Origin of the sequence: Oceanobacter sp. 4_MG-2023, assembly GCF_030689165.1 — a bacterium.
Taxonomy (GTDB): domain Bacteria; phylum Pseudomonadota; class Gammaproteobacteria; order Pseudomonadales; family Oceanobacteraceae; genus Oceanobacter.
Genome location: NZ_JAUYVV010000001.1, coordinates 115,344 through 173,014, shown reverse-complemented (window position 1 = coordinate 173,014; position 57,671 = coordinate 115,344). Strand labels below are relative to the sequence as shown.

Sequence of the window (57,671 nt, the reverse complement as noted above, 5' to 3'; positions counted from 1 at the left end):
TGGTTTCCAATACCACCAGAACCCGGCTATTGACGCTGTAGGCTGATTCGGCTCCGGTGTTGATGGAACAGATTTGCAGCGGTTTGTCGAGCTGGCTGTTACGGCCGATGGTGACCAGTACGCCGCTGTTGAGCACGGCGTCGTTAAGGTCGTTGAACAGGTGATGATTCGATTGCTGGCGGGCGTTGGCCAACTGTTCAGCGATGGCAGCTTGCTGGTCTGTATTGGCGTTCTCAAACAGTACCACTTGCTCCAACGCCAATGCACTGGACAGCTCGGGATGGATCTGGCCGTTAACCAGCACCAGCTGATAGCTGTCCAGTCCGGCGATGGTTGCCGCTGCTGCCAGATCCTTGTTATTGGCCGCGGTGATAGGGGGGATATCAGCATGGTAGCTGTCCCCGGCCAGGGTTTTCAGCGAGCAGTATTTCCACGCTTCGGTTTTGCGGGTCGGCCAGGGGGCAGCGGCAAATGCAGCACTGCCCTGGGCGCGAATGGGCTGTAACCAGTCTGGCGCATGGGTGCCGTTGACTCGTTGCAGTTGTTGATCTTGAAAAACAGTAGCCACCTTAACTCTCCGGACTGTGGTGTTGTAACGCGTCAGGGTTCAGATTCTTGACGCCAGACAGACAAAAGCTCGCCATTTCAGGCTTCGCTTTCCAGCCAGCTGTAGCCTTTTTCTTCCAGTTCCAGTGCCAGCTCTTTACCACCGGACTTGACGATTTTGCCATCGGCCAGTACGTGTACGTAATCCGGCACAATGTAGTCGAGCAGACGCTGGTAGTGAGTCACGATAATAAAAGAGCGGTTTGGATCTCGCATGGCATTGACGCCATGGGCAACCACTTGCAGGGCATCGATATCCAGACCGGAGTCGGTTTCATCGAGAATGCACAATGACGGTTCCAGCATCATCATTTGCATCAGTTCGTTACGTTTTTTCTCGCCGCCAGAGAAGCCTTCGTTAACACCACGCTTGAGGAAGCTCTGGTCGAGGTTAACGGCCTTGATTTTTTCTCGGGCTTTTTTCAGAAAACTGACTGAATCCAGTGGCTCTTTGCCCTGGTGAGCGCGAATGGCATCGACTGACGCCTTGAGAAATTCGAGGTTGGAAACCCCGGGAATTTCAACCGGATACTGAAACGCCAGAAACAGACCTTCGCGAGCACGCTCTTCTGCTTCCAGAGCGAGAATGTCCTTGCCGTTCAGGGTGGCAGAGCCGGCGGTGACTTCATAACCATCGCGGCCTGCCAATACGTTACCCAGAGTACTCTTGCCCGCACCGTTCGGACCCATGATGGCGTGAATCTCACCGGGTTTGATGTCCAGGTTGAGGCCTTTGAGAATGGGTTTGTCTTCCACTTTGGCGTGCAGGTTGCTAATGCTGATCATGGTTGTTCCTGTCTTCGTCTGGCGTCAGACGCAGGACGTCGGACGCAGGATTTATTGCTCAGACGTCGGTTGACGGACGTCTGATGCTGTTGTTTTTCCTCGTTGTCATACTCAAGCTGGCAACGAGTTTGCCGATACACGTTGGTGATCCGGCTCTTGCGCGGGCGCAAGGGAACCGGGGTATCGGGCTGGGTGTGGGTCAGCCCACCGAGCCTTCCAATGACAGCTCCAGCAGTTTGCCTGCTTCGACGGCAAATTCCATCGGCAGCTCTTTAAACACCTCTTTGCAGAAACCGTTAACAATCATGGAGACGGCTTTCTCGGTATCAATGCCGCGCTGGCGACACAAGAACAGCTGATCGTCACTGACTGTGGAGGTGGTGGCTTCGTGCTCGATAACGGCCGAAGGGTGCTTGCTTTCGATGTAGGGGAAAGTATGGGCACCACACTGATCACCAATCAGCAGGGAATCACATTGGGTGTAGTTTCGGGCACCGGCTGCGTTCGGGTTCATACGCACCAGGCCGCGATAGGCGTTCTGGCTTTTACCGGCAGAAATCCCTTTGGAAATAATGGTGGAGCGGGTGTTTTTGCCCAGGTGAATCATCTTGGTGCCAGTGTCGGCCTGTTGATAATTGTTGGTCAACGCGACGGAGTAGAACTCACCGACGGCGTTGTCACCCTTGAGAATGCAGCTCGGGTACTTCCAGGTAACTGCAGACCCGGTCTCGACCTGGGTCCAGCTGACCTTGGCATTGGTATGGGCGACGGCGCGTTTGGTCACAAAATTATAAATGCCGCCCTTGCCTTCTTCGTCGCCGGGATACCAGTTTTGCACCGTGCTGTATTTGATTTCTGCATCATCAAGGGCGATCAGTTCCACCACCGCAGCGTGTAACTGGTTTTCGTCGCGCATTGGCGCGGTACAGCCTTCGAGGTAGGAAACGTGGGAGCCTTCATCGGCGATGATCAGGGTACGTTCAAACTGACCGGTTTTGGCTTCGTTGATGCGGAAGTAGGTCGACAATTCCATCGGGCAGCGGACGCCTTTGGGAATATAAACAAACGAGCCATCGGAGAACACGGCACTGTTAAGTGCGGCATAAAAGTTGTCACGCTGTGGCACCACGGTACCAAGGTATTTTTTCACCAGTTCCGGGTGTTTGTGTACCGCTTCGGAAATCGGCATAAAAATCACCCCGGCTTCCGCCAGTTTGTCGCGGAAGGTGGTGGCAACGGATACCGAGTCAAACACCGCATCGACGGCAACACCGGCCAGCATCAGCTGTTCGTGCAGCGGAATACCCAGTTTTTCATAGGTGCGCAGCAGTTCAGGGTCGACTTCGTCGAGGCTTTTGGGGCCATCGGCCATGCTTTTGGGGGCGGAATAATACGACAGTGCCTGAAAGTCCGGCTTGTCGTATTGTACGTGAGCCCAATCCGGTTCGACCATTTCCAGCCAGGAGCGGTAAGCTTTCAGACGCCATTCGGTCATCCATTCCGGCTCACCTTTCTTGGCAGAAATAAATCGCACCACGTCTTCATTCAAGCCGGGGAGCAAGGTGTCGGATTCGATATCACTGATAAATCCGGCAGCGTATTCTTTTTTGAAACGCTGGTGGATTTCCTGATTCGCTTCGGGGTCGGTCAGAACTGGGGTTGGGGCATCGGTCATGGCGCTATCTCTCGGTCGGATGACATCGTTCCGTTCCTGATTGCAAACCGTGAGGTGATGGCTTGCCAGCATTGCTGCTGAACTCAGCGGTCAACGCAGGCCACGATGGCTCAAGCTGTGCGGATATCATCATTTCGTTAGTCCCACCATTCTACTCAAGTAATCACGGTATTACCAGAATCAATACTAATTTGGTATGCTTTGGTGATAAACCGGTTTATGCCACTGTTGCGGTGGCTCCTGAAGCAGCGATCTAGCGCTGGCTAATGGACGATCAAGTGAGTAATTACTCTCCATGAAAATCAGCAAAATGACCGACTATGGTGTGCTGGTACTGAACCATTTGGCGCAAAGCGGCGGGGCTCAGCAGTCCACTGATGAAATTATCAGCAGTATTGGTGTGTCGTTGCCAACCGCTCGTAAGGTATTAAAAACCCTGGCTGATGCCGGACTGGTACAGGCGCGGCGCGGGTCTCGTGGTGGATATCGGCTGGCCCGTCGTCCGGAGCAAATTCCTTTGCTGACGATTGTGGAAGCCTTTGAAGGCAAGGTCAGCCTGACCGAATGCAGCACGGTTGAGTCGGGTTGTGATATTACCGATAGCTGCTCATTGGCCGAAAACTGGGGCGGAATCAACCAGGTGCTGACGCTGGTACTGTCGGGTATCAGCTTGCACGACATTCGCCATCCGCAAGCGCTGCAGCGTATTACCGCCTGTTTAACCTTGTCTACCGATCAGATTCCGCTGACCAATCTGGATTAGGTCATACCGTGGCTGCCGGTGTTCTGTCATGCAAATGTCACCGAAGCGTCATTTGAGCTGATATCGACAAGAATCTGTCATGTTTTGTATCTAGACTGGTTTGATGAATATTACGGACCGATCTGATATGCGCCTGGTTTCCCTGTGTCTTTTCTTACTGTTATCGATGGCGACGATTGAAGCGGCAGAGCTTGAATCCCATGTGCTGGAGTTACAAGGCGTTGCGGTTTATCAGCGGCTGGATAACGATGTGTATCTGGCTTCTGTCTACAGCGCCAGTGGCAGCAGTGATAGCTGGTTACACGCCAGTCAGCCACTACGGCTGGAAATGCATATCCTGGCTGAAGAACTCTCTCCCCGGCGTTTTTATCGGCTCTGGAATGAAGGGCTGGCAATTAATCTCAGCGAAGAGGAAATGAACCAGCGAGTTACGGAAGTCACCCGTTTTATGCATTTGCTGAAGGATGACTTGCTGGCAGGGGATCATCTGGTGATTTCCAACGAAAGCAATCAAACGCTGGTGTCTGTTAACGGGGTTGAGCTGTTGCAGTTGGATGATCCTGGGTTTGTACGGGCGTTAGTGGCTGCCTGGGTAGGGCAGTACCCTCGCTCACAAAAATTCAAGGATGATCTGGTGCATATGTCTGCCGATCAGCGCCAGTTGCAAGAGGCCCGGTTGCTGTCTATACAACCTGCACCGGGGCGTCAGCAAGTGATCAAGGGGTGGCTGGCCGCAAGCAAACCACCGGCCCAACCGGTCCGCCGTCCATCACGTGAGCGATTGGATGCGGCAGCCGCGGTTGCAGCACCTGTATCGGCTCCAGCTCCGGTATCGGCTCCAGCTCCGGCTTCAGCTTCAACGGCAGCTGCTACAGAGCACGTGGTTGCCAGTACCGTCAGTAATCAGGCGGCTCCAGAGACGGCGATAGTGCTGGATAAAACGGCGGATACAGCCGTCGAATTACCCGACAGTACTGACGCCATGGCAGAGGATGGCGTGAGTCCCTTGGAGGCAGAATCAACAGCAGACGCAGCGGTGGATGTGTCAAGCACTGAACAATCAGAACAGCAGCAACAACTGGAAATACAGGCCGTCGCGGCACAAGCGGCGGCTGAACTGGCCGCGCAGCAGGCACAGCGTATGCGTCAGGAAGCCTTGCAGATTGAACAGCAACAAGCTGAAACCCGCTATTATCAGGAGCTGCTGACGAGCGCAAACGGGAAGGTGCTGTACCCCAAGCAGGCGGTGCGGCGCGGGCTGGAAGGCACCACTCAAGTAACCTTGAAATTGCAACGGGACGGACAGCTGGTATCGGCCGTTGTCAGTGATAGTTCCGGCCATGAAGTACTGGATTCGGCTGCGGTGCGAGCGGCAGAACGGGCCGCGCCTTATCAGGCGTTGCCGGATGTCTTATCTGGCTCAGATTTTGAGTTCGATATTCCTTTTCGTTTTGTGATGAATGCCCGTTAACCAGGCTGCCAGTCCCCGGTGCGTCGTGCTAACGTTGGACAATCTGAAGGGATGCGGAAAGACGCGAAGGGCAAGATAAACGCCTGCGTTGTGTTAGTGTGATAAATATCATTAACACGTCGTGCAAGGGGGTTTTTCTGGTAATACCAGATCCAAGTCATTTCAATCCAGGCAGGGTTGTAGTAATGAAACGTATATCAGTGCTTGTCATGTTTCTGATACTGGCCACTCCCGCTTTTGCGGCAGGTGAGCGGACGTACGGTAATTTTGAGGTATTGGGCAAGTCCTGGTTTTTAGTGGCTTTGAACAATACCGCAGAGTCTGGCAAACAAGGTACTGTGACCGAAGGTACACGCCTGGAATTAAAAGTGGTTGAAGACGAAATTTCACCACGCCGCTTTCGACAGCTCTGGATGGAAGCCTTGGCATCCGCTGGCACCACACACAAGATGGCTGATTATCAGCAAGATCTTGATCGTTTCTTTTCTTCCGTCAAGGGCGCCTTGTTAAAAGACGACCGAATCTCTCTTGAATTACAGAGCGGTGATACCGTACTGGTGATCAATCACTATGACCATGCCCACCTGTCTGCAGAGTTTATGTCCTTGCTGGTTGATTCCCTGACTGCACGTATTGCACCGATCCCACAATTACGACAGGGCTTGCTCGGTTTGATTGAACCAGAGCAAATGATTGCACTGGAAAATGAATTTCATGCCGAAGAAATCCCCCTCCAACGTATCAGCCAGACATCCCGCTGGTTGCGTTTCCCCAGTAAAACCCGCGTTTCCCAGCTCTGATATACTCCGTCCTTCACCCGTGGTGATTGACGCGTAGCATTCAGAGGTAGTAGTGACTCCAACATATACAGACAGATTTGGCGGTATCGGCCGTCTTTATGGCGTTTCCGGACTTGAGCGTTTGTCCTGTGCCCGCGTTTGCGTGGTGGGTATTGGTGGTGTCGGTACCTGGGTTGCTGAAGCCTTGGCCCGCTCTGGTATTGGCGCCCTGACACTGGTGGATCTGGACGATATCTGTATCACCAATACCAACCGTCAGATTCATGCTCTGACCGATAACGTCGGACAGATGAAAGTGGCTACCATGCGCGAGCGAGTGCTGCAAATCAACCCTGAGTGTGATGTGCAGGTGGTAGAGGATTTTGTCACCGGTAACAACATGGCGGCGATACTGGCACCGGATGACCAGTACGATTATTTTGATTATGTGGTGGATTGTATTGATAGCGTCAAGAGCAAGGCGGCGTTATTGGCTTTCTGCAAGCGTCGTAAAATCCGCGTGGTAACAACCGGTGCAGCGGGTGGCCAGATTGATCCAACACAGATCCAGATTGCCGACCTCAATAAAACCACCAATGATCCTTTGGCGCGTAAGGTCCGTTCCCTGCTGCGACGTGAGTATGGGTTCTCTCGTAACCCCAGCCGTAACTATTCCATTCCTTGTGTTTTTTCTACCGAACAGCTGGTGTATCCACAGCCGGATGGCTCGGTCTGTCAGATGAAATCTGCTGACAGCGATAGTACCCGGCTGGACTGCGCTTCCGGTTTTGGCTCGGCGACCATGGTGACGGGCACCTTTGGCTTTGTCGCGGCTTCCCGTGTGGTCAAGCGCATTGCTACGGATGCGGGCAAAAAAGGCTGATGTTCGCGATCACCTTGCAGGAATAAACAAGGAGTTGTTGTGGGATTGAGCTGCGAGGAGTGAGCTGCGGAGAATATGGCTGCTACTGCAGCCATACCAAAAAACGCCGTGCTGAACAGGGTTTGGAATCCATTCCACCTCTGCCCCGGTTGTTCTGATCCCAATGGTCAATGGTACTGACCGATTGGTGGTGGCGGCTTCTGGACTCCGGTTCTTATTGCACAATCGTCACAGGATATACCGCTGATTTTTGAGCCGTCGGATTCAGTTTGGCCATTTCCGGTGCCAGCTTGCCCAGATCGCTGGCGCGGCTGCTGGATGACGGGTGAGTAGACATGAATTCCGGTACGGAACTGCCGCTGGCTTGCTGCATTTTTTCCCAGAGTGTTACTGCCGAGGTTGGAGAGTAACCGGCACGGGTGGCCAGCTCGATACCAATACGGTCGGCTTCTGTTTCGGCTGTGCGGCTATTGGGCAATTGCAAGGCATATTGAGCTGCCAGAGCACCGCCAGACAACACCATGGCGTTGTTGTCTGTTACCGCAGCAGTGGCCATTAATCCGGCGTTAATGACCATGGCGCGGGACATTTGTTCGGCGGTGTGGTTGGCCAGCGCGTGGGAAATTTCGTGCCCCATAATCTGGGCAATTTCATCATCCGTCAGATTGAGCTGATCAATAATGCCGGTGTAAATGGCCATGCGACCACCGGCCATACACCAGGCATTCAGTGTGTCCGGGTCATTGATGATGGCAACGCTCCATTCCCAGCTGCTGGTATCCGGGTACTTGGCGACCGCTTCGGTGATCAGGCGGCCAGTAATGGTGCGGATACGGCTGATTTGTTGTGGGTCAGTGACCAGTTGGTCGCTGGCTTCCAGTTCGCTGACGGTACTCAAGTATGCCGTTTTGGATTCCGTAATGGCTGTTTCTGGTGAGATCACCATCAATTGCGAGCGGCCTGTCGGGCTGGTTGAGCAACCGGCCAGCAGCAGGGCTGCAGTAATGCCAGTCAGCAGCAAGGATTGGCAGGTGGAGGTGTTGGCAGTGTGCATGAGATCGTTTTCCGTTTTGAATATCCTGATGCGGTCAGTTTACGGTCAATTGTCTTTAGTCTGAAGAGAATAGATGTACTGACAGCGCGTTTAATTCAGAGTGTCTCTGTCATCCGGCTGTTATAATTGCCGCAATATTATTGTGAGGCGTATACGTGTTTACTGATTATTCTCTGAATCCCCGCTTGGCGCTTGGCCTGGAAAAATTGTCATTGGCAACTCCAACGGAGGTACAACGGGCAGTCTTGCCGTTAGCATTGGCTGGCAAGGATATTCAGGTATGCGCTGAAACGGGCAGTGGTAAAACGCTGGCCTATCTGTTGCCGGTGATGCAGGGGTTACTGGAGCGGGATGCGCCCAATTCGGCCACTCGGGCACTGATTATGTGTCCGACCCGAGAGCTGGCCAATCAGGTGACCAAGGTCTGTCAGCACTTTTGTGATCTGACGACGCTGAGTGTTGGCCAGTTATGCGGCGGTGAAGAATTCCAGTATCAGGCCGCTTTGCTGCGTAAAAACCCGGAGTTGATTGTTGCAACGCCCGGGCGACTGGTTGATCACCTGAAACGCGGTACCTGTGAGTTGGACGATCTGGAATATCTGATTCTGGATGAAGCTGACCGTATGCTGGATATGGGTTTTGCCGAAGATATGGATATTATCCGGCGCGCCTGTAAGAACGAGCGTCAAACCCTGCTGTTGTCGGCAACTTTACGTCATGAAGGGGTTGGCCGCATTGCTGCTAACTTGCTGAAAGAACCGGAAGAAATCACCACCCATACGATTCAGGAACAACATGGCCTGATTACCCAGCAACGGATTCTGGCGGACGATAACGCCCATAAAGACCGATTGATTGCCTGGCTGCTGGCCAATGAAACATATGAGAAAGCCCTGGTGTTTGTGAACAAGCGCACCGAGGTGGAACGGCTGTCAGAATTTGTTCGTCGTCATCGTAATGGTGTGGCCATGCTGCACGGTGAAATGACCCAGGATGAACGTAAATATGTCATGCAGATGTTGCGGGAAGGCAAACGTAATATTCTGGTGGCAACAGATGTTGCGGCGCGTGGTCTGGACGTTGAGGGTATGGACCTGGTGATCAACTACGATCTGGCCCGCAAGGGTGATGAATACGTACACCGTATCGGTCGTACCGGTCGGGCAGGTAAATCCGGCCTGGCGATCAGCCTGATTTCGCCCTATGAATGGAATCTCAAGGCGGCGATTGAAAGTTATATTCAGGTCGTGATGGAACCGCGCAAGATCGAAGGTCTGGTGGCGGTTTATAAAGGCCCGAAAAAACTCAAGGCATCCGGCAAGGCGGCGACGGCGGGCAAGCGCAAGCCGAAGAGCAAAGGCAAGGATGGAATCAAGGGGCGTGATGGCAAACCTGGCAGAACCGGGCCACGTCCATCGCGGCCTGCGGCTGCCGGAGCAAAGCGTCCGACGGGAGGTCGCCCGGCGACGCGCAAGAGTAACGTTACGGACGGCGAAGGTTTTGCTCCTTTGCACCGTAAAAAACCAACCGAATAGATCGGTTATTATCGTAACTGATGCCTGATGGCCTGTTTTTCGAGCCGGCGGTCAGGCAGGGTTGTTGACCCAAACGGTCGGCCTGGTCGTCGGCAATGGCTTGTTCAATTTCTTCCGGATTGTTCATTACAAAAGACCTGTAGTGAACAATTGGCTCACGTAATGGACGCCCGCTTAACAAGTGCAGATCGATATCCGTATTGGCGGTTACTGTGATGTAGTCTTCGTCTGAATCCGTGTGGGTTGTTGCTGGCAGTCCCAGCAACTGGCTATGCCTCATCCCCCATAAGCCATGGCATGGTGGCCGCTGCTGACTGGCATTCTATTCTTCTGCTGCATCGGAGAAGAGTACACTGACGGTATTAGGGCTGCTGAGAATAAGGTGCGGCTTGTCGATCGAATCAATCGAAAGAAATAACGCCGCAGTGACTCATTAAACCGCGGTTTGTACCTGTACCTGGTCATCCAGCCCTTTGACAATCGCGCGCTGCAGTTGCTGGCACAGGGCGGGATCGGAAAACGGTTCACCGCTTTGATCCAGAATGTAGAAAATATCCGATACCCGTTCCCCTTCTGTCAGAATCTTGGCTCCCTGCATCTGGGCGCCAAATTCCGAGAGAATGGCTCCAACGCGGGCAAGTAACCCTGGCCGGTCAGCCGCGACCACTTCCAGTATTGTGCGCTGCATATGCGGGTCGTTACTCATGGTCACCTGGGTTTCTACCGGAAACTGCTTCAGCAGTCGTGGGGTACGACGCTGGATAATGGTGGAGTATTCTTCCGGGTTGGCGAGGGCGGTGATCAGTGCCTGGCGAATATCGTCAAGGCGTTGTGGGTCGTCGATCAGCCGGTTGTTTTCATCCAGTACAATATAGGTGTCGACCGCCTTGTCGTCTGACTCTGAAGTCATGATACGGGCGTCCTGGATGTTGAGATTAAGCTGATCCAGGGTTGCGGTCGTGACGGCAAACAGGTCGATATGATCTTTCATGTAAATAAAGATCTGGGTGGCACCTTCGCGATCCTGGTCCGAGGTCTGGTGGATGGATACCAGCGGCGCGCTGCTATTGCCATGACCGGCTATGGATAGGGTATGCCATATGATGTTGTCGACGCTTTCGCGAAGAAAATAATCATCCCCGGGTTCTCCCCAGATCGATAACGTCGTTTCCCGGCTCAAACCCAGTGCTTCCAGTTGTAACAGCGATTCTTGCTGGATTTCGCGAATATATTCTTCTTTGTTGAGCGGGTTGGCCAGGCCGCGGCGCAGGGCTTGCTGGGTATTGAAATACAAGGCCCGCATCTGTTCTGCTCGCCAGCTGGTCCAGAGTTTCGGATTGGTGCTGATCATATCGGCGACGGTGATAAGGTACAGCATGTCGAGGTGGTATTGATCGCCGATTTCACGGGCAAACTGATGAATATCATCGGGGTTGTTCAGGTCCAGCCGTTGTGCCGCATGGGACATGGTGAGGTGGTTGGCGACCAGCCAGCAGACCATGTGGGTATCGGTTGGGCGCAGGTTGTGCTGGCTGCAAAACTGCAGGGCAATCACTTCGCCGTTGCTGGAATGATCACCTTCCTGAGCCTTGCCGGTGTCGTGTAACAGTGCGGCCAGGTACAGCACTTCGCGGCGCTGGATACGATGAATCAGCTTGGAAGCCAGTGGGTACTGGTTACGCAGGCTGGAAAAACGCAGCTGGCGTAACATCCGAATCATCCGAAAGCTGTGATCGTCGACAGTATGGATATGCAGCAGGTCGTGTTCCATCATGCCGATGATATGGCCAAACTCAGGGATATAACGTCCCAGAATGCCGTAGCGCATCATGCGGGACAGCTCGCGTACTACGTGGTTCTTGTGGCAGATCAGTTCGATAAAGCAGGCATTGTTGTCGGGATGGGTGCGGAATTCATAGTCGATCAGATGTCGATGATCCCGTAATGCCCGAATGGTATCGGAGTGAACGCCTTTCAGGTCGGGGGTGTTGGCACACAAGACGAAGACTTTCAGGAGCCAGGCTGGTTCACGCGCAAACAGTTGTGGGTCGGTCAGCTGTAAATAGCCGTTAAACAAAACAAAATGTTCATTGACCGGGACGGGCTTGACCCCTTCGTGGCTTTTCATGAAATCTTCGTTGAAGTGCAGCAACAGCAGGTCGCATAACTCGGTGGTGGAGAGCTGGTTGCGATAAAAGCGGGTCATGAAGCGTTCGACACCGAGGTGCTCGTTGTCGTCTTCAAAACCAAGCAGGCTGGCTATTTGCCGCTGCAGGTTAAACAGCAGGCGATCTTCTTCGCGACCAGCCAGCATATGCAGGGCGTAACGTACCTGCCAGAGGAATTTCATGCTGCCTGCCAGGCGTGTGAATTCAAACTTGGTCAGAAATCCCCGGCTCTCCAGTGACTGGAGGCTGCCATCACCAAAATGGCGGGTGGTCACCCAGCTGACGGTCTGGATGTCTCTCAGGGCACCCGGTGAGTTTTTGACATTGGGTTCGAGGTTGTATTCGGAGTCGTTGTGCTTGTCGTGGCGTGCTTCCAGTTCTTGCCATTTTTCTTTGAAAAACGTTGCCGCTGGCCACATATCCGGGCTGTCGACAATGGCTTTCAGATCGGCGAACAGAGAGGGAGCACCAGAGATGATCCGGCTCTCCAGCATATTGGTAATAATCGTGAGATCATTGGCGGCTTCGTTACGACAATCTTCCAGTGTTCTGACGCTGTGGCCGACTTCCAGCTTCAGGTCCCAAAGCAGGGTAATAAACCCTTGTAACTGTTCCGAGCTGGTGGTGATGGCGGCTTCATCGCGACAGAGCAACAGCAGGTCGATATCCGAGTAAGGGTGCAGTTCACCACGGCCATAACCACCGACGGCTACCAGAGCCAGGTCGTCATTCTGCAGGCCTGTGTGTTGCCACAAGCAATCGAGCAGGGCATCCATTTGTGCTGAACGAAACCGTACCGGGGTTTCGGCATCCAGAGTGGCGCGGAAATAGTCATCCGCGTGTTGCTGAGTCTGTTTCAGGATGTTGCGAATAACCGGAATCGGGCTGGGGCTGTCTGCCAGTTGGGCCAGCAGGGCAGGATGGTCTGCGAGCTTCAGCTCAGGTAACTCCGGGCTCATGCGTCAGCCCGGTATTTTTCACCTGTACGTGCCGTCAATACTTCCACTCCGGTAGCGGTGACCAATAATGTGTGCTCCCACTGGGCGGAAGGTTTGCGATCCTTGGTGACGACTGTCCAGCCATCTTTTAGCTGTTTGTTGAAACGAGTGCCAAGGTTGATCATGGGCTCAATGGTAAAGGTCATGCCTTCCTCCAGTGCCATGCCGGTGCCGGGTTTGCCGTAGTGTAAGACTTGTGGGTCTTCGTGGAAGGTTTGGCCAATGCCGTGGCCGCAGTATTCACGGACAACCGAATAATGATTGGCCTCGGCGTGTTTCTGGATTGCGGCGCCAATATCTCCCAGTTGGACGCCAGGGCGTACCATATCAATACCAAGATAGAGGCATTCCTGGGTGATTTCGACCAGACGCTTGAGGGCCGGTGTTGGCTCACCCACAAAAAACATCTGGCTGGTATCGCCGTGATAGCCGTCTTTGATAACGGTGATATCGAGATTGATGATATCGCCTTTTTTCAGGATTTTGTCATCGGAAGGAATGCCATGACAAATCACCTGGTTGATAGACGTACAGATCGACTTGGGAAAACCATGGTAGTTCAGCGGCGCAGGAATGGCTTGTTGTTCATTGACAATATAGTCATGACAGAGGGTGTCCAGTTTGCCGGTCGAGACGCCGGGGACAACGTGAGGCGCAATCATTTCCAGAACGTCAGCTGCCAGGCGTCCGGCAACACGCATTTTTTCTATTTCTTCAGTCGTTTTAATGGTAACAGTCATGTAGAGGCACAGAATTCCGCTTGTAGATGCTGCCATTGTATCGGTTGTGGCGGCAGTGTTGAACAATCATTAAATGTAATTGTTCGTGACGGAGGACGCCATGGCTCTGGCTTCACCGGTCGCAAAGTGGTATAAAGCGCGCGCTGTAAGCACCGTTGAACAAAGCAAGCAATTGACTTTGGATCAACAACTAAATCACACACGTGCCGCAACGATGTGTCGGGGTGCTGCAAACTTCGGTTATGCAGTCGACTCATTGGGTACGTGGAGGCTTAACCCAACGATATATATAAGGTATTTGAAATGGCACAAGTAAATATGCGTGACCTGCTGAAAGCAGGTGTTCACTTTGGTCACCAGACTCGTTACTGGAATCCAAAAATGGGTCGTTACATTTTTGGTGCACGTAACAAGATTCATATCATCAACCTGGAGCACACGGTTCCGGCGATGAATGCGGCTCTGGCCAAAATCGAAGGCATTGCTGCCCGTAACAACAAGATTCTGTTTGTTGGTACCAAGCGCGCCGCAGGTAAAATCATCAAGGAACAGGCCGAACGCGCCAGCATGCCATTTGTGGCACATCGCTGGTTGGGTGGCATGTTGACCAACTACAAAACCATTCGTCAGTCGATCCGTCGTTTGCGTGACCTCGAAACGCAACAAGCCGATGGTACCTTTGAGCAGCTGACCAAAAAAGAAGCTCTGATGCGTAGCCGTGAAATGGACAAGCTGGAACGTTCCATTGGTGGTATCAAGGAAATGGGCGGCCTGCCTGATATGGTATTTGTGATCGACGTGGATCACGAGCGTATTGCGATTCAAGAAGCCAATAAACTGGGTATCCCGGTTGTTGGTATTGTTGATACCAACTCTAACCCGGACGGTATCGACTTCGTAATCCCTGGCAATGACGATGCTATTCGTGCCATCCAGATTTACGCTTCTGCTGTTGCAGACGCAGTACTGGAAGGCAAGCAGCAAAATAGCCCGGCTGCCAATGAGTTTGTTGAAGTGGCGGCTGAAGAAGCGCCTGCAGCAGAAACACCTGCTGAATAACTGACAGCTCTGGTCGGTAAAAAAGGGGGCGTGCCCCCTTTTTTTTAAGCAAAAAAATTGAAGACAAGTTAACAAAAGAGGATTGGGATTATGGCGAACGTATCGGCCGCTCTGGTTAAAGAACTGCGTGAACGTACTGGTTTGGGCATGATGGAGTGCAAAAAAGCGCTGACTGCCAATGACGGTGATATTGATAAAGCAATTGAAGACCTGCGTAAAAACTCTGGTCTGAAAGCGGCCAAGAAAGCTGACCGTACTGCTGCCGAAGGCAAATTGCGTATTCAGGTTCAAGACGGTGTTGCGTTTGTTGTAGAAGTGAACTCTGAAACTGACTTCGCTGCTGGCGATGCCAATTTTAATGCATTTGCTGATCTGGTTCTTGCCAAGCTGGCAGACACTCGTGAAACCGATGTGGCCAAACTGATGGAAGGCGATCTGGAAGAAGCACGTATGGCGCTGGTTCAGAAAATCGGTGAAAACATCACTGTTCGTCGCCCGGTCGTGATTGAATCCGGTGTTGTCGGTGCCTACCTGCACTCCAATGGTAAAGTGGGCTGTGTTGTTGCCTTGACCGGTGGTAGCGAAGAAGTCGCCAAAGATATCGCCATGCACGTTACCGCTTCCAACCCACGCGTTATCCGTGGTGACGATATGCCGGCAGACGTATTGGCAAAAGAAGAAGAAATTATCAAGGCCCAGCCAGATATGGCTGGCAAGCCAGACGCAATCGTCGAAAAAATGATGGTTGGTCGTATCAAGAAATTCCTGAAAGAAAACAGCTTGCTGGATCAGCCATTCGTCAAGAATCCTGATCAGACTGTTGGTCAGCTGGCTAAAGAAGCTGGCGCTGAAGTCACCTCTTTCATCCGTATGGAAGTTGGTGAAGGTATCGAAGTCGAAAAAGTAGACTTTGCTGCAGAGGTTGCTGCACAGCTGAAAGGCTGATACAAAACCGGGGCAACACATCAGGGATTGTCCCAACCTGAATATGCCGGGGTCGCCCGGCATATTTGTGTCCAATACACGCTAATGGAGTCGGTCATGGCTAAGCAGCAGAGTCCTAAATACAAACGTATCTTGTTAAAGCTGAGCGGCGAGGCCCTGATGGGTGAGCTGGATTTCGGCATTGATCCCAAAGTGCTTGATCGTATGGCGCTGGAAATAGGGCAGCTGAAAGGTATTGGTGTTCAGGTTGGTCTGGTTATTGGTGGTGGCAACCTGTTCCGTGGCAAGAAGCTGAGCGAATCCGGTCTGGATCGTGTCGCCGGTGATCATATGGGCATGCTGGCGACGGTGATGAATGCACTGGCCATGCGCGATGCACTGGAACGCGCCAATATTACAACACGTGTTATGTCTGCAATCCCGATGAGTGGTGTGGTTGATCATTATGATCGACGCAGTGCTATCCGGGCGCTGGATATCGGCGATGTGGTTATTTTTGCCGCCGGTACAGGCAACCCGTTTTTTACTACGGACTCCGCTGCCTGCTTGCGCGGCATTGAAATCAACGCCGACGTGGTAATGAAAGCCACCAACGTGGATGGCGTGTATACTGCTGATCCGAAGAAAGACCCGAGTGCGGTCAAGTACGATACCCTGACCTATCAGGAAGTGCTTGAGAAACAACTGGGCGTGATGGATCTGACTGCTATATGCCTGGCGCGTGATCACGCGATGCCGCTACGGGTATACGATATGAATGAAGTTGGTGTGCTTGCCCGTCTGGTCACTGGCGGTGATGATGGCACATTGATTGTAAGCGAGGAAAAGTGAACATGATCGAAGAGATTAAGAAAGACGCTGAAGAACGCATGGGTAAAAGTGTGTCTTCGTTGCTGGATGCTTTCAAGCGCGTACGGACTGGCCGTGCCAATCCATCCATTCTCGATAACATTACCGTAGACTATTACGGCACTGATACGCCCATTGCCCAGGCAGCCAACGTCATTGTTGAAGATGGCCGTACCCTGGCGATCAATCCGTGGGAAAAGAACATGGTCAGTGTTATTGAACGGGCCATTCTCAAGTCGGATCTGGGCCTGAACCCCAATACTTCAGGCGACACCATTCGTCTGGCGATGCCAATGCTGACGGAAGAAACCCGTCGGGACTTTATCAAGCAGGCTCGTTCCGAAGCCGAAAAAGGCCGCGTCTCTGTTCGTAATATCCGACGTGATGCCAACGGCAGTATCAAAGAACTGCTGAAAGAAAAAATGATTTCTGAAGACGAAGAGCGCGGCGGCGAAGATCAGATCCAAAAACTGACCGACAAGTATATCGCCGAAGTTGACGCGCATCTGGCGCAGAAAGAAAAAGATCTGATGCAGGTCTGATTACTCTTCATGTCTACCAGTATCGATGATAAAAGCGCGGCCGTTGGCCGCGTTCCCCGTCATGTTGCCATGATTATGGATGGCAATAATCGCTGGGCCAAAGCACGTTATTTACCCGGTATCGCTGGTCACAAGGCGGGGGTTGATGCTGTGCGCCAGGCCGTTGAAGTGTCTGCACGGGCTGGTGTTGAGGTGTTGACCCTATTTGCCTTTTCCAGTGAAAACTGGCGTCGCCCGGCGGTTGAAGTGTCGGCTCTGATGCAGCTTTTTACCGTTGCCCTGGAACGGGAAGTCAAACGCCTGCATCGTAACAAGTTGCGGCTGGTGGTGATGGGGGACAAAAGTGCTTTCTCGGAGCGTATCCAGACCCTGATTGCCAATGCCGAAGCGCTGACCGCTAACAATACCGGCATGGTGGTGGTGATTGCTGCCAACTATGGCGGCCAGTGGGATATTGCCCAGGCCTGCCAGAAAATCGCGATTGAAGTTCAGCAAGGGCGTCTGGATCCGGCGGACATCAACGAGGATACCGTCCATCAGTACACCTGGCTGAGTGACTATCCTGCTCCGGATTTATTGATCCGTACCGGGGGCGAACAACGTATCAGCAATTTTATGTTATGGCAGTGTGCGTACAGCGAACTGTATTTCTCACCGGTGTATTGGCCGGATTTCAAAGAACAAGAATATCGCCAGGCGCTTGCATCCTTTGCAGATCGCACCCGTCGCTTTGGCCGAACCGATGACCAGCTGAAGGAAACCGCCAGCCGTGTTTAAACAGCGTGTAATCACCGCGATGGTGCTTGCTCCCCTGATGATCATCGGCATATTTTTCCTGCCGCTGAAGCAATTCGCCATTTTTATTGCCGCAATTGCGACTCTGGGAGCCTGGGAATGGGCCAATATTGCAGGTTATGAACGCCGCTGGGGGCGGGTCGCTTACGCCTTGATGGTGTTTGTCTGCCTGTACGCCAGTGCTCGTTTGCTCCGGATTCATCCCGATTTGCTGGTGTATTACCTCGCGGTGGGTGCCTTGTGGTGGACGGTTGCCTTTGCTCTGGTGCGTCGCTACCCCGGTGGTACCAGTTGGTGGACATCACGCCCGATACGGGGCGCGCTGGGACTGTGTGTACTGGTGCCCATGTGGGTCGGCTTTATGCACCTCAAAGTGCAACCCCACAGCTCGTTATTGATTGTGTTTGTGATGCTGATTGTCTGGGGAGCTGATACCGGTGCCTATTTTTCCGGCAAACGCTGGGGTAACTCCAAGCTGGCGCCTAATGTCAGCCCGGGGAAATCCTGGGCCGGGTTCTGGGGGGGATTGGCGACCTCTGCGATGGTCGCGATTCTGTTTGGTCTGGGGCTGGATTACTGGCTTCGGCCGATGTCCCAGGATGATTACTGGCAACTGATGCTGATCGCCGTGATCACCACCGTTGTCTCGGTACTCGGCGACCTGGTGGAAAGCATGATGAAACGCCACCGGGGAATCAAGGATAGCTCGTCATTACTCCCCGGACACGGCGGTGTACTGGACCGGATCGACAGTATGGCAGCGGCCGTTCCTGTGTTTGCCTTATGCCTTCATGTACTTGATTGGGGATTTGCCTGATGACCCATGCAGTGACGGTATTGGGCGCAACGGGATCAATTGGCTGCAGCACCCTGGACGTGATTGCTCGTCACCCGGAACGTTACCGGGTCTTTGCTTTGACGGCCGCCACGCGTGCCGAAAAACTGGCCGAGCAAGTATTACAGCACGTGCCGCAATACGCCGTGATGAAAGATGATGCTGGCGCTGACGCGGTGCGTTGTCTGTTACCGCAAGATCACCCGACAACCGTATTGTCTGGTGCCGAAGCCCTGTCCTGGGTGGCGGCTCACGAAGAGACCGATATGGTGATGGCTGCGATTGTAGGGGCTGCGGGTTTATTGCCATCCCTGGCTGCGGCACAGGCTGGCAAACGGGTACTGTTGGCCAACAAGGAAGCACTGGTCATGGCTGGCCCGCTGTTTATGGACGCCATTCGTGACGGTGGTGCCGAATTACTGCCTATTGATAGTGAACACAATGCGATATTCCAGTCGATGCCGGAACGCTACGACGGCCATTTTGCTCCGCATGGGATCAGCAAAATCCTGTTAACCGCATCTGGCGGCCCGTTCCGGGGCTGGCAGGCGGATCAGCTGGCGGATGTTACACCTGCCGAAGCCGTAGCCCATCCCAACTGGACGATGGGACAAAAAATTTCGGTTGATTCCGCTACCCTGATGAACAAGGGGCTGGAGTTGATTGAGGCCTGTTTCCTGTTTAACTGCCAGCCGGAACAGATACAGGTTGTTGTACATCCCCAAAGCGTGATTCACAGCCTGGTGCAATATTGTGACGGTTCGGTGATCGCGCAGCTCGGCGAACCGGATATGCGCACTCCGATTGCTTACGCTCTGGCCTGGCCTGAACGTATGACATCCGGAGTGGCGCCACTGGATCTGGTCACTATCGGTCGCTTTGATTTTGAAGCCGCCGATGAACACACCTTCCCTTGTTTATCCTTGGCCCGGCGGGCATTTATGGCAGGTGGCACGATGCCGGCTGTCTTGAATGCTGCCAACGAAATAGCGGTTGAGGCCTTCCTTGGGGAACGAATTCCGTTTAATACCATTCCAATGCTCGTACAACAGGTGATGGACGCTCATAAGGTCGAAGCAATGACCAGCCTGGAGAGTGTGCTGTTGGCTGATCAATGGGCCCGGCGCCAGGCACACCAGTTGCTGCAAGGTTCTGTAAACGAGGTAGATGCGTGACAATTCTCTGGTTTATTGTCGCTATCAGTTTATTGGTGGTGATTCACGAATATGGACATTTCTGGGCGGCTCGTCGCTGCGGCGTCCGGGTATTGCGGTTTTCAGTCGGTTTTGGAAATCCGTTGTTTTCCGTGCGAGACAAGCAGGGTACCGAATATTCTGTCGCGCCTCTGCCGTTGGGTGGCTACGTCAAAATGCTGGATGAGCGGGAAGGCGATGTTCCCGAGCATTTGAGAGAGCAGAGTTTTAATGCCAAATCGGTCGCCCAGCGCAATTTTATTGCCGCTGCGGGGCCGTTTGCCAATTTCCTGTTTGCCATTCTGGCGTACTGGGTGCTGTTTATGGTGGGCACCACCGGAGTGATTGCTGAGATCGGCCAAGTACAGTCGGCATCGCCAGCGGCGATCGCGGGTATCGAACCCCGTGACCGGATTGTCGCGGTGGATGGCCACGAAACCACCACCTGGGAAGATGTTAACTGGCGCCTGATCAGTCATCTGGGTGAAAGCGGTCATATTGACCTGACGCTGGAAGACCATAATCGTATCCAGCGCCCGGTACAGATCACTATTGATAACTGGCTCTCCGACAGTGAACAGCCGGACCCGATGGGATCGCTGGGGCTTCAGCCGCGGCAGCTGGATGTGCCGGCCATGATTGGCTCTGTGGTTGAAGGCAGTGCCGCAGAGCAGGCGGGTTTCTTGCCGGGGGATCAGGTAATGACGGTGGACGGTCAGAAGGTTGAAGACTGGTTTGCCTGGGTGGATCTGGTACAGCGACATGCCGGTGTGGCCTTGCAGGTCGATGTGTTGCGTGATGGCAATATGACATTACTGACCCTGGTGCCGGGCAGTCGTACTCTGGATGATGGTCGGACAATGGGTTTTGCCGGAGTTGGTACCATTCAACCGGAAGTGCCGCCGGAATGGCTCAGTACCAGCTCGGCTGACCCGTTGAGTGCGATGGTAAGAGCGGCTGGCAAGACCTGGGATCTGATTACCTTTACCCTCGATTCCATGTGGAAAATGCTGGCAGGGGATCTCTCGGTAAAGAACTTGAGCGGCCCAATTACCATTGCTAAAGTAGCCGGCACTTCGGCTTCGGGAGGGCTGGAATCTTTCGTACAGTTCCTGGCACTGCTCAGTGTGTCATTGGGTGTATTGAATTTATTGCCGGTACCCATGCTGGATGGTGGTCATATTCTGTTTAATAGCGCAGAAAGTGTGATTGGTAAACCATTGCCAGAACGGGTACAGACAGTGGCGATGCAAGTGGGCATTGTGATGCTGTTCAGCCTCATGGCAGTTGCCTTTTATAACGATATCGGTCGACTTTAACTTTGAAAGTCGCGCAATTTTGGATTACTTTTTTCATGCGTTCGCTGCTGTTTTCCCTGTTTGTCGGGCTGTTTTCTTCATTTGCCTATGCTGATGATTCCTTTGTCATTGAAGATATTCGTCTCGAGGGACTGCAACGTGTATCCGCGGGTACCGTGTTTGAGCGGTTGCCGATCAATGCTGGCGACCAGGTTGACAGTAATCGCCTGGCTGAAGTATCGCGTCGCTTGTTTGCGACGGGTTTTTTTAATGACATCCGGGTTTACCGGGACAATCAGGTACTGATTTTCCAACTGGTTGAATTACCTACCATTACCCAGATCGAGTTGGACGGCAACTCGGCGATTCCGGATGAAATCCTGCTGGATAACCTCAAATTGGCCGGGCTGGCAGAAGGCATGGTGTTCAAGCGTTCCACGCTGGAGCGCATTGCACTCGAACTCGAGCGCCAGTATGTCATGCAAGGTCGCTACGATGCACATATCGAGACCGTGGTGGAAGCGTTGCCACGTAACCGGGTGGCACTGAAAATCAATGTTGAAGAAGGTAATGTCGCCTCGATTGCCCATATCAATATTGTGGGTAATGAGTCCTTTCCGGATGAAGAATTACTGAAACGTTTCAGCCTGCAGGAATCCAATTTCTGGTCCTGGTACGCGGGTGACAATAAATATTCCCGTGAAAAGCTGGCAGCCGATCAGGAAACCCTCAGATCATATTATTACGATCGGGGTTATCTGCGTTTTAACATTGAGTCGACCCAGGTGGCACTGGCGCCGGAGAAAGACGGTGTTTACATCACGGTCAACGTGACGGAAGGCGAGGTCTATACCATCCGGGATATTCGTCTGGCGGGCAATCTGGTGCTGGATGAAGAAGAATTCACCCGTTTTTATAATATTGCCCCCGGAGATGTCTTCTCCCGCAGCAAGGTGCTGGCCAGCAGCGAAGGCATGATTCGTCGTCTGGGTAATGATGGCTATACCTTTGCCAAAGTGGATGGCAGCCCCAAACCGGATGACGAAACACTGGAAGTGGATCTGACCTTTTTTGTCGAGCCAGGACGACGCACCTATGTCCGCAGCGTTAACTTCTCCGGTAATGACAGCACCATGGATGAAGTATTACGCCGTGAAATGTTGCAGATGGAAGGTGGCTGGGCTTCGACTGAAAAAATTGAAGCCGGTAAAAACCGTCTGAACCAACTGGGCTTTTTCAAGACTGTGACGGTGGAAACCCCGGCGGTACCCGGTACTGATGATCTGATCGATGTTGAATACAACGTCGAAGAGCAGATGAACGGCAGTCTGAACTTCAACATCGGTTACGCCGGTGGCAGCGGTATGATTCTGGGTGCCAGTATCAGTCAGAATAACTTTATGGGATCCGGTAACCGTATGAGTCTGGGTCTGCAAAAAACCAATACCGTCAAATCGTACAACTTCTCTTTTTCCGACCCTTACTACACCATTGATGGTGTCAGTCGCGGGTTTAACCTCTATTACCGGGAAACTGACTACGACAGCCTGAGCTCTGTCAGTGATTATCAGACCAATAGTCGAGGGGGCAGCGTTACCTTTGGCTATCCCATCTCCCGTCGTCAACGTTTGTCGATGAGTGCTGGCTACAACAACACCGAGATGTTTGAAGGCTCGACTGTGCCGGCAGAAATTCTGGAATTCCTGGAAGTCAAGGGAGACAACTTCGATGAATATACCCTGGGGTTGAACTGGCGTTACAACGGTCTGAACCGAGGCATGTTCCCGACGGCTGGTATTGAGCAAAAACTGTCGCTTGATGTGGGTGTGCCCGGCAGTGATCTGACGACCTATAAACTGGGTTACACCGCCAACTATTATTTCCCGCTGTTTGAGGACTGGTCGTTCCGGATTCGAACAGAATTGGGCTACGCTAACGGTTACGGCGATGAAGACAGTTTGCCGTTCTACAAAAATTTCCGTTCTGGTGGTCTGGGATCCGTTCGGGGTTATAGCAGCAACAGCCTGGGGCCACGGGGCTTGCCGGAATACACAGCAGTTCCCGTGGTACAAACCGACAGCGATGATAACGTGCTGTATGAACTGGATGAACTGGGCCAGCCTGTGGTGGATTCCTCAGCGCCAACCGTGGTGTATAAAACCGATGATGATGGCGCTGCGGTTGCGGTCAGTAACTCCAGTCAGTACAAACCGATTTATGAAACCGACTCGGATGGCTCGGTTGTGACGGCTCCGGCTTATTCTGAGTCCCCCAGCTCGCTGGGTGGTAATATGCTGGCCGAGGCGTCATTGGAACTGATTTTCCCATTCCCGTTTGTTGAAGATCGCAGCTCATTGCGTAGTGTGCTCTTCCTGGATAGCGGTAACACCTTTACCGATAGCTGTTATGTTCCAAATGATGCGGATATTCCAACGTTAACAACGCACCCGTATTGTACTGAGGGCTTTAGTTTTTCCGATTTCCGTATGAGTACCGGTGTTGGCTTGACCTGGGTTACCGCCATTGGCCCGCTGACGTTTGTGTACTCAATCCCACTGAATGACCAGGATGGTGATGATACAGAAGGCTTTGAATTTTCACTTGGTCAGGTTTTTTAATGCTGACATCCAGCACAACTGCAATTTAAAGGAGCATTTGGATGCGTGTTTTTCTGTTTTTGGTCGTTGCCTTACTGTCACCACTGGCGGCTGCGGAGCTGAAGGTTGGTGTCGTGGATATGGAGCGAGCCCTGTTTTTGTCTGACGAAGCCAAGTCTGCGGCGAAAAAGTTTGAACAAGAAAATAGTGATTCCATCGGCAAGGTGCGCGACATTGAAAAATCCATGCTGGCGCTGAAAGAAAAACGCGAAACCGATGGTGCGATCATGAGCCAGGCGGAACTGGCCAAGCTGGTGACTGAATACGAAGCCAAAGCCAAAGAACGCCAGTTCTATCTGGAAAAGCTGCAGCAGCAAGATCAACAGTGGCGTCAGTCGTTTTTCCGTTCAAAACTGCCAGAACTGGAAGAGCTGCTGAAAGCGTTGATTGATGATGGCAAGTACGATCTGGTCTTGCAGGCAGGGGCAGCAGTATACAGCTCACCAGCCATTGACCTGACCAAACCATTACTGGAACGGTTAAACGGTAAGTAATACTTTATCAATACACTAGTAAGGGCATATCGATGGATCTGAGTTTATCCGAGCTGGCCACATATCTTGGTGCAGAGATTCGTGGCGACGGTTCGGCACGAGTTGACGGTGTGGCACCACTGTCGTCGGCAGGCAGCAGCGATGTAACTTTTATTGCAGATCCGGCTTATCGCAAGCAACTTGATTCTACTGCGGCTGCGGCTGTGATTGTTGGTACCAATCTGGCCGATGACGTTGCCAGCGTGGCATTGGTGGTGGAGGATGCCTATCTGGCATTTGCCAAAACGACCCAGTTGTTTGATCGCCGTCCACGTCAGCCCGAAGGCGTTCACCCTCGTGCCATTGTGGAAGACGGTGTGGTACTCGGTGCAGGTGTCAGAATCGGCCCGGGTGCTGTGATTGGCCGTAACACACATATCGGTGATGGTACCGAAGTGGGCGCGGGTTGTGTGATAGGCAGTGACTGCCGGATTGGCAGAGATTGCCTGCTGTTTGCCAACGTTACCCTTTATTATCGGGTAAGCATTGGCGACCGGGTTCGGGTACAATCCGGCGCCGTGATTGGTTCCGACGGTTTTGGATTTGCGCCGAACAAGGGCAAATGGGAACGCATTGCCCAGCTGGGTAATGTTCGTATCGGTAATAATGTCGAGATTGGAGCCAATACCTGTATTGATCGTGGTGCGCTGGAAGACACCGTGATCGAGGATGATGTCATTCTCGATAACCTGATCCAGATTGCGCATAACGTCCATGTCGGGCAGGGAGCTGCCATGGCTGGCTGTGTCGGTATTGCCGGCAGCACGCATATAGGCAAGGGATGTACCCTGGCGGGTGGCGTCGGTATTGCTGGACATCTGACGCTGGCGGATGGTGTACATGCATTGGGAATGACGCTGATTACAAATTCGATTGATGAACCCGGCGTATACGCATCGGGTACATCACATATGCCAGCTAAACAGTGGCGTCGTAGCGCCGCACGATTTAAACAGCTCGATTCGATAGCCAAACGGCTGCAGAAATTAGAGAAAAGCCAAGAAGGTAACGCTTGATGTACCCGCAACCAGTCCAAACGATCCAGGAATTTTTGCCACACCGTTATCCATTCCTGTTGGTTGACCGAATCAATGAGGTTGATCTGGAGTCCGAAGAGGCTCCTGTGATTCGTGCCATCAAGAACGTCACCATCAACGAACCGTTTTTTGGTGGCCATTTTCCAGGTCACCCGGTCATGCCTGGAGTCCTGATTCTGGAAGCCATGGCTCAGTCAGCCGGCTTGCTTGGTATGACCATGATGGGAGAAAAGCGAAATCCCGACATGCTGTACTATTTTGCCGGTGCCGATCATGTACGTTTCAAACGTCCGATTGTGCCGGGAGACCAGGTTGTTCTGGAAGCCCGCTTTACCGGTACCCGCCGTGGTATCTGGAAATTTGACTGCCGGGCGCTGGTGGATGGCGAAGTTGCCTGTTCAGCACTGATTACCTGTGCCGAACGAGAAATGGAGTCCGCATGATCCATCCTACGGCCATCATAGACCCGTCTGCCCAGCTGGCTGATGACGTTGACGTCGGTCCGTACAGCATCATTGGCGCCGACGTAGAGATCGATACCGGTACTGTGATTGGCCCTCATGTTGTGATCAAGGGACCAACACGTATCGGCAAGCACAATCGGGTGTTTCAGTTTGCCACGCTGGGGGAAGACTGCCAGGACAAAAAATACGCCGGTGAACCAACCCGGTTGGTGATTGGCGACCATAATGTCATTCGTGAAAGCTGTACTTTCCATCGCGGCACCGTGCAGGATAATAGCGAGACGCGTATTGGCAGCCATAATCTGTTTATGGTGAATGTGCATGTGGCCCATGATTGTATTGTGGGCGATCATTGTATTCTGGCCAATGATACGAACCTGGCTGGCCACGTTCAGCTGGGTGACTGGGCTATTCTGGGCGGTGCCACCCAGGTACACCAGTTTTGCAAGATCGGAGCCCATGTTATGGCTGGTGCCGGGACTGTGGTATTAAAAGATATTCCTGCTTACGTTATGGCACTGGGGTATCCGGCTGAGCCACATGGTATCAATTCCGAAGGTTTGCGCCGTCGGGGTTATTCTGCCGACGCTATCAGTGCGGTGCGTAATGCCTACAAAACAGTATATCGGCAGGGCCTGACCCTGACAGAAGCGTTGGCCAAGCTGGAACAGGAAGCGGTGACGGAAGCTGCCGTCGGGGTGTTGTTTGATAGTCTGAAAGACTCCAGTCGAGGGATTATTCGTTAGTGAAGCGGATTGCAATCGTCGTTGGTGAAACCTCGGGGGATATGCTCGGCGCAGGTTTGCTGCAAGCACTGCGAGAGCGTTATCCGGATGCGGTTTTTGAAGGTATTGGTGGTCCACTGATGCTGGCTCAGGGGTTTACCAGTCTGTACCCGATGGAACGATTATCGGTGATGGGGCTGGTTGAAGTGCTAGGCCGGTTGTTTGAGCTGCTGAAAATACGCGCCTCCCTGATCAAGCACTGGAGCAACAACCCGCCGGATGTTTTTATCGGTATCGACGCGCCCGACTTCAACCTGACGCTGGAAGAAAAGCTCAAGGCCAAAGGAATCAAAACCGTGCATTATGTCAGTCCCTCTGTTTGGGCCTGGCGTCAGAAACGGGTGCTAAAAGTGGGGCGGGCTGTTGACCTGATGCTCACTCTGTTTCCGTTTGAAGCGCGTTTTTACGAAGAACACCAGATTCCGGTGCACTTTGTAGGCCATCACCTGGCCGATAAAATCCCCTTTGAAACGCCCAAAACCCCGGCACGCGAAAACCTGGAGCTGGACGTCAGCAAACCTCTGATATGTTTGATGCCCGGTAGTCGAGCAGGGGAAGTCGAGCGTCTGGGTCCGTTGTTTTTTGAGACTGCCCAGCGAATGTTGCAATTACGGGCAGACCTGCAATTTGTGATTCCGGCAGCCAGCATCGAGCGCCGTAACCAGCTGGAAGCGCAGCTGTCGGAGCTATCATTGACACTGCCGGTGACGATTGTTCTCGGGCAATCCCATATCTGCATGGCGGCAGCGGATGTCATTCTACTGGCATCCGGTACAGCAACACTGGAAGCCATGCTGCTGAAGCGGCCGATGGTGGTAAGTTACAAGGTCAATAAAATCACCGCATTTCTGTTACGGCGCATGCTGAAACAGCCTTTTATATCCCTGCCCAACCTGTTGGCCGGGCGTGAGCTGGTACCTGAAATCCTGCAAGAGCAAGCGACTCCGATACATTTGGCGGAGGCGTTGGTGCGTTGTCTGGAAGACCAGAATATCCGCCACCAACTGCATGAAACCTTCCAGTTTATTCATCGGCAATTGCGACGAAATGCTAATCAGGAAGCCGCCAAAGCGATTATTGAATTACTGGAACCAGAGCAAGCTGCCGCTAACGAACGTTTGCGGAACGGACTCACTCACTGAATTACTTATCCCATGATTGATATTGAACAGTCTCTGCTGGCACAGGGACGCGTCTACTGTGGCATTGATGAAGCTGGCGCCGGGCCTTTGTGTGGCGATGTGTTGGCCGCTGCCGTGGTACTGGACCCGGCCAAACCCATTCCTGGGCTGGATGATTCCAAAAAACTGACGGAAAAACGTCGCGAAGCACTTTACGAGCTGATTATGGAATCCGCCGTAGACTTCGCCATTGCCCGGGCAACGGTGGCCGAAATTGACGACATCAATATTCTGAATGCCCGCTTGCTGGCGATGTCTCGGGCAGTGGCCGGTTTATCGGGGGATGTTGAATATGCCTTGGTGGATGGCAACCGCTTGCCCAAACTGGATATCGCTGCCACGGCGGTGATCAAGGGCGATAGCCTGGTGCAATCCATTGCTGCGGCTTCTGTGTTGGCCAAAGTCAGCCGTGATCGGGAAATGGTGGCACTCGATCGTGTGTATCCCGGTTATGGCTTTGCCAAACACAAAGGGTATGGCACCCAGGCGCATCTGCAAGCGTTACAAGAGCTGGGGCCGTGTGCCATTCACCGGCGCAGTTACGCGCCGGTCAAGGCCTTGCTGGGCTGCTGAGGTTATCCGCCAGATTGACTCAACGCCGGGTCGCCGCTGTCTGACATATCTCGTGCTGGCTATAGGTGCGCTGGCGCAAAAAATCCCGCAGGGCTTCATCAGTTTCGCAAGCCGCAATTTGTGCAGGGGTAATGGCTTCGCCAATGCCGAGATAAATTGTGGAGCGACGTTTTTTAAGGAATTCTGCGGGAATGCGCAGAGTTCGCAAGGCTGGATGGATTTTGCCAAGAAGATGGAAACTGGCACTGTTGCGGCCGTGAAAATACACTGGAATAACCGGTACGTTGGCTTTACGAATCAGCCGCATGCTGGCAATGGGCCAGGTTTTATCGCTGATGCCGCGTTGACCCTTGTACCAGGTGGATACTTCACCGGCAGGAAACAGGCCCAGCCCATTCCCCTGCTTTAGTTGCGTCAAGGATTTGCGCATGCCTCCCATACCTTTGGGGCCGCGGTTTTCAAATGGATTGACGGTGATAAACAGGTTGGCGATAGGGGCAAAATAACTCAGCAGGTAATTCGCCACAACGCGGAAATCCGGGCGAATACGGCACACCAGCAGCAACAGAATCACGCCATCGAGAAAACCGAAAGGATGGTTGGATACCGTAATAAAAGGCCCGTTGGCAGGAATTGCCTGCTGTAATGCCTTTTCGTCGTAATCCAGCTCGATATGCAGGTGGTGAAGCGTCTCTTCGATCATATCGATGCCTTGCCTGGCCGTCAGCTTGTTGTAAATACGGGTCAGCGTGGGCGCTTTTAGCAAGCGTAGCAATAGATCCAGTTTGCGCGGGGAGAGTTTGGTCGCTTCCAGTAAACCCTTGCGATCAAATAACTCCATAGTGTAATTCCCGTGGTCTGTAATGAATCGATCGCATAATACCAGTCAATGCCTTGGCGGCAAGCGCTTGTTGGGCTGGTTAATATTTGGATAAATAAATGAAAAATCACACAAATGTCATCATTATCGGGGCCGGTGCTGCCGGGCTGATGTGTGCTGCTCAAGCGGCGGCCGGCGGCTGTTCTGTACGGCTATTGGATCATGCCAACAAAGCCGGTAAAAAGATTCTGATGTCGGGTGGTGGTCGTTGTAATTTTACCAATTACGATATCCAGCCCGACCGTTATCTCAGCCACAATCCTCACTTCTGCAAATCTGCCCTGAGCCGTTATACCCAATGGGATTTTATTGCTCTGGTTGATAAACACGGCGTGGCCTGGCACGAGAAAAAGGATGGCCAGCTGTTTTGCGACCATAAAGCGAGTGACATTCTTAATCTGCTGCTGGATGAATGCGAGCAAGGAGGGGTCACGATCCAGCTGGATACCGGCATTCATGCGGTAACGGCCAATACATCGGGGGGGTATCTGGTGCAGGCGGGTGACCAGTCCTACCAGTGTGATGCGTTGGTGGTTGCGACCGGAGGACCATCGATCCCCACCTTGGGTGCCAGTGGGTTTGGGTATCAGCTGGCTCGCCAGTTTGGTCTGGCGGTATATGAACCGGTGGCGGCTCTGGTGCCGTTTACCCTGACCAACCAACTCAAGCAACTGAGCAGCGAGCTGGCAGGGAATGCCTGTCACGTCGACGTGAGCTGCCGTGGCCAGTCTTTCCAGGACGATATGCTGTTTACCCACCGCGGGTTAAGTGGCCCGGCGATGTTGCAGATTTCCAGCTACTGGCAACCAGGCGATAGCCTGACGATCAACCTGTTACCCACGATGGATGCCGCTGCAGCCCTGCGGGCGTCCCAGCACAGTAGCCCGAAACAGCTGCTCAAAACCTGGTTGGGGCAGCGTCTGACCCAAAAAATTGCGGAATGCTGGCTGGCAGCGACTGGAAGTTTGGCGGATCAACCCTTGTCTGCCCTTAATGGAGCGCAAATGGATGCCTTGGCGCACCAGCTTCATCACTGGCAAGTCAAACCGGCGGGTACGGAAGGCTATCGTACCGCTGAGGTCGCGCTGGGAGGCGTGGATACCGATGCCTTGTCGTCTCGCACCATGGCCAGCAAACAGCACACGGGTTTGTACTTTATTGGGGAGGTGGTGGATGTCACCGGCCACCTGGGAGGCTTCAATTTTCAATGGGCCTGGTCCAGCGCGGCGGCGGCGGCTACGCATCTGATAGCAGAATATGCTTGATTACTGGGTTGTGGCTGAGTCAGCAACCGCGATGAGTTGAGGAGTGGAGCAAAGGTCAGTGCTGGAATCAGCAGGGTCTGATACTTGAGTAGCGTCGTCTAATACCTTGGTTCTATATTTCCTTGGTGAATAGCAAGAATACATCCTATTGATTTCAATTATGGTTCCGATGTCCATAGTATTCATTGGCAAGCGGCGATGAGCATCCGGCAACAGACCAGGAGCCATCTGCTGACTACCCAAAAATGCATATGACAAAGGACGAACCCATGTCTGCTTACCAAAACGATATCAAAGCTGTTGCTGCCCTTAAAGAAGCCGCCGGTGCTGCTTGGTCAGGTATCTCTGAAGAGTCTGTTGCACGTATGCGTGCCCAGAACAAATTCAAGACTGGTCTGGATATTGCGAAGTACACTGCCAAAATCATGCGTGAAGACATGGCTGCCTATGATGCAGACAGCTCCAAGTACACCCAGTCACTGGGTTGCTGGCACGGTTTTATTGGTCAGCAGAAGATGATTTCTATCAAGAAACACTTCGGTAACACCAATCGTCGCTATTTGTACCTGTCTGGCTGGATGGTTGCCGCTCTGCGTTCACAATTCGGTCCTCTGCCTGACCAGTCCATGCATGAAAAAACAGTGGTTGCCAGCCTGATTGAAGAGCTGTACACCTTCCTGCGTCAAGCGGATGCTCGCGAACTGGACCTGCTGTTCCGTGCTCTGGATGCTGCCAACGAAGCGGGCGACACCGCCAAAGCTGCTGACATCCAAGCGCAGATCGACAACTACGAAACACACGTTGTGCCTATCATTGCCGACATCGATGCCGGTTTTGGTAACGAAGAAGCCACTTACCTGATGGCTAAACAAATGATCGAAGCCGGTGCTTGCTGCTTGCAGATCGAAAACCAGGTAGCTGACGAGAAACAATGTGGTCACCAGGACGGTAAAGTGACCGTTCCCCATGCCGACTTCCACTCCAAACTGCGCGCTTTGCGTTATGCCTTCCTGGAGCTGGGTGTTGATGATGGTGTCATCGTTGCCCGTACTGACTCCCAGGGTGCTGGTCTGACCAAACAGATCGCCGTAGTGAAAGAACCAGGTGATTCTGGTGACATCTACAACAGCTTCCTGGATTGCGAAGAAATCACCGTTGAAGATATGCAGCAAGGCGATGTGGTTATCAAGCGTGGTGATAAAATCCTGCGTCCAAAACGCCTGCCATCCGGTCTGTTCCAGTTCCGTCGTGGTACTGGTGAAGAACGTTGTGTCTTCGACTGTATCGAAGCCCTGAAAGCCGGTGCGGATCTGTTGTGGATCGAAACTGAAAAACCACACGTTGGCCAGATCAAAGCGATGATGGACGAAATTCGCAAAGAAACGCCTAACGCAAAACTGGTTTACAACAACAGCCCGTCATTCAACTGGACGCTGAACTTCCGTCAACAAGTATTTGATGCCTGGGCTGAAGAAGGCAAAGACGTATCGGCTTACAACCGCGATGCTCTGATGTCTGCTGAATACGACGCAACCGATCTGTCTATTGAAGCCGATCGTCGTATCCAGAGCTTCCAGGCGGATGCATCCCGTGAAGCAGGTATTTTCCACCACCTGATCACTCTGCCGACTTACCACACTGCTGCGCTGTCTACTGACAACCTGGCGAAAGAATACTTCGGTGAAAAAGGTATGCTGGGTTACGTTGAAGGCGTACAGCGTAAAGAAATCCGTCAAGGAATTGCCTGTGTTAAACACCAGAACATGTCTGGTTCTGATATGGGTGATGCACACAAAGAATACTTCTCAGGCGACAACGCACTGAAAGCTTCTGGTAAAGACAACACCATGAACCAGTTCAGCTAAGAGCCGGTACACCCCCTCGGGTGTTGTATCCAGGGCGGCCTTCGGGCCGCCTTTTTTTGTGCCTGATTACAAATGGCCCGGTTCTGATTCACTCGCTGCTATTACAGGAGTGGGAGAGGGGCGTTGAGAGACAGACAGGCAAGGCAAAGCAAGGAACACCATCCCCCTGAACTGGCTTCAGGAGAATGGCGAAAGTCGTGACAAGAGAAGCCGGTAAACCGATGCTGGACTGCTGGATAGACGTGGTTATTGCTTACTCAGCACTTGCTGGATACGCAACTGGGTTTCCTGGGTGTGCAGCAGTTCGGCAAATCGCTGCATTTCGATATCAACGGCCCGGTCGACCCGTTCGACATGCCCTTCTTCTCTGGCCAGCTGCTTGATGGCCCGAATCGACCCCTGAGAGTTTTTACTGATGGTATGTGCCATGGCCATCGCCTGTTCCTGTGCCTGACCATCTTCCGTAACCTGGTTGAGCAAGCCCCATTGCTGCGCTTCTGCAGCACTGAAGAAACGTCCACTCAATAACAGTTCGGCGGCGATCTTTGGCCCAACCGTTTCAGCCAGTAATACCGAGCAAGCTCCTTCGGACGTCACGCCGATTTTGGCGAAAGGCAAGGAATAACGGGTACTTTTACCGGCATAAGCAAGATCGGCATGGAGCAAAAGATTAGCGCCAATACCAATGGCGACACCTTCCTGGGCAATGATCAACGGTTTGCACAGGGCCGCCAGAGTATGAAAAATACCCGCAACACCTTCTTTTACATCCAGCAGGTTGCCGCCGGGCAGCAAATCACTGAGATCGTTACCAGCCGAGAATGTAGTGGCAGAACCACTGAGAACAATAACGTTCACCTGGTCATCCTGGTCGGCCAGTGTCAAGGCGGCAATCAGGTCACGGTAGGTTTGTACACGAATGGCATTCAGTACCTGGGGCCGATTCAGCTGCAGTAAGGCAATGCCCTGACTCTGGCGATAGAGAAGATCCTCAAACATCGATGTGATTCCTTTATTTGTGAACAACAAGATATTCACTGTTTATTTTTATTCACATTTATTGTGCCCGATCCTGGCATTCCCAGCAAGGTTCGGTGAGGTCTAACAGGTGGACAGATTAAACAACCTGGCATCCAGACCGACCAATCCGGTAGTCCCTGTGCCGATATCACTCTCGACATACACCCAGGCACTTTCAGGTACAGAGTGGCCATTGATATCGAGGTTGAATACCCAGCAATTTCCCAACGTTGGGCAGTTGAAAATCTTGCCTGAGGGCAGCAGTGCATCAGGGGGAAGAAAATCAATCAGCGGCAAATACCAGGCGGATAACGGCGAGTCCGACTGGCCGGTGTCAGTACTGGTGCTCGGGTGATGTGCAAGAAACAGACTCTGGCTTCTGGCAATGGGGATGTTTGAACCATGGGGAGTAATCTGGAAGTTATCCTGCAGACGCTGAAGAGGCGTAAAAGGAGGTCGTTGCCAGATCGTATTGGGCTGAACGGGCCTGGTATCTTCTGGAGTCGTCATAATTAGCATCCGTGTCGTGTGAAGCGCGACAGTTAAACGGAAATAGCGCTGTTGCCGAATGGCCTAGGTCAAGATATCGCAAGATTTTAGCGCAGACGCACAACAGCAGTGCCGAAGCTGTCATGGTGGAGAGTACTACTCCCAAAGGAGTAAAGAATTGGCACGGTTGGATCGATATGTCTGTACGGTCGTGGGCATACTATGGTGAATACTGTCAGAACCTGGGACTAGCCCCTGGTTTGGGCAAGGATGGTCAATAACCAGTGACTTATCCAGCAGCCCGTCCATATGACGGGTACGAGAAGGTATAAAGTATAAAGCCGGGACGCATAATAAAAACAAGAGGACACCAGATGAACCATGAATCTGTCGAACAGCTGATGGGGGTCGTCTCTCCCTGGATTATTCACGATATCCGCATTAATCAGAATCACCGTCGCGTTGAAGTCTGTATTGGCCAGGCACGTTCTGGCTGGTTTGGCTCACGCCGGGCGATCCAGCATTTTGGTCATCATAAAACATGGCGACACACCAACCTGGGTGTCTTGAAGTGCACCATACGTATCGACTACCCGGAAGGAGATGAATTGCCGAATGCTCCCTGGAGTGGTGATGCCCGTGCTCCTTTCAGCAATGCACTGGGTCAGCAAGTGATTGCCATGCTCACCGAAGGCATGTCATTAGGCACCATTGCACGCCTGCTGGAACTGGATGCTGACATGTTGTGGCAATTCAAGCATGGCCTGGATACTGGCAAGTTAGGGTCGAACCTCAACCAGACTGCCAGCCCGGACATATCGCCAGATATGATGTCGGTGCTGACTCGTGATCAACAAAAATCAGCACTGCCTGCAGCAGACATTGCCATATGGCGAGAGTTGCTCACGGGGGAACGGGATCTGGACATGCGTAATCTGGGGTTACGTCTGTTGCTGATGCGTTTGCGGCAGCAATATGCCATGGCTCACGATGAAGAAGTACGCATGCTGAAAATACAGCAATTACGCCGTTACTTCGAAAAGAATCCGGCGACCGCTGGCCGGGAGATTGAACAGATCCGGGAGGCAGTACAATGAATCTGGCCATATCCAACCATCCGGATAGCCGACCCGGTAGCGGGAATGTCCCAGGCCACCTGATGACCGTTGCGGCAGCCGCCCGGATTATCCAGAGCGGGCGAGGAGTCAGCATCGCGGGTGATGAAGCGGCATTACGCCAACTGCCAAAAGGCTTCTGGATTGGTGGCACCATTCCGTACTTTATGAGCGAAGACGGGGGCCTGTGTAGCCGGGAGCTGGTGTTCGTAAATGAACTGCCAGCGGCCAGCGGCGCGCCGGATCTTTGTACTTACGACGAGCGCAGTATCGAAGGGGTTTGCAACGATGCACCTGATAACGGCTTTACGGTTCTGATTGTTCCTGCGTTTTCTGAAGTGCACCAACGTTTTGCCAAGGATGCCCCGGAATTTGACAATATGTACTTGCAACCGTTGGTTGGCTGGGTCGCGGGTATACACCTGGATGACCTGAGCAGCGATAAGGTTAGCCCCAAAGTTGTGTTTGGCCCGACTGGCGAATTTCACGACAACCTTGCCGTAGCGATGCATGTTGCGATCGATGGTGATAAGGCCGCCGGGATTGAAATCATCAACCTTTTCCAACCCGGCAACGGCCCGGTTATCCGCTTCCCTGAATCCGGTTTGAGTGCCACGGAAGTTGATATCGATGGTGTAAGTACTAATCTGGCCAATTACCTGCATTCCAGTGGAGCGGACACCCGCTTGCCATTGGTGGCTGACTATTGTGGTGCTTATATCAATGTCAGTTTTCAGAATGTGAATGCCACAACCGGAGAAGTCACCTTTTACGCTCCGGTATACGCTGGACAAGCATATCGCCTGGCGGGCGCGATCCCGCCGTATGCTGAAGCGTTTGCGCAACAAGTGCCTCACGATGACGGGGAAATCGCTTTCTGCTGCAATTGTATTCTCAATTATCTGTATGGTGAGCTGGAAGGGAAAAAAACCGATCGCATGCATGGCCCCATCACCTTTGGCGAAATAGCCTACCAACTGGTCAACCAGACCATGGTGTACCTACGAGTGAGCTAATGTGTTGGGGACAGCCAGGGAAGGCGTTCCTGCCTTTGCACACAAGACAAGGTCGCTGGTCGGCGTTATTCTGGATTTACTCATCCGCGTTAGTCTGAATGGGATTCAGAACCTGGCGGCTCTTGTCGCTATTACGAGTGAAACGCCGGTTGCAATTAAAACTGATAATCTTATCATCTCCGCCAATTCAGTCTCCCAGCAACAGACCGGGCAGAGCCGATGGCGGCCTCGGATTACTGGCTGAGAATGCTTCCCGCCCATGTCGTTTAAGACAATGAGCCAGTTTATTGGTGGTCATTTATTGATCGCCACTCAGCTACCTGGCACAGGTGTTAGAAACAGCGATTGCGCTTTGTCAGTTTTTGTCATAACAAGCCAGTAGTCAATGCAGCGCTAATGTCTTATTTATCGCATTAATTGACGAATCTGATGTTTGGCGGTAGCGAGGAATATTATTGTCCATGTATGCTTTGCGCACACCCGGATAGTGTAACGATCAGCGATCAAACAAAGATACCTAACAATGACAATAGCTCTAGATATTCAGTTTGGGGGCTTTTCCGCAGCAGGTGGAAAAGAAGATAACCAGGATGCATTTGCGGTATATCGACCAGATCCTGAGGTCGTTCGATTCAAGGGAATTGGAGCCTGTGTCGCCGATGGGGCCAGCAGCAGTGCCAATGCCCAACAGGCCAGCTCGACCAGTGTCACCGACTTTCTCAACGACTATTACAGCACACCGGACAGTTGGGACGTCAAGCGTTCCGCCGGCAAGGTTCTCACCTCTCTGAACAGCTGGTTGTACCATCATGGCAAGCAGGCTTCTTCCCATAACAACGGATTGGTAACAACTTTCAGTTGTGCTGTGGTGCATGGTTCTACGGCCCACTTTTTTCATGTTGGTGACAGCCGGGTGTATTTGTGGAGTGCCAATAGCCTGGAACAAGTCACCCGTGATCATGTACATGAAGGTGGCGGCAATACCTATTTGTCCCGATCACTGGGTATGGACAGCCATATCGAGGTGGATTATTTCCAGCGTGATGTACAGCAGGGCGATATTTTTCTGCTGACGACCGATGGTGTTCACGCCTTTGTATCCCGCAAGAACATGGTGGATGCCATGAATGCGGTAACGTCAGAAAGCAGTCAGGCCGAGATTGAGGCGGTGTGCTCAACCCTGGTCAAGCAGGCGATAGAAGCCGGCAGTGATGGTAATGGTACGTGTGTGATCTTGCAGGTCCGGCAAGTACCGGATGAAAGCCTGCAGGAATCTGGCCCGCAAGTGTCCGAGCGTCAGGTGCCCGCGGTTTTGTCTGCTGGTGACAGCATCGATCATTACCAGGTCAACCACATTATCGAGTCCAGTATTTCCAGTATTACCTATCAGGTGGTGAACAAGCGTAATGGGCGTCTTTATCTGCTGAAGGCTCCGGCGATTGGGTTACAGGAAAACCGGGATTATCTGGAATGTTTTGCCCGTGAGCAGTGGGTGGCAGAACGCATCAATCACCGTAATGTCATCAGTGCCGTGCCACAGGAAGACTCGCGTTATAACTATCATGTGTTTGAATGGATCGACGGGGTGTCGTTGCGCCAGTGGATATTCGATAATCCGGATGCCGAGGTTAACCAGGTACGCTTTATTGTTGAGCAGATTATTCATGGTTTACGAGCCTTGCAACGGGCCGGCTTGACCTACCGTAACCTGACTCCGGACAACGTGATCATTGTTCAGGGTGGGGGCGTCAAACTGGTGGATCTGGGGACTGTCATTGGACGAGACATTCCAGCTCTAAAAGAGTGGCCTGTGATTGATTCCATGGACTATCAGGCCCCGGAAGCGATACTGAAGCAGGAATATGGCGCCCAGAGTGATCTGTTTGCTCTGGGGGTGGTGATTTATGAAATGCTGGCTGGAAGTCCTCCTTTCCCGCTGGAGCGCATACAGGAACGTGGAGCGCGCTCGGACTCTGAGTGGCGTTACCAGAGCATTCGGATGTATCGCTCCGATATCCCCCTGTGGCTGGATCTGGTGCTGAAAAAGGCTACTGCTCCAAACCCTGATGACCGTTATCAGGCATTTTCAGAGCTGCGGGAAGATTTGTATAGGCCAAATGAACAGCTGGTCAGAGTGCACCGGGGACGTTCTTGGCTGGCTCGTGACCCGGTGGGCTTCTGGCGCTGGAGTACTGTGGCCTTGGCCGCGGTGGCCATTATTGAAGCCCTGGCTTTGTTATTGAACGACTGACACTCGTTAGTGCCTGGTATTCTCCGGGCATCAATGGATCGACCCTGCAACCAGTACGCGCCGATGGCGTGTACTGGTTGCTTGTTTGAAACCCCGGTCGTTCATGCTGGCCACCCTGTGATCAGATTCTCTCTCCCGTTATTAACCAAACTGGTCAGGCTGGCGGCTGGAATATCGGCTGGAGCAATGGCCAGGGAATACATGTCTTCCATGCGCCTGTTTGTCTTTCCTTACCTCTCTTTGTCTCTGTTCTTTCTCTAATACCCGTTCAAGTCACCACTCTGGTACCTACTACTCCCGTATCGGGACTGCTACCAAGGCACTAGGAAATCACGCCTCTGGTCGGATTGGATGATGCTCTGCCAAAACCAACAATGGTGTTGTATCTGGGCATGCGTGCCAGTGCATCCTGTGGCTGCTGTCCACCCTGAGCGGACACAGAGGCTCCTACACGAATAAGAAAATCCTTTTAGGGAGAGAACACAATGAAAACAACTTCTATCGGCTTGAAGGGACTGGCGTTATCGACACTGGTAGCCGCCGTCTCTTTGGCCAGCTCTGTTCAGGCTGGTGTGACGGATAACGATATTCTCAACGACCAGGCAACGACTGGTGACGTCGTCAGCTATGGTATGGGTTTGCGTGGTCAGCGTTACAGTCCTTTATCCAAGGTGAATTCCCAATCAGTACAGGACCTGACCCCGGTGTGGGGCTTCTCGTTTGGCGGTGAAAAGCAACGGGGTCAAGAATCCCAGCCAATGATCAAAGACGGCGTTATGTACGTCACCGCCTCTTATTCACGGGTGTTTGCGATTGATATCGCTACCGGTGATGAGCTGTGGCAATACGATGCCCGTTTGCCAGAAAACATCATGCCTTGCTGTGACGTGATCAACCGGGGCGTGGCACTGTTCGATAACCTGGTGATCTTCGGAACGCTGGATGCCAAGCTGGTGGCGCTGGATAAAGACACCGGCAAAACCGTCTGGAAGAAAAAAGTAGCAGACTACAAAGGTGGTTATTCCATCTCTGCGGCGCCTATCGTGGTCAAGGGCAAGGTCATTACCGGTGTCTCTGGTGGTGAGTTCGGTATCGTCGGTAAAGTGGAAGCGTACGACGCCAAGACCGGTGAAGTGGTCTGGACCCGTCCGACCGTTGAAGGTCATATGGGCTACCTGAAAGGCAAGGAAAACGGCATTACCGGTGGCAAAGCGGGTAAAACTTGGCCTGGGGATTTGTGGAAATCAGGCGGTGCTGCAACCTGGCTGGGTGGTACTTACGATCCCGATGTTGACCTGCTGTTTTTTGGTACCGGTAACCCGGCACCCTGGAACTCGCACTTGCGTCCCGGGGACAACCTGTACTCTTCCTCCCGTTTGGCTATCGACCCGGATACCGGTGAAATCAAGTGGCACTTCCAGACCACGCCACACGATGGCTGGGATTACGATGGTGTGAACGAGCTGATTTCTTTTGACTATAAGGATGGCAAGAAAACCGTCAAGGCAGCTGCAACAGCAGACCGTAACGGTTTTTTCTATGTCTTGAATCGTGAAAACGGCGACTTCATCAAAGGCTTCCCGTTTGTCGACAAGATTTCCTGGGCCAAGGGGCTGGATAAAAACGGTCGTCCGATCTTTAACGATGCTTTCCGTCCTGGTAATCCATCCGAAAGCGCCGATGGCCATAAAGGCAGTTCCGTCGTCGCCTCTCCTGCGTTCCTGGGGGGCAAAAACTGGATGCCAATGGCGTACTCCCAGGATACTGGCCTGTTTTATGTTCCCTCTAACGAGTGGGAGATGGATATCTGGAACGAGCCAACGGCCTATAAAAAAGGCGCTGCTTACCTGGGTGCAGGCTTCACCATCAAGCCGATCAACGAAGAATATATTGGTGTTCTGCGTGCCATCGATCCTAAAACCGGAAAAGAAGTCTGGCGTTATGAAAACAACGCGCCGCTCTGGGGTGGTGTGATGACAACCGCTGGTGGCCTGGTATTTACCGGCAATCCGGAAGGTTATCTGATGGCGTTTGATGCCAAAACCGGCGAGATGGTTTACAAGTTCAACACCGGTTCCGGTATTGTCGGTACTCCGGTGACCTGGGAGCAAGATGGCGAGCAGTACATCGCGGTTGTTTCCGGCTGGGGTGGTGCGGTTCCATTGTGGGGCGGTGAAGTGGCCAAACGTGTGAAAAACCTGAACCAGGGTGGTTCGGTCTGGACCTTCAAACTGCCAAAACGTCATGAAGTTGCAGCTCGCTGAAGACGACTGAACGACGGTTATAAAATCAACGGCCAATAGCCAGACTATTGGTCTGGTTTTTAAGACTGCTACCTGCTCCAGGTGGCGGTCTTTTTTATGGATAGTGCCCGATGATGATGAATTCCTCCTTCTTAAGTCGCGATCGCTTTTAGCCGTACGAGTGCTGCTCAGGTTCAATACTTTACTGGTCAGGCCAGCCGTTAAGCTACAGGTCTGTTAAATTGATCAGGAGTAGGCAGATGAACATCCTGGTAGTGGATGATCATGGCATTGTGCGTCAGGGATGTGCTGCACTGCTTTCCCAGCATTTTCGCCAGGCCGAGATTGTCGAAGTCGACAGTGGTGAAGCTGCGTGTCAGGCGTGTCGTAAACAACATTTTGATCTGGTTGTTGTTGATTATTGCCTGCCGGGGATTTCCGGTATCGAGACTTGTCGCCGCTTGCTGCAACATGATGACTCTCTGCGGATTCTGTTTTTTTCCATGTTCCGGGAAGCGGAAGTGGTGCGTCAGGCCATCAGTGTTGGCGCGTTGGGTTATGTCTGCAAAAGCAGCAGTTCCTCGTTGCTGGTGGATGCCGCTCGCTCGGTCATGCTTGGACGACCCTTTGTCGAGCACGAACTGTCGATCAACCTGGTGTTCCGTGGTACCAATCTGAACCCCTCCATCTATGATGTGATGACCCCCAGAGAATTTGAGGTGCTGGTGATGATGGCAGCTGGCAAGCGGGTGCAAGACGTTGCCGTCAGCCTGAGCCTGAGCAGCAAAACGATTTCCAATTACGTGACTGCTATCAAGTCGAAGCTGGGGGTTCGTACCGATGCCGAGCTGGTGCACAAGGCCATCGAACTGGGCGTTATCCGTATTGCTGCATCCTTGCCGGCGTAGGCTGGTATTACCAATCAAGTGGGCAGCCCTGACAGTCTTCCATATTGATATCAAGAAAATTGGCGTAATGCTTGCGCGTCTGGCTAAGGTTGGTTCTGACCATATTACTGCCAGACAGCTTGGCTTCCTGCAGATTGGCGCCGGTAAGATCGGCCTCTTCCAGATTGATCTTGGTTGCCCAACTCATTTCCAGATTGACAGCAGTCATCGTGGTGCGGACAAACCGGGCCTTGCTGATACGGGAAAATTCCATATTGGCGGCGGTCATATTGGCACCGGAAAAATCAGCCGTCTGAGCAAACGTGGTGTAGAGATTGGCTCCGGTCAGGTTGGCATTGACTAACCGGGCACCACGCAAATTGGCGTGGCGCAAATCGGCGCGCAACATCATGGCATCGCTGAAGTTGGCTTTTTCCAGATTGGTATCATTGAAGCGGGTGTGATTCAGCTGTGCGCCACTGAAGTTGGCCCCTTTCAGGTTGGCGTGACTGAGGTCCTGATTGGAAAGATCCTGGCCGGAGAAATCAGCACCGGGGCATTGGGTTTCCGGTTTGATCACACAGCCGTTGATGGTCAGATAATCCAGTTCATCGCTGAAGTCGTTGCTGTTGGCGGCGGCACTGGTATTGATCAACAAGCTGCTGGCCAGTAGCCAGAGTGCCGGTTGGTTGAGAGTAAGCTTCATAACAAAATCCTCGGTGGCATCAGATATGGGGTTGCGCTGAATGCTGACAGGATGTCCTGGGCGCATGGCAGCCCAGGCATCCGGGGCTGCCAATTGGATGGCAGCCTGAGGGGCATTATTTCTTGTCAGCCCATGATGGCAGCTTGAAGGCCCAGAACGACCCACCTTGTGGTACTGGTTTGGTCAGCACCGCCATATCGCCACCCCAGAGTGGTACAGCACCGCCATAACCAGAGGTGATGCCGACGTATTGCTCGCCGTCCATTTCCCAGGTAATCGGCGGTGCAATGATTCCGGAGCCAGTCTGGAACTGCCACAGCACCTTGCCAGTGTCGGCATCAAAGGCCTTCAGGTAACCATCGCCGGTGCCGGTGAAAATCAGCCCGCCCTTGGTGGCCAGTACTCCGGCCCAGAGTGGTAATTTTTCCTTGTGTTCCCAGGCGATTTTGCCGTTTTTGGGGTCAATGGCGCGGAGAATACCGACATGGTCGTCATACATCTGCTTGATGCGGAAACCCATGCCGAGGTACGCCGAACCTTTTTTGTAGATTGGATGTTCGGCCCAGTAATCTTCTTTCCAGTGGTTGCCTGGAACGTAGAACAAACCGGTGTCCTGGCTGTAAGCCATCGGGTTCCAGTTTTTGCCACCGAGGAACGGCGGTGATACTTCTACGCTCTCACCACGATTTTCACCTTCCTTGGGTTTGGGAGGCCGTTGGCCTTCGACCTCAATCGGGCGACCGCTTTTCGGGTCGATTCCCTTGGCCCAGGTGATGTTGTCAACAAAAGGGAAAGCACGAATGAACTTGCCGTTTTCCCGGTTAACCACGTAGAAAAAACCGTTACGGTCGGCGTGACCGGTAGCCTTGACGGTTTTGCCTTTGTCCTTGTATTCGAACAGCACCAGCTCGTTGTTGCCGGAAAAATCCCAGGCATCGTTAGGGGTGTGCTGATAGAACCATTTCACCTCACCGGTCGTTGGGTCTACGCCAACCTGGCCAGAGGTATACAGGCTGTCGTATTTTTCCGGTTTGCCATCTTTGCCGGTACGTGCCCAGCCATTCCAGGGGGCCGGGTTACCGGCACCAACGATAATGGTGTTGGTTTCGGTATCAAAGCTGGCGCTTTGCCACGGTGCACCACCGCCATGACTCCAGGCTTCCACTTTACCGGTAGGGGAGTTGGGATCGTCCGGCCAGGATGGTGCCTTGACATCACCGGTCGGCGTGCTTTTCTTGCCATTCAGACGGCCATAATGACCTTCGACAAAGGGCCGCATCCAGATTTCTTCACCGGTGTCCGGGTCACGGGCAAACAGTTTGCCGATGATACCAAATTCGTCACCGGAGGAACCATGAATCAAGAGTACCTTGCCGGTTTTCTTGTCTTTAACAAAGGTCGGTGCACCGGTCATGGTGTAGCCTGCTTCGTAGTCACCAAAACGTTTTTTCCAGGCCAGCTTGCCGGTGTCTTTGTTTAAGGCAACCACCTGGGCATCCAGGGTACCGAAATAAATCTTGTCGCCGTAGATGGCAGCACCACGGTTGACGACGTCACAGCAAGGACGAATCCCTTCTGGCAGTCGAGCGGTGTAGCTCCACTTCTTTTTGCCGGTACGGGCATCAATGGCAAATACACGGGAATACGACCCGGTAACGTAAATCGTACCATCGTGCATCAGCGCCTGGCTTTCCTGGCCGCGCTGTTTTTCATCACCAAAAGAAAACGACCAGGCGGGTGTGAGCTTGTGGACGTTGTCTTTGTTGAGATCTGTCAGAGGGCTGTAACGCTGCGCTTTGGGGCCAATACCATAAGCCAGTACGTCTTTTGGGGTGTTGGCATCATTGGCGATGTCTTCCCAGCTGACGTTGCTGCTGGCAACCGCAGCAGGGGTGGCCAGAATAGCCGCAGTGACCAGAGCGGAGTGGATGAGCGAACGCTTGAGGGGCCGAAAGCCGTTGGGCAAGGAGATTGATCGCTGTTTCATGTCTGCATCCTGATTGTTGTTGTAGATGGATGATCAGCAAAGGCTGAGGACACTATTCTGTCTGTTTGCCGGGTTAACGGAATACAGCGGATTTCCTGATGAATATAGGAAAACTGATGGGAGGAAACGGGAAAATTTCCTGCCGTGGGCGGGAATCGATCAGCAGGGCTGACAGAGAGACTGGAGGTTAAGGGGATGGTTAGGTTATCTGCTGGTGCGATTGAGTGGTGGACGAGGTGTCTGGAGAGGCCATCCGGGGTGTCTGGAAAGAGGCAAGTGGTTACGGGGTTTACGAGTATGGCGATAACAACCCCAGCAGCAAAGCATGATGCTGTTGGGGGTTGTCGTCATCGCCATGGTCAGTTACTAACGTGCGGCATGCTGTTGCTGAAGCTGGGTCAGGTCGAGCAGAATATGTCCGGATTCCGTCAGCAGGGCATCATCTTCTTTCTGGTCGTGTGTGGCTGATGGTGCTTCTTCTTCGGACTCGACGGTTACTATTTCCTCTGGCTCAGGCTCATCTTCCAGCTGGGTCAGCAGTTCCATCCCCTTGGCCTTGCGGCGTTTGTTTTCCAGGTCCAGGCGTTTCTGGTCATTGGCTTTACGCTCTGCAGTACGGATTTTTTCGTTCAGGGAAATATCGTTCTGCTGGCGCATTTCCTCGATCAGCTGCTTTTGTTCGCGCAGGAAAATAAAGTCGGGATCGGTCTTGGCACGTTGCTGGTGTTTTTTCCGCAACAGGGCAACGCTGTTGTGGATTTGGGAATCGGCAGCGTATTTGGCCGGGCGGATTTCATCCCATGGCAGGGCTTCATCAAGGGCGCTTTCACCAATTTTGTCGGTATCAAATAACGACGGGTACAGCACGTCGGGAATCACTCCCTGATGCTGGGTACTTTGCCCCGAGACGCGGTAGAATTTTGCCTGGGTGATTTTTAGCTGGCCATGACGCAAAGGACGTAATGACTGTACTGTGCCCTTGCCGAAGGTTTGTCCACCAACCACTACGCCACGGCCATAATCCTGAATGGCACCCGCAAAAATTTCCGAGGCTGAGGCGCTGAGGCGATTGACGAGTACAACCAGTGGGCCGTCATACAGAACGGTTGGGTCATCATCCGGCAAGACTTCGACATTACCGCGAGTACTGCGCACCTGTACAACCGGGCCTTGGGGAATAAACAGGCCGGTCAGGCTGATGGATTCTTCCAGCGAGCCGCCACCGTTATTACGCAAGTCGATGATCAGGCCTTCGATGCCTTCCTGGCGCAATTCCTTGATCAGGCGTGCCACGTCGCGGGTGGTGCTTTTGTAATCCGGGCGTTTTTCCATCCGGCCCTGGAAATCGATGTAGAAGGTCGGAATCTCAATCACCCCGATACGATGTTCCTTGTTGTCATCCCCCTTGATGGTCAGCAAGTCTTTTTGTGCGGATTGCTCTTCCAGCTTCACTTCGTCGCGGACAATGGAAATGATCTTGGTTTCGTTGCCAACACTGTTGGAAGGAATGATTTCCAGGCGCACCGTGGTGCCTTTGGGGCCCCGGATCAGATCAACCACTTCATCCAGCCGCCAGCCGATGACATCGGTGATGGCGCCTTTGGGGTCTTGGCCAACACCAACGATTTTGTCGGCAGGATGGAGATTCTTGGCTTTGTCGGCAGGGCCTGCAGGTACCAGGCGCACCACCTTGGTGTATTCGTCTTCCCCTTGGAGTACCGCACCAATGCCTTGTAATGACAGGCTCATATTGATGTTGAAGTTTTCGCTATTACGCGGGGAAAAGTATTGGGTGTGAGGGTCAAATGCCCGTGTGACAGCATTCATGACAGTTTGATAGGCGTCTTCAGGCTTGCTCTGGTGAATCCGGTTGAGCTGGTTCTGGTAACGCTTGTGGAGTAACTCGATGGCAGCCTGATGATCCTTGCCACTCATGGTCAGGCTCAGGATGGAGTTCTTCAGGCGTTTGCGCCAGAGGTTGTCCAGTTCGACATTGTTGGTGGCCCACGGCGTATTGTCACGATCGATTTTCAGGCGCTCGTCGGTGTCGAAAGTATAGTCCGGGGCCCGCTCTTCCAGCTCTGCCAGCATAAAGGTCAGGCGTTCGTTGACCCGTTGTTGCAAGCGGTTGTAGATAAAAAAGGGAATGGTCAGGTCGCCACGCATCAAGGCGTCATCGAACTGTTTGCGATATCGTTCGAAAGACTGGACATCACTGGCCAACAGGTAACTTCGGGTGCTGTCGAGATCGTCGAGGTACAGGTCAAAAATCTTGCTCGACAAGCGGTCATCAAGACGCTGGAGCTCATAATGGCCACGCAGCAGGTTATTGAGAATCTGCTGGGTCGTGACAGCCTGTTCCCGGGTCGGTTCCAGCGGTGTAAAAGGCGTGCCGGGACGGATATCCTTGATGGCTGCCAGGGCTGCGGTTGAAGTGAAGATTACTGTTAGCAACAGTAATGACGAAAGCGCTTTTGATAGTCTCAAATACATAGTTACAGCCAGGCGTCTACTCGTTGAGTCAAATTTGTACAACCACGGGGCATGGGATGATGATCGCCGCCGTTTGGCCGCTACTGTGATACCAAGGCACCATAATTCAGGCCGATATGGATGCCAAGTTATCCATTATAGACTGCCTTTCGGGCCGTTTGGCGCATAAATGGTGCCAGAGACCATATTTGATAACAAAGAACAAAAATAATTCCTTGCTGCTGGTGCTTAATCAGAGGGAATAAACTTCCGGCGGCCAATCACGGCCAATGATGTTATTCGCAGTACGTTTTATCCTGACATTAATAGACAAAATACAGGAGCCAATATGGCCAGAGTCACGCTTGCATTGCCATCGACGATCGATTTTTCGGTTGATCTTGATGTCCGGATTTCAGAAATCAACTATGGCAACCATCTGGGCAATGACCGGATGGTGACGCTGCTACACGAGGCGCGGCTGCGTTATTTGCGTTCTCTGGACTTTTCGGAACTGGATATTGATGGCCTGGGGATTATGGTCGCCGACCTGGTGGTTAGTTTCCGGGCCGAAGCCTTTATTGGCGAAGTATTGACCTTTGCCGTCGGGGTGATGGATTTTAACAAATACGGTTGTGATGTGATTTACCGGGTCAGTAACCAGTCCAGCGGTAAACTGGTGGCGGAAGCCAAGACCGGCATTGTATTTTTTGATTATACGGAACGTAAACTGGCGCGGGTGCCGGAGATATTCAGACAGCATTGCCAGGGGAAAAGTGCCGACTGAGCAACGCTTGAGCCACGAAGGATCAAGGCGCTGTCAGAGAGGAGCCGGAGCCTTGTCTTGTGGTATCAGCTGTCGTCGCTGTTAATGCCAAGGTCGTCGAAATATTCGCTGATAAAGTCGAGAAACGCCCGGCTTTTGGTGGCCAGGTAGCGATTTTGTGGGAATACCACCTTGATCGTACGAACCGGGATCTCAACGTTACTGAACAAGCGCACAAGCTCGCCATTCTGCAAGTGATGATCGGCAATATATGTCGGGATGGCCGTGATACCCATACCGGCCAGACAGGCTTCATAGACCATATCGATGTCGTTGACAGACAGCTTGCGTTCGACGCTGGACAAGGTGAAGCCGTGATCTTTTTCAAACTGGCGCAGCCAGTTAATACGGGCAAACTCGGCGTTGGTGACCATCAGAATACGGTGCTTGTCGAGGTCTTCCAGTGATGTTGGGGTGCCCCAGGTCTTGAGGTACTGAGGCGAGGCACAAATCACAATATTCTGGCGCGCTACCGGTTTGGCAATCAGTCGGGAATCTTCCAGAGTGCCAATGCGGAGCGCAAAATCGTAGCCTTCCTTGACGATGTCCAGAGGCCGATCCGAAATATGCAGGTCGAAGCTGATATCCGGGTACTTCTCGGAAAAATCATTAAACATCCGCGCAAGTTCGCGGCGGCCAAAATTGGACATGGCAGTGATGCGCAAACGTCCGCGCGGCGTCACATCAAAATCGGTGACCAGTTTTTCGGCTTCGGAAATGGACTCGAGGATGTTTTCACAGTGCTGGTAAAACATCTGCCCCGCTTCCGTCGGACTGACCGAGCGGGTCGTGCGGTTCAACAATCTCACTCCCAGACGCTCTTCCAGCCCACTGATTTGTTTGCTGACCGCGGATGGCGTAACGCCTAGCGAATCAGCAGCAGAAGTGAAGTTGCGTGCGCGTACAACAGAAACAAATGTTTGCAGGGTGTCTATGCGGGACATGGGTACGATTCTTGCCGAAAACAGGTTAGTGCCGGAGTATAATTAATCCTGAGGAAATAATCAGCTTACATTCGATGCCTTTTACGCCGAAATGGCGTGGATTCAATGCCCTTTGGCTCGTATTGGGCTAATTGTCAGTAAAGTCGTGATATCCGTTGGCGCATGGTCAGGTCATCGGCTGTTGTCTGTCGCCGTCGTCGCGCTGGTGGCCGTGGCAGTCGTGGCGTCTGGAGTGCCACGGCTACGAGGCTGCCACAGATTAACGATACCGGCGAGAATAATCAGCACTGCTCCGGCAATGGTGGTCCAGCCCGGAATTTCATCCCAGAACCACCAACCCATCAAGGCGCCATAAATAACCGCGCTGTAAACGTAGACGCCGACCTTGCCGGTCGGTGCGGTGCGATACGCTTTGGTTAATGCCAGCTGGCCGACTGTTGCCACCAGGCCCATCGCCGCGAGCCACCACCAGGCATCATCGGGAACCGGTCGCCAGTTCATCAGGGCAGCGGGAAAAGAGACCAGGCTGGCAATCAGGCCAAAGTAAAACACAATACACTGGCTGGATTCCGTCACCGACATGCGCCGGATGGTGACCTTGGCCAGAGCTGCCAGGGCAGCCCCGAGCAAACCGATCAAGGCCGCGAGGGTAAAGGTGCTATCGGCTCCGGGGCGCAGGATAATCGCGACACCTGAAAATCCGATTAGCAGGGCCAGGCCACTGAACTTGCCCGTGGGTTCTTTTAGCCACCACCAGGCCAGTAAAGGCATAAAGAAAGGACTCGACAGCTTGACCAGAAAGGCTTCGGTCAGTGGCATATTGCCAAGCGCCCAGAAATAACAGTACATCGCTGCAACCCCTACCAGTCCACGCATGAGGTGCCAATGCCAGACGCTGGTTTTGAGGCTGCCAATGCCACTGTTCATGATCAGGGGGGCCAGTACGATCAGCCCAAGGATATTGCGGAAAAACACCACTTGCTCTGTCGACAGATCGTCTGACAAATGTTTGATCAGGGCGCCCATGATGGCTAATAGCGCTTCTCCCAACATCAGGTATAACGCCCCGATACGCAGTTCGCGACTCACAGTGGTGTAATTCCTCTGGTCTTTAAATTCATTGAAATGACTCAATATCAGCAGTGTTGTGTCGGCGTAGTATTGACGGTGTCGGCTGATTTGCTGGTTTGGGCATCAGTATACGGATGGATGATGAATATTGCTCAGGATCAATAAACAACTATTAGATTTTCTTGTTTTTGATGTTTTTTACTTGAAAATTATTCATCAAGTCTCCATTTACCATTAAGGCAGTCACTGTTTAGCACAACTTCAGTTTGCCCGACTTTACTTTGTACAACGCTGCGAGTACCGGCCTTCCTTGGCTGGTGTTTGCCGGTATTACCAGAGGAGAAGCTCTGTATGCGTATGGATCGTTTAACCACCAGTTTGCAAAACGCCCTGGCCGAAAGCCAAAGCCTGGCCTTGAGCCAGGATCACAATCAGATTGATACCGTCCATTTGTTATTGGCGTTGTTACAGCAGGCCAATAGTTCGGTCAAAGACGTAATTCGTCGTATTGGCAGCAATGTGCCGCAGCTGGAGCAAGCCCTGCAGAAGGTACTGCAAGATCAACCTCGGGTCAGTAACCCTGATGGGCAAATCCAGGTGTCGGCGGAGCTGGGACGGTTATTGAACCTCACCGAAAAAGCGGCCAAACAGCAGGGCGATCAATACGTTTCCAGCGAGATTTTTCTACTGGTGGCACTGGAAGACAAAGGGGCTGCAGGCCAGGCGCTAAAAGCGGCCGGTCTTGATGCCACCAAAGTGAAACAGGCGATAGAGGATATGCGTGGTGGTGAAACTGTGAGCGATGCCAATGCGGAAGACAGCCGCCAGGGGCTGGAAAAATACTGTATCGACCTGACCGAACGGGCCGAAGCGGGCAAGCTGGATCCAGTGATTGGTCGAGATGATGAAATCCGCCGCACGATTCAGGTACTGCAACGCCGAACCAAAAACAACCCGGTTCTGATTGGTGCTCCCGGGGTGGGTAAAACCGCAGTCGTAGAAGGTCTGGCCCAGCGTATCGTCAATGGTGAAGTGCCGGATACCCTCAAGGACAAACGTATTCTGTCGCTGGATATGGGCTCGCTGGTGGCCGGTGCCAAATATCGGGGTGAGTTTGAAGAACGACTGAAAGCCGTATTAAAAGACGTCGCTAAAGAAGAAGGCCGCATCGTGCTCTTTATTGATGAGCTGCACACCATGGTAGGGGCGGGTAAGGGCGAAGGCTCGATGGATGCGGGCAATATGCTGAAACCGGCATTGGCGCGTGGCGAGTTGCACTGTGTGGGGGCTACCACCCTGGACGAATACCGGGAATTTATCGAGAAAGACGCAGCGCTGGAGCGTCGTTTCCAGAAAATCATGGTGGATGAGCCATCGGTCGAAGATACGATCGCCATTTTGCGTGGTCTGAAAGAGCGTTACGAGGTTCACCACGGCGTACAGATTACCGACAGCGCCATTATTGCGGCGGCAAAACTGTCCACGCGCTATATCGCTGATCGCCAGTTGCCAGATAAAGCAATCGACCTGATTGATGAAGCCGCTTCGGTGATTCGTATGGAAATCGATTCCAAGCCACAGGAAATGGACAAGCTGGAACGCCGCCTGATTCAGCTGAAAATTGAGCGTGAAGCGCTGAAAAAAGAAAAAGACGAAGCAGCGAAAAAACGTCTGAGTGATCTGAACGACGACATCAATAAAGCCAGCGGTGCTTATGTCGAGCTGGAAGATGTCTGGAAGCAGGAAAAAGCCCTGCTGGAAGGTGCTTCCAAATCGAAGGAGTTGCTGGAGCAGGCCCGAATCGAAATGGACGCTGCTCGTCGCAGTGGTGATTTGCAACGAATGTCGGAACTGCAATATGGCCGTATTCCTGAGCTGGAAAAACAACTGGCCAGTGCCAATGAAGCCGAGTCCAATGGCTCGCAGGAATTTACCCTGTTACGTAACAAGGTGACGGAAGATGAAATCGCTGAAGTGGTTTCTCGCTGGACCGGCGTTCCGGTGAGCCGGATGCTGGAAGGTGAACGGGAAAAACTGCTGCGTATGGAAGATGTATTACATGAGTCCGTGGTGGGACAGGATCAGGCCATCAAGGCCGTGGCCAACGCGGTACGACGTTCCCGCGCCGGGTTGTCGGACCCGAATCGACCTCATGGTTCTTTCCTGTTCCTTGGCCCGACCGGGGTGGGTAAAACCGAGCTGTGCAAGGCGTTGGCCAACTTCCTGTTTGACAGCAAGGACGCCATGGTACGGATTGATATGTCGGAATATATGGAGAAACACTCGGTGTCCCGTTTGATCGGTGCGCCTCCAGGTTATGTGGGTTACGAAGAAGGTGGTCACCTGACCGAAGCGGTACGACGCAAGCCTTATTCCGTGATCTTGCTGGATGAGGTCGAGAAAGCCCATCCGGATGTGTTTAACATCCTGCTGCAGGTGCTGGATGATGGCCAATTGACCGATGGTCATGGTCGTCGGGTGAACTTCAAGAACACTGTGCTGGTGATGACCTCGAATCTGGGCTCTGATGTGATCCAGAACCTGTTTGCCGATCAGCCGTATGAAAACATGCGTGATGCTGTTATGGAGATTGTGGGTAATCACTTCCGGCCAGAATTTATCAACCGTATCGATGAAGCGGTGGTATTCCATCCGCTGATGAAAGACCAGATCCGGGGGATCGCTGATATTCAGTTGCAGATGTTACGTGACCGCCTGGCGGAACGTGATCTGTCATTGGAATTCAGTGACGCTGCGATTGGCAAGCTGGTGGATGTGGGTTACGACCCGGTCTTTGGCGCTCGGCCATTAAAACGGGCAATTCAGCGCTGGGTCGAAAACCCACTGGCGCAGGATATTCTCTCGGGCAAATTCATGCCGGGGGATACCATCATGGCTGATGTGGCAGAACAGGAAGAGGGTGGTTCCACTCTGGTATTCAGTTCTCGGCATCCTGTTGTGGCCATGTAATCGTAAGCATTGTGATGTTATTTGATTATTGACTTCATCAAGCGGCCCGAGAGGGCCGTTTTTTTGTGGTGGATCCGACGAGTTGCTCTGGCTGCCTGTATGATGGCTGCAGAATCTGTTGCCAAGCGCGGTATTTGAATGGTTGTTGCCGCTGTGACAACGGAATAATACGTGCAGCCCGGAATCTGGAGGATATGGTGATGGCTCGGCATATGGAGAATTCATGGCTGGTGCAAGCCAGCCAGTTGCTAACAATCAGTACGGCACTGGTGTTGACCGCCTGTGCATCGGTTGCAGGGTCCGTGGTGGATCTGGGCGATCATGCTGAAAACCAGCTTCACTGCGGCATGGATGCCGGCGTTACACTGAAAGAGGATGGTAGTCAGGTCGTTATTGCACTGGGTCCGCGTCCAACCCCCGGTTATCAGGTGGTACTGGAGCAAAGTGAAATGAGAGACAGTATGGTGTCAGTGACCTTCCATGAGCAGCTGCCACAACAAGGCAGTATAGCCGCGCAAGTCATGACATCCCCCTGTATCATGCTGACCTTGCCAGAAACATGGCAATCGTTGCGGGTCAGTAGCAGTGATTCTGGTGCCGTCTGGCAATTCTTTAATCCGGCTAACCCCCGTTAGGAGCTGGTTTGGCAATTATTCTGGGTATTGACCCCGGCTCACGAGTGACCGGCTTTGGTGTGATTAATGCCGTCGGTCAGCGCGTGGAGTACATCACCAGCGGCTGTATCCGCTGCGGTGATGGCGACATGCCACAGCGGCTACAGACTATTTTCACCTCGGTTAATGAAGTGATCGAAACCTGGTCGCCGCAACAATTTGCGATTGAGCAGGCCTTTATGGGAAAAAATGCCGCCTCGGCGCTGAAACTCGGTCAGGCACGTGGTGTCGCTATGGTTGTCGCGGCATTACAGCAACTGCCGGTGGCGGAGTATGCTCCGCGAGCGATTAAAATGGCGGTGACGGGTACCGGCGGAGCGGAAAAAGAACAGGTTCAGCATATGGTGCAAACCTTGCTGAAATTGCCCGGCCGGCCGCAGGCAGACGCGGCGGATGCGCTGGCGATTGCGCTTTGTCATGCCTTTACTGCTGCCAGCCTGGTTGCCCGGGCCGGTGCCAAAGGCAGCCGCCGGGGACGTCCGGTTAACTTTCCTTCTTGACTCCAACTGTGCTTTGTCCGGGCAGTTGAGCCATGCTTGGCTTTGCTGGTAGGCTAAGCCGCTTTTTGTGCAGGTATCGCTATGATTGGTCGTTTACAGGGCGTTGTGCTCGAAAAATCCGCCCCGGATTTGCTGGTTGATGTCAATGGCGTTGGCTACGAGGTGCAGGCCCCGCTGACGACCTTTGCCGTCCTGGGGAATACCGGCTCCCCTGTGGTGCTGTATACCCATCTGGCGATTCGTGAAGATGCTCACCAGTTGTATGGTTTCAGTGATAAAAGCCAGCGCTCCTTGTTTCGGACCCTGATCAAGGTCAGCGGCGTCGGACCCAAACTGGCATTGGCTATCTTGTCTGGTATGGATGTTAATGCCTTTGCCATGTGTGTGCATAATGAAGACATTACCGCCTTGACCCGCTTGCCTGGCGTTGGCAAAAAAACGGCTGAGCGGCTGGTCGTGGAGATGCGTGATCGCCTGAAAGAATGGCAGACACCGGCTCCGCTGTGGCAAGCCGCGGATCATGCCGAGCAGGCGTCTGCAGATATGATTCTGTTGGAAGCCGAGTCGGCACTGGTGTCTCTGGGCTACAAGCCCGCAGAGGCAGCCCGGATGCTGAACAAGTTTGTGGATCAGGCGACCACCGCGGAAGAACTGATTCGGTTGGCCCTCAAAAACAGTCTGGGTAACGCATGATAGAAACTGATCGTTTTATCAGTCCTGTGTCGGCTCCGGGTGAAGAGCATCAAGATCGTGCTATTCGCCCCAAAACCCTTGACGACTATATTGGCCAGCCCGTGGTGCGGGAGCAGATGGAAATCTTTATTGGTGCTGCTCGTGCCCGCCAGGAGGCTCTGGACCACACGCTGGTGTTTGGTCCACCCGGACTGGGGAAAACCACGCTGGCCAATATCATTGCTGTCGAAATGGGCGCATCGATCAAGTCCACGTCTGGCCCGGTACTGGAAAAAGCCGGTGATCTGGCCGCCATGCTGACCAACCTCGAAGCGGGTGATGTACTGTTTATTGACGAAATCCATCGCCTGAATCCCGCGGTAGAAGAAGTACTGTATCCGGCGATGGAAGATTATCAGCTCGATATCATGGTGGGAGAAGGGCCAGCAGCCCGCTCCATCAAGATAGAACTGCCACCTTTTACCCTGGTGGGTGCGACCACGCGGGCGGGGTTGTTGACTTCGCCATTACGAGACCGGTTTGGCATTGTACAGCGACTGGAGTTTTATAATGAGGACGACCTCAGCACCATTGTCAGTCGCTCAGGCTCACTACTGGAGCTGGAAGTCGATCACGCCGGGGCCAGGGAAATTGCTCGTCGTGCGCGCGGAACGCCGCGGATTGCCAACCGCCTGTTACGGCGGGTACGGGATTATGCCCAGGTCAAGGGGGATGGCAGCGTTGATCTGGCCTGTGCCGATGCAGCACTGAACATGTTGAATGTGGATGCCCAGGGCTTTGATCATATGGACCGTCGCCTGTTATTAACCCTGATGGAAAAATACGATGGTGGCCCCGCCGGGGTCGACAGCCTGGCAGCATCCATTGGTGAAGAACGGGATACCATCGAAGATGTACTGGAGCCTTATCTGATGCAACAGGGTTATATTACCCGCACGCCACGAGGCCGCATGGCAACCCGGTTGGCCTACCTGCATTTTGGTTTGCCATTGCCGGCACGACTGGGGCCTCAAGATGAATCTGTTTGACTGGCCGGTCCGTATTTATATTGAAGACACCGATGCCGGTGGCATCGTTTATCATGCCAATTATTTACGCTACATGGAGCGCGCCCGAACCGAGTGGTTGCGGTCCATGGATATTGGCCAGGAAATACTGCGACAGCAGGGTATTCTGCTTGTCGTAACTGCCATTGACGTCAAATACCGCAAACCGGCCCGGTTGGATGATGAACTGAATGTTTCGGTGCAGGTCGATAAGGTCGGCAAAGCCCGCTTGCACATATCGCACCTGGTCAGTCGCATCAATAACAGCGGTGAGCATGAACGGCTGGTGACTGCGAATGTTGTTATCGCCACCATGAACTTTGAAGGCAAGCCGATGGCTTTGCCTGCCATTATTACCACCCGTATGCAGGATCAGTTGTCCGCCGCGGGGAACTCAACGGATGTCAGGGAGTAGCAGTGAACGAGTCCATGTCCATTTTCAGCCTGGTGCTCAATGCCAGTATTGTTGTACAGCTGGTGATGCTGATGCTGTTGCTGGCGTCGGTGAGTAGCTGGGTTGTGATCTTCCAGCGCAGCCGGGTGCTATCTGCCAGCCGTGCCCAATTGCTGGATTTTGAAGATCGCTTCTGGTCCGGTGCCGATCTCAATGATCTGTATCGAGAGTGTCAGGCCAAAGAAACGACCAGCATGATCGAAAACGTCTTTATGGCGGGGCTGAAAGAATTTGGCAAGATGCGGCAGCAGAGTACGCATGACCCGGATGCCATGATCCAGGGCTGCCAGCGGGCAATGCGGATTGCGATTACCCGGGAATCGGAAGCGCTGGATGCTCACTTGCCTATGCTGGCCACCGTCGGCTCCACCAGTCCTTATATCGGCCTGTTTGGTACGGTGTGGGGCATTATGAATTCGTTCCATGGTTTGGCTTCGGTCAAGCAGGCCACCATTGCAACCGTGGCCCCGGGTATTTCCGAAGCACTGGTAGCGACCGCCATGGGTCTGTTGGCAGCCATTCCTGCGGTTATTTTTTATAACCGGTTTGTTTCGCGAGTGGATCACTTGACGACAGGCATGAATACGTTTGCCGATGAATTTTCTTCATTGCTGTACCGACAGGCATTACGGTTGAAACAAGGGGCCAAGCCTGCGGCAAGCGGGGAAAAATAATGGAGTCAATGCAGCCACCGGCGGCCAAACGACGGCCTGTTGCAGAAATCAACGTTGTGCCCTACATCGATGTAATGTTGGTGCTCCTGGTGATTTTTATGGTGACAGCTCCCATGCTGGTACAAAGTATCCAGGTGAACTTGCCCCGGGTTGACTCGACGCCGGTTGAAATTGAACCTGATGACCATACCCTGGTTATCTCCGTGAATCAGCAGGGTGTGTATTTTATCGAGCGTGAAGAAGGCCAGCCCGCGGCGATGACTCTGATGCAAGTACAGGATTATATGGCCAAGGTAAAAGCCGAGGTTCCGGCTACCCGGGTCATGATTCGAGGGGATGAGCAGGTTGCCTACGGCAAGGTCGTGCGCCTGATGGGAGGTTTGCAAGTGGCGGGTATATCGGATGTAGGTCTGATTACTGAAGCCCCGGATGCGGAAGCAGGCGAGTGAAACAGTGGTTTAAGCCGTCGTCTTACTCGATACCAGTGATGCTGGCCATTTTGCTGCATGGCGGTGTTGCTGGCTTATTCTTGCTGCAATGGCCTGCGGCAGAGCGCATCATCAAGCCCCCGGTGCCCAAACATATTATTGCGAATGTGGTCGCAACAGAAAATCGTGCCGTGCAGCAGCGTCAACAACAGGCACAGCAACAACATGCCCAACAACAAAAACAACAGGCCGCTGATGCGCTGAAGAAAAAACAGGCGGCTGAGAAAGCCAGAAAGCAGCGTGAAGCCGATGCTTTGGCACTAAAGAAAAAGCAGCAGGCTGAGGCCCAACAGAAAAAACAGCAAGCACAACAGCAAGCCGAAGCTGAGGCACAAGCCGCGGCGGATGCCAAGGCAAAAGCTGAAGCCGAAGAAGCGGCAGCCGCTGCCGAGCGTGAGCAGCAGTTACGCGAAGAAGAACAGCAACTGCTGGAGCAACTGGCAACCGAGCAGGCCGCTCAGGAAATGCAACAACAGCAAGAGAATGAACGGCGCGCCAAAGTCGAAGCGGAGCTGGAGGCAGACTTTGTTTCCCAGGTACGAGAAAAAGTTGAGCGCAGCTGGCTGTACCCGCCAGCAGTCAAGCCCGACCAGCAGGTAACGGTGCGTATCAACCTGGTTCCGACCGGGGAAGTCATCAGTGTTGTGGTTATCAAAGGCAGTGGCAACACGGCGCTGGATCGCTCGGTTGAACAGGCGGTGCTCAAGGCATCACCCTTGCCGGTTCCCAAAGACGTTCGGGTATTCGAGCGCAGTTTCCGTACACTCACCATGGTTTTCAGACCGGAGAATGCAACGTGGTAAAACAATGGATTAGCATACTGATGCTGTTAATGATGACTGGCATGGCTCAGGCTGAACTGGTTATCGAAGTGACTCAAGGCAAGCAATCCGCGATTCCTATCGCGGTTGTGCCATTCGAATGGCAAGGA

53 protein-coding genes (2 of these 53 cut by a window edge) are annotated in these 57,671 nt (G+C 53.0%); 38 read left to right on the top strand and 15 right to left on the bottom strand.

From position 1 onward, the window contains the following. The 3 genes from sufD to sufB all read right to left on the bottom strand — a co-directional run. Positions 1-568: the 5' end (the start) of a Fe-S cluster assembly protein SufD gene (sufD, locus tag Q8W24_RS00785; RefSeq protein WP_305413844.1), read on the bottom strand. It extends 770 nt beyond the left edge of the window; 568 of the gene's 1,338 nt are visible here — the first part of the coding sequence; its start codon is at positions 566-568; the stop codon falls past the left edge of the window. 77 nt (positions 569-645) lie between these two features. After that, a complete protein-coding gene (sufC, locus tag Q8W24_RS00780; protein ID WP_303432927.1) occupies positions 646-1,392 on the bottom strand; it encodes a Fe-S cluster assembly ATPase SufC in 747 nt (248 codons plus the stop codon). Positions 1,393-1,591: 199 nt separating this feature from the next. Continuing rightward, the gene (gene sufB / locus Q8W24_RS00775) at positions 1,592-3,067 is read right to left on the bottom strand and encodes a Fe-S cluster assembly protein SufB (RefSeq protein ID WP_303432926.1); all 1,476 of its coding nucleotides are present in this window, start codon (positions 3,065-3,067) and stop codon (positions 1,592-1,594) included. A 295-nt stretch (positions 3,068-3,362) separates the two neighbouring features. On the opposite strand from sufB, the gene Q8W24_RS00770 reads away from it, so the two are divergent. From Q8W24_RS00770 to tcdA, 4 genes are all read left to right on the top strand, one after another. Next, on the top strand, positions 3,363-3,830 hold the full coding sequence (locus Q8W24_RS00770; RefSeq protein ID WP_303432925.1) for an SUF system Fe-S cluster assembly regulator: 468 nt from the start codon (positions 3,363-3,365) through the stop codon (positions 3,828-3,830). 127 nt (positions 3,831-3,957) lie between these two features. Next, positions 3,958-5,301: a TonB family protein gene (locus tag Q8W24_RS00765; protein ID WP_305453070.1), complete on the top strand. Its 1,344-nt coding sequence runs from the start codon at positions 3,958-3,960 to the stop codon at positions 5,299-5,301. 185 nt (positions 5,302-5,486) lie between these two features. Beyond that, positions 5,487-6,101: a hypothetical protein gene (locus tag Q8W24_RS00760; protein WP_305413841.1), complete on the top strand. Its 615-nt coding sequence runs from the start codon at positions 5,487-5,489 to the stop codon at positions 6,099-6,101. Between the two features lie 52 nt (positions 6,102-6,153). Beyond that, a complete protein-coding gene (gene tcdA, locus Q8W24_RS00755) occupies positions 6,154-6,963 on the top strand; it encodes a tRNA cyclic N6-threonylcarbamoyladenosine(37) synthase TcdA (RefSeq protein WP_303432922.1) in 810 nt (269 codons plus the stop codon). Positions 6,964-7,177: 214 nt separating this feature from the next. Here the strand turns inward: tcdA and Q8W24_RS00750 are convergent, their stop codons facing one another. After that, a complete protein-coding gene (locus Q8W24_RS00750; RefSeq protein ID WP_303432921.1) occupies positions 7,178-8,017 on the bottom strand; it encodes a M48 family metallopeptidase in 840 nt (279 codons plus the stop codon). A 155-nt stretch (positions 8,018-8,172) separates the two neighbouring features. On the opposite strand from Q8W24_RS00750, the gene Q8W24_RS00745 reads away from it, so the two are divergent. After that, a complete protein-coding gene (locus tag Q8W24_RS00745) occupies positions 8,173-9,552 on the top strand; it encodes a DEAD/DEAH box helicase (protein ID WP_303432920.1) in 1,380 nt (459 codons plus the stop codon). Here Q8W24_RS00745 and Q8W24_RS00740 read toward each other — a convergent pair. The 3 genes from Q8W24_RS00740 to map form a co-directional block, all read right to left on the bottom strand. Next, positions 9,500-9,817 carry a pirin-like C-terminal cupin domain-containing protein gene (locus Q8W24_RS00740; RefSeq protein WP_305474073.1) on the bottom strand — a complete coding sequence of 106 codons (318 nt, stop codon included), beginning with the start codon at positions 9,815-9,817 and terminating at the stop codon, positions 9,500-9,502. The two genes, Q8W24_RS00745 and Q8W24_RS00740, sit on opposite strands and share 53 nt — an antisense overlap. 168 nt (positions 9,818-9,985) lie before the next feature. Beyond that, a complete protein-coding gene (glnD, locus tag Q8W24_RS00735) occupies positions 9,986-12,679 on the bottom strand; it encodes a [protein-PII] uridylyltransferase (RefSeq protein WP_303433843.1) in 2,694 nt (897 codons plus the stop codon). Further along, positions 12,676-13,458, bottom strand: a complete 783-nt coding sequence (map, locus tag Q8W24_RS00730; RefSeq protein ID WP_303433842.1) for a type I methionyl aminopeptidase — start codon at positions 13,456-13,458, stop codon at positions 12,676-12,678. The genes glnD and map overlap by 4 nt, the downstream gene beginning before the upstream one ends. 303 nt (positions 13,459-13,761) lie before the next feature. Here map and rpsB point away from each other — a divergent pair, with 303 nt between their 5' ends. The 15 genes from rpsB to rnhB all read left to right on the top strand — a co-directional run bounded on the left by rpsB (position 13,762) and on the right by rnhB (position 28,204). Then, the gene (rpsB, locus tag Q8W24_RS00725) at positions 13,762-14,517 is read left to right on the top strand and encodes a 30S ribosomal protein S2 (protein ID WP_305413835.1); all 756 of its coding nucleotides are present in this window, start codon (positions 13,762-13,764) and stop codon (positions 14,515-14,517) included. Positions 14,518-14,607: 90 nt separating this feature from the next. Continuing rightward, positions 14,608-15,462: a translation elongation factor Ts gene (tsf, locus tag Q8W24_RS00720; RefSeq protein WP_303433838.1), complete on the top strand. Its 855-nt coding sequence runs from the start codon at positions 14,608-14,610 to the stop codon at positions 15,460-15,462. Between the two features lie 96 nt (positions 15,463-15,558). Next, complete coding sequence (pyrH, locus tag Q8W24_RS00715; RefSeq protein WP_303433836.1) at positions 15,559-16,293, top strand: UMP kinase; 735 nt, start codon at positions 15,559-15,561, stop codon at positions 16,291-16,293. Positions 16,294-16,295: 2 nt separating this feature from the next. Next, positions 16,296-16,853, top strand: coding sequence for a ribosome recycling factor (frr, locus tag Q8W24_RS00710; protein ID WP_303433834.1), 558 nt, complete (start codon positions 16,296-16,298; stop codon positions 16,851-16,853). Positions 16,854-16,862: 9 nt separating this feature from the next. Then, positions 16,863-17,630 (top strand): polyprenyl diphosphate synthase, encoded by a 768-nt coding sequence (gene uppS, locus Q8W24_RS00705; protein WP_303433832.1) that lies wholly within the window; start codon positions 16,863-16,865, stop codon positions 17,628-17,630. Then, a complete protein-coding gene (locus tag Q8W24_RS00700) occupies positions 17,623-18,465 on the top strand; it encodes a phosphatidate cytidylyltransferase (protein WP_303433830.1) in 843 nt (280 codons plus the stop codon). The genes uppS and Q8W24_RS00700 overlap by 8 nt, the downstream gene beginning before the upstream one ends. Then, positions 18,465-19,658, top strand: coding sequence for a 1-deoxy-D-xylulose-5-phosphate reductoisomerase (gene ispC / locus Q8W24_RS00695; RefSeq protein WP_305451392.1), 1,194 nt, complete (start codon positions 18,465-18,467; stop codon positions 19,656-19,658). Before Q8W24_RS00700 ends, ispC begins: the two co-directional genes overlap by 1 nt. Continuing rightward, the gene (gene rseP / locus Q8W24_RS00690) at positions 19,655-20,995 is read left to right on the top strand and encodes an RIP metalloprotease RseP (protein WP_303433826.1); all 1,341 of its coding nucleotides are present in this window, start codon (positions 19,655-19,657) and stop codon (positions 20,993-20,995) included. The genes ispC and rseP overlap by 4 nt, the downstream gene beginning before the upstream one ends. 35 nt (positions 20,996-21,030) lie before the next feature. Next, on the top strand, positions 21,031-23,592 hold the full coding sequence (gene bamA, locus Q8W24_RS00685; RefSeq protein ID WP_305474072.1) for an outer membrane protein assembly factor BamA: 2,562 nt from the start codon (positions 21,031-21,033) through the stop codon (positions 23,590-23,592). A 41-nt stretch (positions 23,593-23,633) separates the two neighbouring features. Continuing rightward, positions 23,634-24,125, top strand: a complete 492-nt coding sequence (locus tag Q8W24_RS00680) for an OmpH family outer membrane protein (RefSeq protein ID WP_303433822.1) — start codon at positions 23,634-23,636, stop codon at positions 24,123-24,125. Between the two features lie 32 nt (positions 24,126-24,157). Further along, complete coding sequence (gene lpxD, locus Q8W24_RS00675; RefSeq protein ID WP_305413829.1) at positions 24,158-25,180, top strand: UDP-3-O-(3-hydroxymyristoyl)glucosamine N-acyltransferase; 1,023 nt, start codon at positions 24,158-24,160, stop codon at positions 25,178-25,180. After that, positions 25,180-25,644: a 3-hydroxyacyl-ACP dehydratase FabZ gene (fabZ, locus tag Q8W24_RS00670; protein ID WP_305474070.1), complete on the top strand. Its 465-nt coding sequence runs from the start codon at positions 25,180-25,182 to the stop codon at positions 25,642-25,644. The genes lpxD and fabZ overlap by 1 nt, the downstream gene beginning before the upstream one ends. Next, entirely contained in the window at positions 25,641-26,411 is a 771-nt protein-coding gene (lpxA, locus tag Q8W24_RS00665; protein ID WP_305413827.1) for an acyl-ACP--UDP-N-acetylglucosamine O-acyltransferase, read from the top strand. The genes fabZ and lpxA overlap by 4 nt, the downstream gene beginning before the upstream one ends. Next, positions 26,411-27,592 (top strand): lipid-A-disaccharide synthase, encoded by a 1,182-nt coding sequence (lpxB, locus tag Q8W24_RS00660; RefSeq protein ID WP_305413825.1) that lies wholly within the window; start codon positions 26,411-26,413, stop codon positions 27,590-27,592. Before lpxA ends, lpxB begins: the two co-directional genes overlap by 1 nt. Positions 27,593-27,604: 12 nt before the next feature. Beyond that, complete coding sequence (gene rnhB, locus Q8W24_RS00655; RefSeq protein ID WP_303433814.1) at positions 27,605-28,204, top strand: ribonuclease HII; 600 nt, start codon at positions 27,605-27,607, stop codon at positions 28,202-28,204. A gap of 19 nt (positions 28,205-28,223) precedes the next feature. Here the strand turns inward: rnhB and Q8W24_RS00650 are convergent, their stop codons facing one another. After that, positions 28,224-29,045: a lysophospholipid acyltransferase family protein gene (locus Q8W24_RS00650; protein WP_303433812.1), complete on the bottom strand. Its 822-nt coding sequence runs from the start codon at positions 29,043-29,045 to the stop codon at positions 28,224-28,226. A gap of 98 nt (positions 29,046-29,143) precedes the next feature. Between Q8W24_RS00650 and Q8W24_RS00645 the strand changes: the two genes are divergently transcribed. Both Q8W24_RS00645 and Q8W24_RS00640 read left to right on the top strand, forming a co-directional pair. Further along, positions 29,144-30,349 (top strand): NAD(P)/FAD-dependent oxidoreductase, encoded by a 1,206-nt coding sequence (locus Q8W24_RS00645; protein ID WP_305474068.1) that lies wholly within the window; start codon positions 29,144-29,146, stop codon positions 30,347-30,349. A gap of 269 nt (positions 30,350-30,618) precedes the next feature. Beyond that, entirely contained in the window at positions 30,619-32,214 is a 1,596-nt protein-coding gene (locus Q8W24_RS00640) for an isocitrate lyase (protein ID WP_305413823.1), read from the top strand. A gap of 246 nt (positions 32,215-32,460) precedes the next feature. On the opposite strand, the gene Q8W24_RS00635 is transcribed toward Q8W24_RS00640, so the two are convergent. Continuing rightward, positions 32,461-33,213, bottom strand: coding sequence for an enoyl-CoA hydratase/isomerase family protein (locus tag Q8W24_RS00635; RefSeq protein ID WP_305474066.1), 753 nt, complete (start codon positions 33,211-33,213; stop codon positions 32,461-32,463). Between the two features lie 102 nt (positions 33,214-33,315). Further along, a complete protein-coding gene (locus Q8W24_RS00630) occupies positions 33,316-33,744 on the bottom strand; it encodes a hypothetical protein (RefSeq protein WP_303433804.1) in 429 nt (142 codons plus the stop codon). 353 nt (positions 33,745-34,097) lie between these two features. On the opposite strand from Q8W24_RS00630, the gene Q8W24_RS00625 reads away from it, so the two are divergent. The 5 genes from Q8W24_RS00625 (at position 34,098) to Q8W24_RS00605 (ending at position 41,256) form a co-directional block, all read left to right on the top strand. Next, positions 34,098-34,820, top strand: coding sequence for a hypothetical protein (locus tag Q8W24_RS00625; protein ID WP_303433802.1), 723 nt, complete (start codon positions 34,098-34,100; stop codon positions 34,818-34,820). Further along, the gene (locus Q8W24_RS00620) at positions 34,817-35,854 is read left to right on the top strand and encodes a hypothetical protein (protein WP_305474064.1); all 1,038 of its coding nucleotides are present in this window, start codon (positions 34,817-34,819) and stop codon (positions 35,852-35,854) included. The genes Q8W24_RS00625 and Q8W24_RS00620 overlap by 4 nt, the downstream gene beginning before the upstream one ends. Positions 35,855-36,377: 523 nt before the next feature. Then, positions 36,378-38,105: a bifunctional protein-serine/threonine kinase/phosphatase gene (locus Q8W24_RS00615; RefSeq protein WP_305474062.1), complete on the top strand. Its 1,728-nt coding sequence runs from the start codon at positions 36,378-36,380 to the stop codon at positions 38,103-38,105. A gap of 485 nt (positions 38,106-38,590) precedes the next feature. Next, the gene (locus Q8W24_RS00610; RefSeq protein WP_303433797.1) at positions 38,591-40,369 is read left to right on the top strand and encodes a PQQ-dependent methanol/ethanol family dehydrogenase; all 1,779 of its coding nucleotides are present in this window, start codon (positions 38,591-38,593) and stop codon (positions 40,367-40,369) included. 239 nt (positions 40,370-40,608) lie between these two features. Further along, positions 40,609-41,256, top strand: a complete 648-nt coding sequence (locus tag Q8W24_RS00605; RefSeq protein WP_303433796.1) for a response regulator transcription factor — start codon at positions 40,609-40,611, stop codon at positions 41,254-41,256. A gap of 7 nt (positions 41,257-41,263) precedes the next feature. Here the strand turns inward: Q8W24_RS00605 and Q8W24_RS00600 are convergent, their stop codons facing one another. From Q8W24_RS00600 to Q8W24_RS00590, 3 genes are all read right to left on the bottom strand, one after another. Continuing rightward, positions 41,264-41,941 carry a pentapeptide repeat-containing protein gene (locus Q8W24_RS00600; RefSeq protein ID WP_305474061.1) on the bottom strand — a complete coding sequence of 226 codons (678 nt, stop codon included), beginning with the start codon at positions 41,939-41,941 and terminating at the stop codon, positions 41,264-41,266. Positions 41,942-42,056: 115 nt separating this feature from the next. Further along, the gene (locus Q8W24_RS00595) at positions 42,057-43,928 is read right to left on the bottom strand and encodes a methanol/ethanol family PQQ-dependent dehydrogenase (RefSeq protein ID WP_305474060.1); all 1,872 of its coding nucleotides are present in this window, start codon (positions 43,926-43,928) and stop codon (positions 42,057-42,059) included. A gap of 366 nt (positions 43,929-44,294) precedes the next feature. Further along, positions 44,295-46,382, bottom strand: coding sequence for a carboxy terminal-processing peptidase (locus Q8W24_RS00590; protein ID WP_303433790.1), 2,088 nt, complete (start codon positions 46,380-46,382; stop codon positions 44,295-44,297). A 367-nt stretch (positions 46,383-46,749) separates the two neighbouring features. Here Q8W24_RS00590 and Q8W24_RS00585 point away from each other — a divergent pair, with 367 nt between their 5' ends. Next, a complete protein-coding gene (locus tag Q8W24_RS00585) occupies positions 46,750-47,187 on the top strand; it encodes a thioesterase family protein (protein ID WP_305474058.1) in 438 nt (145 codons plus the stop codon). 65 nt (positions 47,188-47,252) lie between these two features. Here the strand turns inward: Q8W24_RS00585 and Q8W24_RS00580 are convergent, their stop codons facing one another. Continuing rightward, positions 47,253-48,170: a LysR family transcriptional regulator gene (locus Q8W24_RS00580; protein ID WP_303433786.1), complete on the bottom strand. Its 918-nt coding sequence runs from the start codon at positions 48,168-48,170 to the stop codon at positions 47,253-47,255. Between the two features lie 171 nt (positions 48,171-48,341). Beyond that, complete coding sequence (locus Q8W24_RS00575; RefSeq protein WP_305413813.1) at positions 48,342-49,259, bottom strand: DMT family transporter; 918 nt, start codon at positions 49,257-49,259, stop codon at positions 48,342-48,344. Positions 49,260-49,592: 333 nt separating this feature from the next. Here Q8W24_RS00575 and clpB point away from each other — a divergent pair, with 333 nt between their 5' ends. The 10 genes from clpB to tolB all read left to right on the top strand — a co-directional run. After that, a complete protein-coding gene (gene clpB, locus Q8W24_RS00570) occupies positions 49,593-52,211 on the top strand; it encodes an ATP-dependent chaperone ClpB (protein ID WP_303433783.1) in 2,619 nt (872 codons plus the stop codon). A gap of 200 nt (positions 52,212-52,411) precedes the next feature. After that, entirely contained in the window at positions 52,412-52,846 is a 435-nt protein-coding gene (locus Q8W24_RS00565) for a protease complex subunit PrcB family protein (RefSeq protein WP_305413810.1), read from the top strand. An 8-nt stretch (positions 52,847-52,854) separates the two neighbouring features. Beyond that, positions 52,855-53,385, top strand: a complete 531-nt coding sequence (gene ruvC, locus Q8W24_RS00560; RefSeq protein WP_303433779.1) for a crossover junction endodeoxyribonuclease RuvC — start codon at positions 52,855-52,857, stop codon at positions 53,383-53,385. An 81-nt stretch (positions 53,386-53,466) separates the two neighbouring features. Beyond that, on the top strand, positions 53,467-54,078 hold the full coding sequence (gene ruvA / locus Q8W24_RS00555) for a Holliday junction branch migration protein RuvA (RefSeq protein ID WP_303433778.1): 612 nt from the start codon (positions 53,467-53,469) through the stop codon (positions 54,076-54,078). Continuing rightward, a complete protein-coding gene (ruvB, locus tag Q8W24_RS00550) occupies positions 54,075-55,106 on the top strand; it encodes a Holliday junction branch migration DNA helicase RuvB (RefSeq protein ID WP_303433776.1) in 1,032 nt (343 codons plus the stop codon). The genes ruvA and ruvB overlap by 4 nt, the downstream gene beginning before the upstream one ends. After that, positions 55,093-55,539 (top strand): YbgC/FadM family acyl-CoA thioesterase, encoded by a 447-nt coding sequence (locus tag Q8W24_RS00545; RefSeq protein WP_303433774.1) that lies wholly within the window; start codon positions 55,093-55,095, stop codon positions 55,537-55,539. Before ruvB ends, Q8W24_RS00545 begins: the two co-directional genes overlap by 14 nt. A 2-nt stretch (positions 55,540-55,541) precedes the next feature. Then, the gene (gene tolQ, locus Q8W24_RS00540) at positions 55,542-56,252 is read left to right on the top strand and encodes a protein TolQ (RefSeq protein ID WP_303433772.1); all 711 of its coding nucleotides are present in this window, start codon (positions 55,542-55,544) and stop codon (positions 56,250-56,252) included. Continuing rightward, on the top strand, positions 56,252-56,701 hold the full coding sequence (gene tolR / locus Q8W24_RS00535) for a protein TolR (protein WP_303433770.1): 450 nt from the start codon (positions 56,252-56,254) through the stop codon (positions 56,699-56,701). The genes tolQ and tolR overlap by 1 nt, the downstream gene beginning before the upstream one ends. Continuing rightward, on the top strand, positions 56,698-57,543 hold the full coding sequence (gene tolA / locus Q8W24_RS00530) for a cell envelope integrity protein TolA (RefSeq protein WP_303433769.1): 846 nt from the start codon (positions 56,698-56,700) through the stop codon (positions 57,541-57,543). The genes tolR and tolA overlap by 4 nt, the downstream gene beginning before the upstream one ends. 20 nt (positions 57,544-57,563) lie before the next feature. Continuing rightward, positions 57,564-57,671, top strand: partial view of a Tol-Pal system beta propeller repeat protein TolB gene (tolB, locus tag Q8W24_RS00525; RefSeq protein WP_303433767.1) — the 5' portion only. It continues 1,152 nt past the right edge of the window; only the first 108 of its 1,260 coding nucleotides appear in the window; the start codon lies at positions 57,564-57,566; the stop codon falls past the right edge of the window.

Excerpts from the sequence above, each read along its gene's own strand:
- map (WP_303433842.1), bottom strand. The coding sequence starts at position 13,458 with ATGACTGTTACCATTAAAACGACTGAAGAAATAGAAAAAATGCGTGTT.
- Q8W24_RS00625 (WP_303433802.1), top strand. The coding sequence starts at position 34,098 with ATGAACCATGAATCTGTCGAACAGCTGATGGGGGTCGTCTCTCCCTGG.
- ispC (WP_305451392.1), top strand. The coding sequence starts at position 18,465 with ATGACCCATGCAGTGACGGTATTGGGCGCAACGGGATCAATTGGCTGC.
- Q8W24_RS00585 (WP_305474058.1), top strand. The coding sequence starts at position 46,750 with ATGGCCAGAGTCACGCTTGCATTGCCATCGACGATCGATTTTTCGGTT.
- Q8W24_RS00645 (WP_305474068.1), top strand. The coding sequence starts at position 29,144 with ATGAAAAATCACACAAATGTCATCATTATCGGGGCCGGTGCTGCCGGG.
- Q8W24_RS00630 (WP_303433804.1), bottom strand. The coding sequence starts at position 33,744 with ATGACGACTCCAGAAGATACCAGGCCCGTTCAGCCCAATACGATCTGG.
- Q8W24_RS00600 (WP_305474061.1), bottom strand. The coding sequence starts at position 41,941 with ATGAAGCTTACTCTCAACCAACCGGCACTCTGGCTACTGGCCAGCAGC.
- Q8W24_RS00640 (WP_305413823.1), top strand. The coding sequence starts at position 30,619 with ATGTCTGCTTACCAAAACGATATCAAAGCTGTTGCTGCCCTTAAAGAA.
- Q8W24_RS00650 (WP_303433812.1), bottom strand. The coding sequence starts at position 29,045 with ATGGAGTTATTTGATCGCAAGGGTTTACTGGAAGCGACCAAACTCTCC.
- lpxD (WP_305413829.1), top strand. The coding sequence starts at position 24,158 with ATGGATCTGAGTTTATCCGAGCTGGCCACATATCTTGGTGCAGAGATT.
- uppS (WP_303433832.1), top strand. The coding sequence starts at position 16,863 with ATGTCTACCAGTATCGATGATAAAAGCGCGGCCGTTGGCCGCGTTCCC.
- fabZ (WP_305474070.1), top strand. The coding sequence starts at position 25,180 with ATGTACCCGCAACCAGTCCAAACGATCCAGGAATTTTTGCCACACCGT.
- Q8W24_RS00545 (WP_303433774.1), top strand. The coding sequence starts at position 55,093 with ATGAATCTGTTTGACTGGCCGGTCCGTATTTATATTGAAGACACCGAT.
- tsf (WP_303433838.1), top strand. The coding sequence starts at position 14,608 with ATGGCGAACGTATCGGCCGCTCTGGTTAAAGAACTGCGTGAACGTACT.
- Q8W24_RS00750 (WP_303432921.1), bottom strand. The coding sequence starts at position 8,017 with ATGCACACTGCCAACACCTCCACCTGCCAATCCTTGCTGCTGACTGGC.
- Q8W24_RS00610 (WP_303433797.1), top strand. The coding sequence starts at position 38,591 with ATGAAAACAACTTCTATCGGCTTGAAGGGACTGGCGTTATCGACACTG.
- Q8W24_RS00595 (WP_305474060.1), bottom strand. The coding sequence starts at position 43,928 with ATGAAACAGCGATCAATCTCCTTGCCCAACGGCTTTCGGCCCCTCAAG.
- rnhB (WP_303433814.1), top strand. The coding sequence starts at position 27,605 with ATGATTGATATTGAACAGTCTCTGCTGGCACAGGGACGCGTCTACTGT.
- sufC (WP_303432927.1), bottom strand. The coding sequence starts at position 1,392 with ATGATCAGCATTAGCAACCTGCACGCCAAAGTGGAAGACAAACCCATT.
- Q8W24_RS00620 (WP_305474064.1), top strand. The coding sequence starts at position 34,817 with ATGAATCTGGCCATATCCAACCATCCGGATAGCCGACCCGGTAGCGGG.
- Q8W24_RS00770 (WP_303432925.1), top strand. The coding sequence starts at position 3,363 with ATGAAAATCAGCAAAATGACCGACTATGGTGTGCTGGTACTGAACCAT.
- lpxA (WP_305413827.1), top strand. The coding sequence starts at position 25,641 with ATGATCCATCCTACGGCCATCATAGACCCGTCTGCCCAGCTGGCTGAT.
- clpB (WP_303433783.1), top strand. The coding sequence starts at position 49,593 with ATGCGTATGGATCGTTTAACCACCAGTTTGCAAAACGCCCTGGCCGAA.
- sufB (WP_303432926.1), bottom strand. The coding sequence starts at position 3,067 with ATGACCGATGCCCCAACCCCAGTTCTGACCGACCCCGAAGCGAATCAG.
- pyrH (WP_303433836.1), top strand. The coding sequence starts at position 15,559 with ATGGCTAAGCAGCAGAGTCCTAAATACAAACGTATCTTGTTAAAGCTG.
- tolR (WP_303433770.1), top strand. The coding sequence starts at position 56,252 with ATGGAGTCAATGCAGCCACCGGCGGCCAAACGACGGCCTGTTGCAGAA.
- ruvB (WP_303433776.1), top strand. The coding sequence starts at position 54,075 with ATGATAGAAACTGATCGTTTTATCAGTCCTGTGTCGGCTCCGGGTGAA.
- ruvA (WP_303433778.1), top strand. The coding sequence starts at position 53,467 with ATGATTGGTCGTTTACAGGGCGTTGTGCTCGAAAAATCCGCCCCGGAT.
- glnD (WP_303433843.1), bottom strand. The coding sequence starts at position 12,679 with ATGAGCCCGGAGTTACCTGAGCTGAAGCTCGCAGACCATCCTGCCCTG.
- rpsB (WP_305413835.1), top strand. The coding sequence starts at position 13,762 with ATGGCACAAGTAAATATGCGTGACCTGCTGAAAGCAGGTGTTCACTTT.
- frr (WP_303433834.1), top strand. The coding sequence starts at position 16,296 with ATGATCGAAGAGATTAAGAAAGACGCTGAAGAACGCATGGGTAAAAGT.
- Q8W24_RS00760 (WP_305413841.1), top strand. The coding sequence starts at position 5,487 with ATGAAACGTATATCAGTGCTTGTCATGTTTCTGATACTGGCCACTCCC.
- Q8W24_RS00615 (WP_305474062.1), top strand. The coding sequence starts at position 36,378 with ATGACAATAGCTCTAGATATTCAGTTTGGGGGCTTTTCCGCAGCAGGT.
- Q8W24_RS00765 (WP_305453070.1), top strand. The coding sequence starts at position 3,958 with ATGCGCCTGGTTTCCCTGTGTCTTTTCTTACTGTTATCGATGGCGACG.
- Q8W24_RS00635 (WP_305474066.1), bottom strand. The coding sequence starts at position 33,213 with ATGTTTGAGGATCTTCTCTATCGCCAGAGTCAGGGCATTGCCTTACTG.
- bamA (WP_305474072.1), top strand. The coding sequence starts at position 21,031 with ATGCGTTCGCTGCTGTTTTCCCTGTTTGTCGGGCTGTTTTCTTCATTT.
- Q8W24_RS00605 (WP_303433796.1), top strand. The coding sequence starts at position 40,609 with ATGAACATCCTGGTAGTGGATGATCATGGCATTGTGCGTCAGGGATGT.
- Q8W24_RS00580 (WP_303433786.1), bottom strand. The coding sequence starts at position 48,170 with ATGTCCCGCATAGACACCCTGCAAACATTTGTTTCTGTTGTACGCGCA.
- Q8W24_RS00565 (WP_305413810.1), top strand. The coding sequence starts at position 52,412 with ATGGCTCGGCATATGGAGAATTCATGGCTGGTGCAAGCCAGCCAGTTG.
- Q8W24_RS00680 (WP_303433822.1), top strand. The coding sequence starts at position 23,634 with ATGCGTGTTTTTCTGTTTTTGGTCGTTGCCTTACTGTCACCACTGGCG.